At 67.5% G+C, this 56,377-nt stretch carries 55 protein-coding genes (1 of these 55 cut by a window edge); 36 read left to right on the forward strand and 19 right to left on the reverse strand.

Annotation, left to right across the window (positions count from 1 at the left end; all coding sequences use genetic code 11):
- Positions 1–288 precede the first annotated feature (288 nt).
- From AX690_RS06845 to AX690_RS06905, 14 genes are all read left to right on the forward strand, one after another.
- Positions 289–1,692, forward strand: coding sequence for a M28 family peptidase (locus tag AX690_RS06845; RefSeq protein WP_066681123.1), 1,404 nt, complete (start codon positions 289–291; stop codon positions 1,690–1,692).
- A gap of 170 nt (positions 1,693–1,862) precedes the next feature.
- Complete coding sequence (locus AX690_RS06850) at positions 1,863–2,822, forward strand: D-alanine--D-alanine ligase (RefSeq protein ID WP_066686085.1); 960 nt, start codon at positions 1,863–1,865, stop codon at positions 2,820–2,822.
- Complete coding sequence (gene ftsQ / locus AX690_RS06855; protein ID WP_066686084.1) at positions 2,791–3,699, forward strand: cell division protein FtsQ; 909 nt, start codon at positions 2,791–2,793, stop codon at positions 3,697–3,699. The genes AX690_RS06850 and ftsQ overlap by 32 nt, the downstream gene beginning before the upstream one ends.
- Before the next feature lie 30 nt (positions 3,700–3,729).
- A complete protein-coding gene (gene ftsA / locus AX690_RS06860; RefSeq protein WP_013078317.1) occupies positions 3,730–5,055 on the forward strand; it encodes a cell division protein FtsA in 1,326 nt (441 codons plus the stop codon).
- A 273-nt stretch (positions 5,056–5,328) separates the two neighbouring features.
- Positions 5,329–5,394 (forward strand): hypothetical protein, encoded by a 66-nt coding sequence (locus AX690_RS22785; RefSeq protein ID WP_024265820.1) that lies wholly within the window; start codon positions 5,329–5,331, stop codon positions 5,392–5,394.
- Positions 5,395–5,428: 34 nt separating this feature from the next.
- On the forward strand, positions 5,429–6,976 hold the full coding sequence (gene ftsZ / locus AX690_RS06865; protein WP_066686083.1) for a cell division protein FtsZ: 1,548 nt from the start codon (positions 5,429–5,431) through the stop codon (positions 6,974–6,976).
- Positions 6,977–7,146: 170 nt separating this feature from the next.
- Complete coding sequence (gene zigA, locus AX690_RS06870) at positions 7,147–8,370, forward strand: zinc metallochaperone GTPase ZigA (RefSeq protein WP_082769541.1); 1,224 nt, start codon at positions 7,147–7,149, stop codon at positions 8,368–8,370.
- Positions 8,361–8,543: a hypothetical protein gene (locus tag AX690_RS06875; RefSeq protein WP_066686082.1), complete on the forward strand. Its 183-nt coding sequence runs from the start codon at positions 8,361–8,363 to the stop codon at positions 8,541–8,543. Before zigA ends, AX690_RS06875 begins: the two co-directional genes overlap by 10 nt.
- A gap of 79 nt (positions 8,544–8,622) precedes the next feature.
- Entirely contained in the window at positions 8,623–9,093 is a 471-nt protein-coding gene (locus AX690_RS06880; protein WP_066686080.1) for an Lrp/AsnC family transcriptional regulator, read from the forward strand.
- Positions 9,094–9,225: 132 nt separating this feature from the next.
- Positions 9,226–10,347: a histidinol-phosphate transaminase gene (gene hisC, locus AX690_RS06885; RefSeq protein WP_066686078.1), complete on the forward strand. Its 1,122-nt coding sequence runs from the start codon at positions 9,226–9,228 to the stop codon at positions 10,345–10,347.
- 23 nt (positions 10,348–10,370) lie between these two features.
- Positions 10,371–11,444, forward strand: a complete 1,074-nt coding sequence (hppD, locus tag AX690_RS06890) for a 4-hydroxyphenylpyruvate dioxygenase (protein ID WP_066686077.1) — start codon at positions 10,371–10,373, stop codon at positions 11,442–11,444.
- Between the two features lie 70 nt (positions 11,445–11,514).
- Positions 11,515–12,792 (forward strand): homogentisate 1,2-dioxygenase, encoded by a 1,278-nt coding sequence (hmgA, locus tag AX690_RS06895; RefSeq protein ID WP_066686076.1) that lies wholly within the window; start codon positions 11,515–11,517, stop codon positions 12,790–12,792.
- A 22-nt stretch (positions 12,793–12,814) separates the two neighbouring features.
- Complete coding sequence (locus AX690_RS06900; protein ID WP_066686075.1) at positions 12,815–13,822, forward strand: fumarylacetoacetate hydrolase family protein; 1,008 nt, start codon at positions 12,815–12,817, stop codon at positions 13,820–13,822.
- Positions 13,819–14,193 (forward strand): Rieske (2Fe-2S) protein, encoded by a 375-nt coding sequence (locus AX690_RS06905; protein WP_066686074.1) that lies wholly within the window; start codon positions 13,819–13,821, stop codon positions 14,191–14,193. The genes AX690_RS06900 and AX690_RS06905 overlap by 4 nt, the downstream gene beginning before the upstream one ends.
- Before the next feature lie 205 nt (positions 14,194–14,398).
- Here the strand turns inward: AX690_RS06905 and AX690_RS06910 are convergent, their stop codons facing one another.
- From AX690_RS06910 to AX690_RS06920, 3 genes are read right to left on the reverse strand one after another with little or no spacing between them, the layout of a single operon-like run.
- Entirely contained in the window at positions 14,399–14,881 is a 483-nt protein-coding gene (locus AX690_RS06910; protein WP_066686073.1) for a RidA family protein, read from the reverse strand.
- A 23-nt stretch (positions 14,882–14,904) separates the two neighbouring features.
- A complete protein-coding gene (locus AX690_RS06915; protein WP_066686071.1) occupies positions 14,905–15,297 on the reverse strand; it encodes a cytochrome c in 393 nt (130 codons plus the stop codon).
- Between the two features lie 19 nt (positions 15,298–15,316).
- Positions 15,317–16,921 carry a flavin monoamine oxidase family protein gene (locus tag AX690_RS06920; RefSeq protein WP_066686069.1) on the reverse strand — a complete coding sequence of 535 codons (1,605 nt, stop codon included), beginning with the start codon at positions 16,919–16,921 and terminating at the stop codon, positions 15,317–15,319.
- Between the two features lie 265 nt (positions 16,922–17,186).
- On the opposite strand from AX690_RS06920, the gene AX690_RS06925 reads away from it, so the two are divergent.
- On the forward strand, positions 17,187–17,732 hold the full coding sequence (locus tag AX690_RS06925) for a GNAT family N-acetyltransferase (protein WP_066686067.1): 546 nt from the start codon (positions 17,187–17,189) through the stop codon (positions 17,730–17,732).
- A gap of 65 nt (positions 17,733–17,797) precedes the next feature.
- On the opposite strand, the gene AX690_RS06930 is transcribed toward AX690_RS06925, so the two are convergent.
- Both AX690_RS06930 and AX690_RS06935 read right to left on the reverse strand, forming a co-directional pair.
- A complete protein-coding gene (locus tag AX690_RS06930; RefSeq protein ID WP_231732137.1) occupies positions 17,798–20,278 on the reverse strand; it encodes a TonB-dependent siderophore receptor in 2,481 nt (826 codons plus the stop codon).
- Between the two features lie 339 nt (positions 20,279–20,617).
- Complete coding sequence (locus AX690_RS06935) at positions 20,618–20,968, reverse strand: hypothetical protein (protein WP_066686062.1); 351 nt, start codon at positions 20,966–20,968, stop codon at positions 20,618–20,620.
- A 77-nt stretch (positions 20,969–21,045) separates the two neighbouring features.
- Between AX690_RS06935 and AX690_RS06940 the strand changes: the two genes are divergently transcribed.
- The 4 genes from AX690_RS06940 to phaH all read left to right on the forward strand — a co-directional run bounded on the left by AX690_RS06940 (position 21,046) and on the right by phaH (position 25,012).
- On the forward strand, positions 21,046–22,029 hold the full coding sequence (locus tag AX690_RS06940) for a YafY family protein (protein ID WP_066686060.1): 984 nt from the start codon (positions 21,046–21,048) through the stop codon (positions 22,027–22,029).
- Between the two features lie 8 nt (positions 22,030–22,037).
- Positions 22,038–22,874, forward strand: a complete 837-nt coding sequence (rlmJ, locus tag AX690_RS06945) for a 23S rRNA (adenine(2030)-N(6))-methyltransferase RlmJ (protein WP_066730314.1) — start codon at positions 22,038–22,040, stop codon at positions 22,872–22,874.
- 1 nt (position 22,875) lies between these two features.
- On the forward strand, positions 22,876–24,153 hold the full coding sequence (gene chrA, locus AX690_RS06950; RefSeq protein WP_066685723.1) for a chromate efflux transporter: 1,278 nt from the start codon (positions 22,876–22,878) through the stop codon (positions 24,151–24,153).
- Positions 24,154–24,238: 85 nt separating this feature from the next.
- Positions 24,239–25,012 (forward strand): phasin PhaH, encoded by a 774-nt coding sequence (gene phaH / locus AX690_RS06955; RefSeq protein ID WP_066685725.1) that lies wholly within the window; start codon positions 24,239–24,241, stop codon positions 25,010–25,012.
- Here the strand turns inward: phaH and AX690_RS06960 are convergent.
- Positions 25,009–25,539 carry a GNAT family N-acetyltransferase gene (locus AX690_RS06960; protein WP_066685726.1) on the reverse strand — a complete coding sequence of 177 codons (531 nt, stop codon included), beginning with the start codon at positions 25,537–25,539 and terminating at the stop codon, positions 25,009–25,011. The two genes, phaH and AX690_RS06960, sit on opposite strands and share 4 nt — an antisense overlap.
- Positions 25,540–25,606: 67 nt before the next feature.
- Between AX690_RS06960 and AX690_RS06965 the strand changes: the two genes are divergently transcribed.
- On the forward strand, positions 25,607–25,984 hold the full coding sequence (locus tag AX690_RS06965; RefSeq protein WP_066685727.1) for a nuclear transport factor 2 family protein: 378 nt from the start codon (positions 25,607–25,609) through the stop codon (positions 25,982–25,984).
- Between the two features lie 103 nt (positions 25,985–26,087).
- Entirely contained in the window at positions 26,088–27,911 is a 1,824-nt protein-coding gene (locus tag AX690_RS06970; protein ID WP_066685728.1) for a DUF885 family protein, read from the forward strand.
- 45 nt (positions 27,912–27,956) lie between these two features.
- On the opposite strand, the gene AX690_RS06975 is transcribed toward AX690_RS06970, so the two are convergent.
- Positions 27,957–29,564, reverse strand: coding sequence for an EAL domain-containing protein (locus tag AX690_RS06975; RefSeq protein ID WP_082769542.1), 1,608 nt, complete (start codon positions 29,562–29,564; stop codon positions 27,957–27,959).
- 263 nt (positions 29,565–29,827) lie between these two features.
- Here AX690_RS06975 and recA point away from each other — a divergent pair, with 263 nt between their 5' ends.
- Positions 29,828–30,898, forward strand: coding sequence for a recombinase RecA (recA, locus tag AX690_RS06980; RefSeq protein ID WP_066685733.1), 1,071 nt, complete (start codon positions 29,828–29,830; stop codon positions 30,896–30,898).
- Between the two features lie 172 nt (positions 30,899–31,070).
- On the opposite strand, the gene AX690_RS06985 is transcribed toward recA, so the two are convergent.
- Positions 31,071–31,853, reverse strand: coding sequence for a hypothetical protein (locus AX690_RS06985; RefSeq protein ID WP_066685735.1), 783 nt, complete (start codon positions 31,851–31,853; stop codon positions 31,071–31,073).
- A gap of 358 nt (positions 31,854–32,211) precedes the next feature.
- Here AX690_RS06985 and alaS point away from each other — a divergent pair, with 358 nt between their 5' ends.
- Positions 32,212–34,854 carry an alanine--tRNA ligase gene (gene alaS / locus AX690_RS06990; protein WP_066685739.1) on the forward strand — a complete coding sequence of 881 codons (2,643 nt, stop codon included), beginning with the start codon at positions 32,212–32,214 and terminating at the stop codon, positions 34,852–34,854.
- A 70-nt stretch (positions 34,855–34,924) separates the two neighbouring features.
- Here alaS and AX690_RS06995 read toward each other — a convergent pair whose 3' ends face one another.
- Positions 34,925–35,302 (reverse strand): VOC family protein, encoded by a 378-nt coding sequence (locus tag AX690_RS06995; RefSeq protein ID WP_066685741.1) that lies wholly within the window; start codon positions 35,300–35,302, stop codon positions 34,925–34,927.
- A 194-nt stretch (positions 35,303–35,496) separates the two neighbouring features.
- Between AX690_RS06995 and AX690_RS07000 the strand changes: the two genes are divergently transcribed.
- Positions 35,497–37,263, forward strand: a complete 1,767-nt coding sequence (locus tag AX690_RS07000) for a patatin-like phospholipase family protein (RefSeq protein ID WP_066685743.1) — start codon at positions 35,497–35,499, stop codon at positions 37,261–37,263.
- 4 nt (positions 37,264–37,267) lie between these two features.
- Here the strand turns inward: AX690_RS07000 and AX690_RS07005 are convergent, their stop codons facing one another.
- From AX690_RS07005 to AX690_RS07015, 3 genes are all read right to left on the reverse strand, one after another.
- On the reverse strand, positions 37,268–38,209 hold the full coding sequence (locus AX690_RS07005) for an AEC family transporter (protein ID WP_066685747.1): 942 nt from the start codon (positions 38,207–38,209) through the stop codon (positions 37,268–37,270).
- Positions 38,210–38,219: 10 nt separating this feature from the next.
- The gene (locus AX690_RS07010) at positions 38,220–38,786 is read right to left on the reverse strand and encodes a DUF2939 domain-containing protein (RefSeq protein ID WP_066685753.1); all 567 of its coding nucleotides are present in this window, start codon (positions 38,784–38,786) and stop codon (positions 38,220–38,222) included.
- Between the two features lie 114 nt (positions 38,787–38,900).
- Positions 38,901–40,115 carry an NADP-dependent isocitrate dehydrogenase gene (locus AX690_RS07015; protein WP_066685757.1) on the reverse strand — a complete coding sequence of 405 codons (1,215 nt, stop codon included), beginning with the start codon at positions 40,113–40,115 and terminating at the stop codon, positions 38,901–38,903.
- Positions 40,116–40,450: 335 nt separating this feature from the next.
- Here AX690_RS07015 and AX690_RS07020 point away from each other — a divergent pair, with 335 nt between their 5' ends.
- Positions 40,451–42,877 carry an ATP-binding protein gene (locus tag AX690_RS07020; RefSeq protein WP_082769546.1) on the forward strand — a complete coding sequence of 809 codons (2,427 nt, stop codon included), beginning with the start codon at positions 40,451–40,453 and terminating at the stop codon, positions 42,875–42,877.
- Here AX690_RS07020 and AX690_RS07025 read toward each other — a convergent pair.
- Positions 42,874–43,869 (reverse strand): serine hydrolase, encoded by a 996-nt coding sequence (locus AX690_RS07025; protein ID WP_066685763.1) that lies wholly within the window; start codon positions 43,867–43,869, stop codon positions 42,874–42,876. The genes AX690_RS07020 and AX690_RS07025 overlap by 4 nt on opposite strands.
- Positions 43,870–43,946: 77 nt before the next feature.
- Here AX690_RS07025 and AX690_RS07030 point away from each other — a divergent pair, with 77 nt between their 5' ends.
- The 5 genes from AX690_RS07030 to fghA all read left to right on the forward strand — a co-directional run bounded on the left by AX690_RS07030 (position 43,947) and on the right by fghA (position 48,823).
- The gene (locus tag AX690_RS07030) at positions 43,947–44,753 is read left to right on the forward strand and encodes an RNA methyltransferase (protein WP_066685766.1); all 807 of its coding nucleotides are present in this window, start codon (positions 43,947–43,949) and stop codon (positions 44,751–44,753) included.
- Between the two features lie 107 nt (positions 44,754–44,860).
- Positions 44,861–45,277 carry a host attachment protein gene (locus tag AX690_RS07035; RefSeq protein ID WP_066685768.1) on the forward strand — a complete coding sequence of 139 codons (417 nt, stop codon included), beginning with the start codon at positions 44,861–44,863 and terminating at the stop codon, positions 45,275–45,277.
- A 105-nt stretch (positions 45,278–45,382) separates the two neighbouring features.
- The gene (locus AX690_RS07040; protein WP_066685769.1) at positions 45,383–46,678 is read left to right on the forward strand and encodes a DUF1254 domain-containing protein; all 1,296 of its coding nucleotides are present in this window, start codon (positions 45,383–45,385) and stop codon (positions 46,676–46,678) included.
- A 67-nt stretch (positions 46,679–46,745) separates the two neighbouring features.
- Positions 46,746–47,855 carry an S-(hydroxymethyl)glutathione dehydrogenase/class III alcohol dehydrogenase gene (locus tag AX690_RS07045; RefSeq protein ID WP_066685770.1) on the forward strand — a complete coding sequence of 370 codons (1,110 nt, stop codon included), beginning with the start codon at positions 46,746–46,748 and terminating at the stop codon, positions 47,853–47,855.
- Positions 47,856–47,989: 134 nt separating this feature from the next.
- A complete protein-coding gene (gene fghA / locus AX690_RS07050) occupies positions 47,990–48,823 on the forward strand; it encodes an S-formylglutathione hydrolase (RefSeq protein WP_066685771.1) in 834 nt (277 codons plus the stop codon).
- On the opposite strand, the gene AX690_RS07055 is transcribed toward fghA, so the two are convergent.
- Positions 48,820–49,950 (reverse strand): TDT family transporter, encoded by a 1,131-nt coding sequence (locus tag AX690_RS07055; RefSeq protein WP_066685772.1) that lies wholly within the window; start codon positions 49,948–49,950, stop codon positions 48,820–48,822. The two genes, fghA and AX690_RS07055, sit on opposite strands and share 4 nt — an antisense overlap.
- A gap of 41 nt (positions 49,951–49,991) precedes the next feature.
- Positions 49,992–50,909: a LysR family transcriptional regulator gene (locus AX690_RS07060; RefSeq protein ID WP_066685774.1), complete on the reverse strand. Its 918-nt coding sequence runs from the start codon at positions 50,907–50,909 to the stop codon at positions 49,992–49,994.
- A gap of 125 nt (positions 50,910–51,034) precedes the next feature.
- Between AX690_RS07060 and AX690_RS07065 the strand changes: the two genes are divergently transcribed.
- From AX690_RS07065 to AX690_RS07090, 6 genes are all read left to right on the forward strand, one after another.
- A complete protein-coding gene (locus AX690_RS07065) occupies positions 51,035–51,415 on the forward strand; it encodes a hypothetical protein (RefSeq protein WP_066685776.1) in 381 nt (126 codons plus the stop codon).
- A 35-nt stretch (positions 51,416–51,450) separates the two neighbouring features.
- Positions 51,451–51,756 (forward strand): hypothetical protein, encoded by a 306-nt coding sequence (locus AX690_RS07070; protein ID WP_066685778.1) that lies wholly within the window; start codon positions 51,451–51,453, stop codon positions 51,754–51,756.
- Between the two features lie 149 nt (positions 51,757–51,905).
- Complete coding sequence (rpsD, locus tag AX690_RS07075; RefSeq protein WP_066685780.1) at positions 51,906–52,523, forward strand: 30S ribosomal protein S4; 618 nt, start codon at positions 51,906–51,908, stop codon at positions 52,521–52,523.
- Between the two features lie 266 nt (positions 52,524–52,789).
- Positions 52,790–53,095 carry a zf-TFIIB domain-containing protein gene (locus tag AX690_RS07080; RefSeq protein ID WP_066685781.1) on the forward strand — a complete coding sequence of 102 codons (306 nt, stop codon included), beginning with the start codon at positions 52,790–52,792 and terminating at the stop codon, positions 53,093–53,095.
- Positions 53,096–53,106: 11 nt separating this feature from the next.
- Positions 53,107–54,063 (forward strand): zinc metalloprotease HtpX, encoded by a 957-nt coding sequence (gene htpX / locus AX690_RS07085; protein ID WP_066685782.1) that lies wholly within the window; start codon positions 53,107–53,109, stop codon positions 54,061–54,063.
- 89 nt (positions 54,064–54,152) lie between these two features.
- Positions 54,153–54,494 (forward strand): hypothetical protein, encoded by a 342-nt coding sequence (locus tag AX690_RS07090; protein WP_082769543.1) that lies wholly within the window; start codon positions 54,153–54,155, stop codon positions 54,492–54,494.
- On the opposite strand, the gene AX690_RS07095 is transcribed toward AX690_RS07090, so the two are convergent.
- The 4 genes from AX690_RS07095 to AX690_RS07110 form a co-directional block, all read right to left on the reverse strand.
- Positions 54,475–54,897: a thioesterase family protein gene (locus AX690_RS07095; protein WP_066685785.1), complete on the reverse strand. Its 423-nt coding sequence runs from the start codon at positions 54,895–54,897 to the stop codon at positions 54,475–54,477. The two genes, AX690_RS07090 and AX690_RS07095, sit on opposite strands and share 20 nt — an antisense overlap.
- Positions 54,898–54,970: 73 nt before the next feature.
- The gene (gene grxD / locus AX690_RS07100; RefSeq protein WP_066685787.1) at positions 54,971–55,312 is read right to left on the reverse strand and encodes a Grx4 family monothiol glutaredoxin; all 342 of its coding nucleotides are present in this window, start codon (positions 55,310–55,312) and stop codon (positions 54,971–54,973) included.
- A gap of 64 nt (positions 55,313–55,376) precedes the next feature.
- On the reverse strand, positions 55,377–56,189 hold the full coding sequence (locus AX690_RS07105) for a hypothetical protein (protein WP_369798182.1): 813 nt from the start codon (positions 56,187–56,189) through the stop codon (positions 55,377–55,379).
- Between the two features lie 41 nt (positions 56,190–56,230).
- Positions 56,231–56,377, reverse strand: the 3' portion of a protein-coding gene (locus tag AX690_RS07110) for a BolA/IbaG family iron-sulfur metabolism protein (RefSeq protein ID WP_066685791.1). 90 nt of this gene lie beyond the right edge of the window; 147 of the gene's 237 nt are visible here — the last part of the coding sequence; its start codon lies off the right edge, out of view — the gene reads right to left on this strand; it ends in the stop codon at positions 56,231–56,233.

Genomic DNA, 56,377 nt, shown 5'->3' on the forward strand with positions numbered 1-56,377 from the left:
GGCCTCTTTCGGAAGCGGGTTAAAACCCCGCGCGTCGAAGGCTCACCGGATAACGAACCACGCGGAGCGTCTGGCTTCGTCGAAACGGTAATCACTACTCACACTCCGGACGAATGTCCGGGCGCTCCGCATCCCCTTCCATCCCTTCAGCGGCCCGCCGCGTGAAGCGGCGAAGTCGCGCGCCTGCACAGTTCCTGGCCAAGCGAGGCCTTTCACGTCCCTCGCCCCATTGCTGACTCCCCGCGGCGCGAACCGGTGCTATGACTCCCGCGCCATTGGGGAGAGTCTTTGCTCATGTATCGTCGCTTACTGGCCGCCTCGGCCGTTTTCGCCCTCCTGTCGGGCGCCGCCCACGCTCAAGACGTCAAGACCGCCGAAACCCTGCGCGACAAGGCCCTGCTGGACCGCACCGCCTGGGACATCACCGAGGACCTGACCACCACCATCGGCCCGCGCGTCGTGGGCTCGCCGGCCATGGAGCGCGCCAAGGACTGGGCCGTCGCCAAGTTCAAGGCTCTGGGCTTCACCAACATCAAGGTCGAGGAATTCGCCAAGCCGTCCTGGACGCGCGGCGAGGAGAGCGCCCAGCTGGTCGCGCCCTATCCGATGAAGCTGGACATCGTGGGTCTGGGCCGCACCGTGCCGACCCCGCCCGCCGGGATCGAGGCCGAGGTCGCCCTGTTCCGCACCTACGCCGAGATGATCGCCGCCCCCGAGGGCGCGCTGAAGGGCAAGATCGCCGTCATCACCCAGCCGATGGTCCGCGCCCAGGACGGCTCGGGCTATGGCGTGGCGGGGATCTCGCGCCGCGCCGGTCCGGTCGAGGCCGCCAAGCGCGGGGCGGTGGCCCTGCTGATCCGCTCGGTCTCGACCTCTGACTCCACCGTGCCGCACACTGGCATGACCGCCTTTGGCGACCAGGTCGTCACCATTCCGGCCGCCGCCATGGGCGTGCCCGAGGCCGAGCAGCTGGAGCGCCTGGCCAAGAAGGGCCCGCTGCGCATCAAGCTGAAGCTGGCCTCGACCACCGATCCGAACGACGTGGCCTGGAACATCTCGGGCGACATCAAGGGCTCGGAAAAGCCCGACGAGATGATCGTGATCGGCGGCCACCTGGATAGCTGGGACGTCGGCACCGGCGCGCTGGACGACGCCACGGGCATCGGCATCACCACGGCCGCCGCCAAGCTGATCGGCGACCTGCCCAAGCGTCCCAAGCGCACGATCCGCGTCGTGATGTGGGGCTCGGAGGAAAGCGGCGGCTCGTCCGAGGCCTATCTGGCCGCGCACAAGGACGAGGTCTCCAAGTTCGTCCTGGCCGGCGAAAGCGACAGCGGCGCCGATCGCATCTACGCGCTGAACCTGCCGGCCGGCGCTCTCGGCCATCCGCTGGCGACGACCGCCGCCAACGTGCTGGCGCCGCTGAAGATCTATGTGAGCCGTCAGCCCGCCACCCATGGCGGCGCCGATATCGCGGGCCTGGAGCAGGCCGGGGTCCCGTCCTTCGCGCTGGAGCAGGACGCCAGCCGCTACTTCGACTACCACCACACCGCCGACGACACGCTGAACAAGGTCGATCCGCTGCAACTGGCCCAGAACGTCGCCGCCTGGACCAGCCTGATCTACCTGGTCGCCGACAGCGACATCGACTTCCGCGCGCTGAAGGCTGCGGCTCCGGCGGCGTCGCACTAAGCGTCCACAACTTGGCTCTCCCTTCCCCCTTTGATGGGGGAAGGGCAGGGATGGGGGTGTTGGCACGGCCTGTCCGCCTCTCTAGGAAGGGCGGTAAGGCGTCCGACGCGGCGCGATCACCCCCCACCCAACCCTCCCCCATCGAGGGGGAGGGCTTCTTAGAGCGCCCCATGACCGACCAGCCCCTCTCCGGCCGCCACATCGCCGTCCTGCTGGGCGGGCCCTCGTCGGAACGCAAGGTCAGCCTGGTCTCGGGCGCCGCCTGCGCCGACGCGCTGGAACGGCTGGGGGCCAAGGTCACGCGGATCGACGCCGGGCCCGACATCGCCCAGGTGCTGACGGCGGCCAAGCCCGATCTCGTCTTCAACGCCTTGCACGGCGAATGGGGCGAGGACGGCTGCGTCCAGGGCGTGCTCGAGACGCTGAAGCTGCCCTACACCCACTCCGGCGTGCTGGCCTCGGCCCTGGCGATGGACAAGGCCAAGGCCAAGGCCGTGCTGGCGGCGGCCGGCGTGATCGTCCCCGGCGGCGGCCTGTTCAACCGTCATGACGTCGCCCGCGACCACGTCCTTCCACCGCCCTACGTGGTCAAGCCGAACGCCGAGGGCTCCTCGGTCGGCGTCTTCATCGTCAAGGAAGGCGCCAACCGTCCGCCGGAAGAACTCGCTTCGCCAAGCTGGACTTATGGCGAGGAGGTCATGGTCGAGCCCTATGTCCGAGGCCTCGAACTGGCGGTCGCGGTGATGGGTGAGGCGAATGGTCCCAGAGCCCTCGCGGTTACCGATATTCGTGCATCCACAGGTTTTTATGACTACGAGGCCAAGTACTCGGAAGGCGGCTCGATCCACGTCCTGCCGGCCCCAATCCCTGATGGCGTAAGGGATCGCGCCATGCGGATGGCGGAATTGGCGCATACCGCTCTTGGTTGTCGAAGTGTGACTCGGTCCGACCTTCGTTATGACGACATTAACGACATTCTGGTCCTTCTAGAGGTCAATACGCAGCCCGGCATGACTCCGACCTCGCTCGCACCCGAGCAGGCCGCCCACGTCGGGATTCCGTTTGATCAGTTGGTTCTATGGATCGTGGAGGACGCTTATGCCCGCCGTAACGCGGGGGGGACCGCCTAAGCCTAGGCGACCCCGGGCCGAAGCGCCCGCAAGTCCGAGCAAGGGTCGGGGCGCGCCGCGTGGCGCTCAGCCGGCCGCCAAGCTGCACGCCGCCAAGGGCGTGGGCCTCTCGCCCACGGTCGCCCTTAGCGTCGCGGGCGCGGCCTTGGGTCTCGGATTGGTGGTGATGTTGGCCACAGGGCACCGCGCCGAGCGTATCGGCGCGGCGATGGCGCATGGCGTCGACGGCGCGTTCGCTTCCGCCGGGTTCAAGCTGAAGACCGTCCACATCCGTGGGGCGTCTTCGACCGCCCAGGCTGACATCCTGAAGGCCTCGGGCCTTTACCTCGACCAGCCGACGCTGGGCATGGACCTGGCGGGCGTCCGCCAGCGGGTGCAGGGCGTGGGCTGGGTCAAGGACGTCCAGGTGGTGCGGATGCTGCCCGACACCGTGCTGATCTCCGTCCAGGAGCGGCCGGCTTTGGCGGTCTGGCAGAACCAGGGCCGGATGAAGGTGATCGACGCCGAGGGGCGGGTGATCAACGAGGCGGACCCCGCGCGCTTCCCCCAGCTGCCGCTGGTGGTGGGGCAGGGCGCCGACCAGGCCGCGGGCCTGATCCTGCCGGCGGTGGCCTCGCGTCCGCGCCTTCGGGATCGGCTCGAGGCGATGGTGCGGGTGGACGACCGCCGCTGGGATCTTCGGTTGAAGGACGGATCGCTGATCCAGCTTCCGGCCATTGACGAAGAATCCGCGCTGATTCAATTGGATCAGCTCGACCAGCGGCAGAGAATCCTCGACATGGGTTTCGCGCGGATCGATCTGCGCGACCCCGAAATGGTGGCTGTGAGACCTCGTGACGCCGCGCTGCCTGGGCAGCCCGCGGCGAACGGGGCGTAATGTGGTTGATGGGCTGAGGTGACGATAGCGATGTCGCGAATGGAGGACCGGAAACAGGCTCGCGAGGGCCTGAAGGCGACGCTTGTGCGCCAGCCCGCCATCGCGGCCGTCGACCTGGGCGCGTCCAAGGTGACGTGCTTCATCATGAAGCCCGACGGCATCCACCGCGAGCACCGCACCCTGACGACCTCGGGCGTCGGCTATGTCCAGTCGCGCGGCGTGCGCGGCGGCGCGATCGTCAATCTGGACGAGGCCGCCCAGGCGATCGCTCAAGCCGTCGAGCGCGCCGAGACCGTGGCCGGCGTCAACGTCCAGGGCGTCAGCGTCTGCACCGCTGGCGGCCAGCTGGCCAGCCACCGCGTCCACGCCCAGGTCTCGCTGGGCGCCCGCCCGATCTCGGACGGCGACCTGTCGCGCGCCATCGCTTCGGCCCTGGCCCAGGTTCGCATTCCGGGCCGCAAGCCGATCCACCTGCTGCCGATCGCCTGGTCGGTCGACGGCCAGCGCGGCATCCGCGACCCGCGCGCCATGTTCGGACGCTCGCTGGGACTGGAGCTGCTGGTCGTCTCGGTCAACGAGAACATCTTCCACACCCTGGCTCACTGCGTCGAACGCGCTCACCTGTCGTTCGAGGGCATCGTCGCCGCGCCGTTCGCCTCGGCCCTGGCGGCCCTGGAAGAGGACGAGATGGACCTGGGCGCCGTCTGCATCGACATGGGGGGCGGCTCGACCTCGGTGGCGGTGTTCAACAACGGCGCGCTCTGCCACGTCGACAGCTTGGCCGTCGGCGGCGGGCACGTCACGCAGGACATCGCGCGCGGCCTGCAGACCTCAGTGGTCGGCGCCGAGCGCATCAAGACCCTGCACGGCAGCGCCATCGCCTCGGCCAACGAGGATCGCGAGATGATCGAGGCGCCGCCGCGCGGCGACGATCCGGGCGCGGGTCCGGTGATCGCCCCGCGCAGCTTGCTCAAGGGCATCATCCAGCCGCGCGTCGAGGAGACGCTGGAACTGTTGCGCGAACGCCTGAAGGCCTCTGGCGCGCCGGTCGAGCCGGGCGCGGGCATCGTCCTGACCGGCGGCGCCAGCCAGCTGGCCGGGGTGCGCGAAGTGGCCGTGCGCGTGTTCGATCGCCCGGTGCGCCTGGGCCGTCCGCGTCGCGTGCCCCACTTGGCCGACGCCGCCTCCGGCCCGGCCTTCTGCGCCGCCGCCGGCACGCTGCACCGCACGGCCTTTGGTCCGCGCGAAGCCGTCTCGTCGAAGGCCCTGGCCGGCGGCGTCGCCCGCAAGCGTCCCCTGGATCCGAACGCCAGCCCCATTTCGCGCGCCGCCGCCTGGCTGCGCGACAACCTCTAGGTCGAGGCTGCTTCGGCCTTCAAACCTTAAGCGTGATTAACTCTACTGTTTAACTTTAAAGGCCCCTCCGAGCACCTCGGGCGGGCCTTTTTTGCTGCTCAAAGCGTGGCTATTCGCCAGAATAGAGACTCAGCGGCGTTCGGTCGCAGATGTCTGTGGACGCCGTCAGGACCCTTGGTTCGCTTGGGTTTTCTGTTGATAGACCACAATTTATCCCAAGGCCGCGCTCGACCGGACCCCGACTCAGATTATGCAGTTAACTGCCGATTAACGATGGTGGTTGTTCTGTTAACACGATCGTCGAGGCATCCCCGGCGATTGGGTGTCGCCGAGGTCTAATTTGACGATTTCGGCGTAAGGACGCGAGGGTCCCATGGCTATTTCTCTTTCCGCGCCGCGTACGACCGAGCTGAAGCCGCGCATCGTGGTCTTTGGTGTTGGCGGCGCTGGCGGTAACGCCGTGAACAACATGATCGAGGCGGGCCTCGAGGGTGTCGAGTTCGTGGTGGCCAACACCGACGCGCAGCAGCTGCAGTTCGCCAAGACCGATCGGCGGATCCAGCTGGGCGTGCAAGTGACGCAAGGCCTAGGCGCCGGCGCGCACCCGGAAGTGGGCATGAGCGCCGCGGAAGAGTCCTTCCCCGAGATCGGCGAGCACCTCGATGGCGCGCACATGGTGTTCATCACCGCCGGCATGGGCGGCGGCACCGGCACCGGCGCGGCGCCGATCATCGCCAAGTGCGCTCGCGAGCGCGGCATCCTGACCGTCGGCGTCGTGACCAAGCCCTTCCACTTCGAAGGCCGTCACCGCATGCGCCTGGCCGACAGCGGCATCCAGGAGCTGCAGCGCTACGTCGACACCCTCATCGTCATTCCGAACCAGAACCTGTTCCGCGTCGCCAACGAGCGCACGACCTTCGCCGAAGCCTTCGGCATGGCCGACCAGGTGCTGCACTCGGGCGTCCGCTCGATCACCGACCTGATGGTCCTGCCGGGCCTGATCAACCTCGACTTCGCCGACGTCCGCACGGTCATGACCGAGATGGGCAAGGCGATGATGGGCACCGGCGAGGGCGCCGGCGAAGACCGCGCCCTGATGGCCGCCCAGAACGCCATCGCCAACCCGCTGCTGGACGAAGTCTCGCTGAAGGGCGCCAAGGCCGTGCTGGTCAACGTGACCGGCGGCATGGACATGACCCTGCTGGAAGTCGACGAGGCCGCCAACGCGATCTCGGACCAGGTCGATCCGGAAGCCAACATCATCTTCGGCGCGGCCTTCGATCCGTCGCTGGAAGGCGTGATCCGCGTGTCCGTGGTCGCCACCGGCATGGACGGCGCCTCGATCGCCCAGATTGAGCCCAAGCCCGTCACCCGCAACACCACGACCCAGCCGCTGATCGCCGACACGGCCCGCGCCCCGGCGCCGCAGCCGGAACCGGCTCGTCCGACCGCCCGCTATGAAGCCGCGCGTCCGGCGGAACGCCCCTCCACGGCGTTCTCTTCGGCCTTCGCTCCGGCGCCGGAACCTGCGCCGGCTCCCGAGCCCGAGATCGTCATGTCCGCGCCCCAGTCGGAGCCGGAAGCCGAGCTCTACTACGATGAGCCGACCGTCGCCGAGGAACCGCGCGTGGCCCGGCAGGTGAACCGCATCGTCGACCCGCTGGTCGACGAGGTCGCCGAAGAGCCGCTGTTCTCGGACAGCAGCAACTACTACGAAGAGCGTCGTCCGCAGAAGCAAGGCGGTTGGCTTTCGATGTTCGGCGGTGGTCGTCAACGCTACGAGCAGCAGGCCTCGGCCCCGCAGCCGCAGGCTCGCACGACCCAGAGCGTCCGCCCGCAGCTGGCGCCGGTTGAAACGCCGCAGACCGACGACGGCGAGGACCTGGAAATCCCGTCCTTCCTGCGTCGCCTGGCCAACTGAAGAGGCGACCCCAAGCGGGGACCTAGATAATAGCCGAAGCGCCCCGGAGGAGACTCCGGGGCGTTTTGCATTCGAGGCCTTAGTCACCCATAGTGTTATAACATAACATTTCTGTTGAGCTGGATTTGGCGAAGCGCTAGTGGTGTTACATTGTAACGCAAGAGGCGCGCGTGACCGTCCAAGCTCCCAAGCCTTCCGGCCGTATCGATCGCCGTCTGCCCGTGACCGTCCTCTCGGGCTTCCTGGGCGCCGGTAAGACCACGCTTCTGAACCATGTGCTGGCCAACCGCGAGGGCAAGAAGGTCGCGGTCATCGTCAACGACATGAGCGAGGTGAACATCGACGCGGCTCTGGTCGCGGAGGGCGGCGCCAACCTGTCGCGCACGGACGAGACCCTGGTCGAGATGTCGAACGGCTGCATCTGCTGCACCCTACGCGACGACCTGCTCAAGGAGGTGCGCCGCTTGGCGGCCGAGCGCCGTTTCGACTACCTGTTGATCGAGTCCACGGGCGTCTCCGAGCCGATGCCGGTCGCCGCGACTTTCGACTTTCGCGACGAGGCCGACCAGAGCCTGTCGGACGTGGCGCGGCTGGACACCATGGTCACGGTCGTCGACGCCTTCAACTTCCTGCGAGACTATGGCTCGCGCGACAGCCTCGCCGATCGCGGCGAGACGGCGGGGGAGGGCGACGAGCGGACAGTTGTCGACTTGCTGGTCGAGCAGATCGAGTTCGCCGACGTCATCGTGCTGAACAAGGCCGACCTGGTGTCCGCGGAGGACCTGGGCCGCCTCGAGGCGATCATCGCGACCTTCAATCCGCAGGCGCGGATCGTCCGCTCGGAACGCGGCGGCGTCGCCCTGGACGACGTGCTGGACACCGGCCTGTTCGATCCTGTTCGGGCCGAAGGCGCGGCGGGCTGGCAGAAGGCGCTGATGGGCGAGGTGCTGCCCGAGACCGAGGAGTACGGCATCAGCCACTTCGTCTACCGGGCGTCCAAGCCGTTCCATCCGGAGAAGCTGAAAGCCTGGCTCGACAGTGAGTGGCCAGGGGTCATCCGATCCAAGGGCTTCGTTTGGCTGGCCACCCGCTATGATCGCGTCGGCGGCTGGAGCCAGGCCGGCGCGGTCACACAGTTCGGCCCGCATGGCCGCTGGTGGGCCAGCGCGCCTGAAGACTACTGGCCCGAAGATCCGGCCTGGCGCGCGGCGATCCAGAAGGTCTGGAAGCCGATCCACGGCGACCGTCGCCAGGAGATCGTGCTGATCGGCCAGAACATGGACCACGAGGCCCTGACGCGAGGCTTCGACGCCTGCCTGCTATCAGACCTCCAGTTCGGTTTCGGCCCCAAAGCCTGGGCCAAGCTGCCGGACCCGTTTCCGCGATGGAGCTGAACCTGAGCGACGACGCGGCCAACGACGACTTCCAGGAGCCCCCGGCGGCCTGGGTGGCGCAACGGTTTGGCGTCTGCCTGGAAGAGGCGGAGTGGGTGCTGGTGCTCTATCGGTTCCAGGCGCTGTATCCGGACGGGCCGGAGCCGGGGCGGTTCTATTGCGAGGCGCTGTAACGCGCTTATCGTCTCGCCTGGCGGTTGTTTTCGCGCTAGCCAGTCATTTCATGCCAATGACAGGCGAAAAGCGGTCACGATGAAGCTCACCCGCGCCGACCGAAAGATCCTCCAGATCCTGCAGGAGGACGGCAAGATCTCGAACGTCGAGCTGGCCGAACGGGTAGGGCTGTCGCCGAGTCCCTGCCTGCGGCGGGTCAAGCAACTGGAGGCCTCGGGTCTGATCAGCGGCTATGTCGCGCTGCTGGATCGCCGCAAGGCCAAGCTGGACGTGCTGGCCTATGTGGAAGTGCAGGTCGATCGCCATAGCGAGGAAGCCGCCGAGGCCTTCAAGCAGGCGGTGCTGCGCGAGCCCGAGGTGGTCGGCTGCTACGTGATGACGGGGGGCTACGACTACCTGTTGAAGGTCGCGGTGCCGAACCTCGACGCCTATGCCGACTTCACCATGAAGCGCCTCTTGAAGATGCCGGCCGTGAAGGACATCCGCTCGTCGTTCGTGCTCGACACGCTGAAGGATTCCACCGCCCTGCCGCTGGACTATCTGGACTGATCACTTTGATGAAGATCAAGTGCCAAAATTGGCATGATATGACCTAGAGGGCGTTAAACCTGGTCATGATTGCCACGTTCTGACTTCAGTCCCGCGATAAGCTGCCCGCTCTCGTCTTTTTGGAGCGGCCGCATGCTCGTCCTGGATCGCAAGCCCGTCACCACCGCGCCCGCTTCGCCCATGCGGCCGGCTCTCGAGGGCGTCCAGGCCTATAAGTCCGGCATGACCCTGGCCGAGGCCGGCAAGCGCACCGGACGGTCCCAGTTCTCCAAGTTGGCCAGCAACGAGAACCTGCTGGGCGCCAGCCCCAAGGTCGCCGCCGCCGTCGCGGCCGCGATCGCCGAGCCCGAACTCTATCCTGACCCCTATTGCGAGACGCTGCGCGCCGCGATCGGCGGCCGTCTGGGCGTCGATCCTTCGAGGATCATCGTGTCGCCCGGTTCCGAGGCGTTGATCGACTATCTGTTCCGCGCCGTGCTGCACCCGGGCGACGCGCTGCTGATGTCCAGCCCGACCTTTCCAGCCTACGATATCTTCGCCCGCTGCGCCGAGGCCAAGATCGTCGATGTGCCGCGCCTGGCCAACTTCGACCTCGACGTGCCGGCCTTCAAGGCCGCCGCGGCGCAGGGGCCGAAGCTGCTGGTGCTGTGCACGCCCAACAACCCGACCGGCAACGCCCTGACCGCCTCGGACATCGAGGAGATCCTGTCGGTCACGCCGCGTTCGACCCTGGTCTTCGTCGACGAGGCCTATCGCGAGTACCACGAGGCCTTCGACACCTTCGCCCTGCTGGACGCCTGGGGCGGTCCCTGGGTCTCGGCCCGCACCTTCTCCAAGGCCTATGGCCTGGCCGGCCTGCGCGTGGGCTACGGCATCGCCTCGTCGGCCGAGCTGGTCGGCTATCTCGACCGCCTGCGGCCGGCTTTCAACGTCACCGCCGTCAGCCAGGCCGCCGCCCTGGCCGCCTGGAACGATCCCGAGCACCTAGCCCGCACCGTCGCCCTGACCATCGCCGAGCGCGGCCGCATCGAGGCGGCGCTGGACGACCTGGGCGTCGAGCATACCCGCAGCCAGGCCAATTTCGTCTTCCTGCGCGCGCCCGCTGGTCCCGACGCGACCGCCGCGCGTTTGTTGCAGGAGGGGCTGATCATCCGTCCGACGCCGGTCGCCGGCGGCTGGGTCCGGATCACCATCGGCCGGCCGGCCGACAACGACGCCCTGATCGCCGCTCTGCCGGCGGCGCTGGCGAAATAAGAATTCTAGGGAGAGAGCCGCCCATGACCCTCGTCACCGACCAGAACCCCCTGGGCCTCGACGGCTTCGAGTTCGTCGAGTTCACCAGCCCCGATCCGGCCGCCATGAAGGCGCTGATCGAGCAACTGGGCTTCGTCGCCGCCAGCCAGCATCCGACCAAGGCCGCGACCCGCTACAAGCAGGGCCGCATCAACCTGATCGTCAACGAGGAGCCGGCCGGCCAGGTCGCCGACTTCCGCGCCGAGCATGGTCCGTCGGCCAACGGCATGGCCTTCCGGGTCGAGGACGCAGAGCAGGCCTATGCGGACGCGATCAGGCGCGGCGCCAAGCCCGCCGACGCCAGCCATTCCCTGCTGGGCGAGGGCGCCAAGGTGCTGGAAGGCATCGGCGGGTCCTTGCTCTATCTCATCGACCGCTATGGCGACGCCGGCACGATCTATGACAGCTGGGAGCAGGTTCCGGGCGCTGCCCTGGCCGAGGCCAAGAACAATGTCGGGCTCGACCTGCTGGACCACCTGACCCACAACGTCAAGCGCGGCCAGATGCGGACCTGGTCGACCTTCTACAACCAGGTCTTCGGCTTCGAGGAGCAGAAGTACTTCGACATCAAGGGCCAGGCGACCGGCCTGTTCAGCCAGGCGATGATCGCGCCCGACAAGGCCATCCGCATCCCGCTGAACGAAAGCCAGGACGACAAGAGCCAGATCGAGGAGTTCATCCGCCAGTACAATGGCGAGGGCATCCAGCACCTGGCCCTGACCACCGACAATATCTACGACACCGTCGAGAAGCTGCGCGCCCGGGGCGTGAAGCTGCAGGACACGATCGAGACTTATTACGAACTGGTCGACAAGCGCGTGCCCGGCCACGGCGAGGACCTGGAGCGCCTGCGCAAGAACCGCATCCTGATCGACGGCGCCGTCGGCGAGGAGGGGCTGTTGCTGCAGATCTTCACCGAGAACCTGTTTGGCCCGATCTTCTTCGAGATCATCCAGCGCAAGGGCAACGAAGGCTTCGGCAACGGCAACTTCCAGGCCCTGTTCGAAAGCATCGAGCTGGATCAGATCCGCCGCGGGGTGATCACGGTCGAGGCTTGATCCAAGCCTAACCTTGCAGGCCGTCCGGGATGACACTGTAATTGTGCTCAAGAAATTGAGAGGGGCGTCGATGGACCTCCGCTACCAAACCGGCTTTGGCTCCTATTTCGAGACCGAGGCGCATCCCGGCGCCCTGCCGGTGGGGCAGAACTCGCCGCAGAAGGTTCCGTTCGGCCTCTATGCCGAGCAACTGTCGGGCTCGGCCTTCACCGCGCCGCGTCATGAAAACCGGCGTAGCTGGCTGTACCGCCTGCGGCCCAGCGCCGGGCACGGGCCTTACACGCCTTATGCCCAGAACAAGCTAGTCTCGACCTTTGGCGAACCCGTGACCCCCAACCGCCTGCGCTGGAACCCGCTGGAAATCCCGGCCGCGCCGACCGACTTCGTCGACGGCCTTGTCACCCTGGCCGGCAACGCCGACGCCGGGACGCTGTCGGGCATCGGCGTTCACGTCTATCTCGCCAACGCCTCGATGAAGGGGCGGGTGTTCTACGACGCCGACGGTGAGCTCCTGATCGTTCCGCAGCAGGGCGTGCTGACCCTGGTCACCGAGTTTGGCGTGCTGACCGCCGGCCCAGGCCACATCGCCGTCATCCCGCGCGGCGTGCGCTTCCGGGTCGAGGTCGACGGACCCTCGCGCGGCTATGTCTGCGAGAACTACGGCGCGGCCTTTCGCCTGCCGGAGCTCGGGCCCATCGGCGCCAATGGCCTTGCCAATCCGCGCGACTTCGAGGCGCCCGTGGCCGCCTTCGAGGACGTGGATGCGCCGACGGAGGTGATCCAGAAGTTCCAGGGCGCGTTGTGGGCGGCCGCTTGGGATCACAGCCCGCTGGACGTGGTGGCCTGGCACGGCAATCTCGCGCCGTACCGCTATGATCTCTCACGGTTCAACACGATCAACACGGTCAGCTACGACCACCCCGACCCGTCGATCTTCACGGTGCTGACCTCGCCCAGCGACACGCCGGGCGTCGCCAATTGCGACTTCGTGATCTTCCCGCCGCGCTGGATGGTGGCCGAGCACACCTTCCGCCCACCCTGGTTCCACCGCAACGTGATGAGCGAATTCATGGGGCTGGTCCATGGCGCCTATGACGCCAAGGAGGGCGGCTTCGTGCCTGGCGGCGCGTCTTTGCATAACTGCATGAGCGATCACGGCCCCGACGTGGCCAGCCACCGCAAGGCCACCGAGGCCGAGTTGGCGCCGCACAAGGTCGACGGAACCCTGGCCTTCATGTTCGAAAGCCGCTGGGTGATCCGGCCGACCAAGTTCGCGCTGGAGACTTCGGCGCTTCAGGACGACTATGACGCCTGCTGGGCGGGCTTCCCCAAGGCTCGCTTGCCGTAACAACAACAAGAAGGAAGCGCCGATGAAGCTCGCGTCTCTCAAGGGCGGCCGCGACGGCCGGCTGGTGGTGGTGTCCAACGACCTGGCCTGGTTCACCGACGCAGGCACGGTTGCGCCGACCCTGCAGGCCGCTCTGGACAATTGGGACCATTGCGAGCCGCTGCTTCGCGGCCTGGCCGAGAGCCTCGAGCACGGCGCCGTGCCGCGCGAGCGTTTCCACGAGCACGACGCCGCCAGCCCGCTGCCGCGCGCCTATCAGTGGGTGGACGGCTCGGCCTATGTGAACCACGTGCAGCTGGTGCGGAAGGCGCGCGGGGCCGAGATGCCCGAGAGCTTCTGGACCGATCCGCTGATGTACCAGGGCGCGTCCGACGGCTTCCTCAATCCGCGCGATCCGATCCCGCTGGCCGACGCCAGCTGGGGCTGCGATCTGGAGGGGGAGATCGCCGTAATTACCGGCGACGTGTCGCTGGGCGCCAGCCGCGAGGAGGCCCTGTCCGCCATTCGCCTGGTCATGCTCTGCAACGACGTCTCCCTGCGCAACCTGATCCCCGGCGAACTGGCGAAGGGCTTTGGCTTCCTGCAGTCCAAGCCCGCCAGCGCCTTCTCGCCGGTGGCGGTGACCCCTGACGCGCTGGGCGAGGCCTGGAAGGACGGCAAGCTGCATGGCGCGCTGCTGGTCGAGCTGGACGGCAAGGACTTTGGTCGCGCCGACGCCGGCGTCGACATGACTTTCGACTTTGGGACCCTGGTGGCGCACGCCGCCAAGACCCGGCCCCTCTGCGCCGGCACGATCGTCGGCTCGGGCACGGTCAGCAACCGCGACGCCGACGGCGGTCCCGGCAAGCCGGTCAGCGAGGGCGGTCTGGGCTATTCGTGCCTGGCCGAGCTGCGCACCGTCGAGACCATTCTACACGGCGCGCCCAAGACGCCGTTCCTGCTGGGCGGCGACACGATCCGCATCGAGATGAAGGACGCCAAGGGCCATTCGATCTTCGGCGCCATCGAGCAGACGGTCGAGCGGATTTGACGGACGAAAACGCGGCGGCGGGCCGTGTCTGGGCGACGCCGGCCGGGGTCAATCTGGGACCGCTGGACCTGATCAAGGACGGCGGCGCGCGTAACTATGTCCTCCAGATCGGCGACAAGCGCTTTCACGGCTTCGTGGTCCGGAAGGGCGAGGCGGTGTTCGGCTATGTCGATCGCTGCCCGCACGCCGGCCTGCCGCTGGCGCAGCAGCTCGACCACTACCTGACCCCTGACGGCCGCCTGATCGCCTGTTCCTGGCATGGCGCGGTGTTCACGGTGGAGGCGGGCGCCTGCGTCGGCGGACCGTGCGTCGGGGCCAAGCTCGCGCCCTGGCCCGTGGAGACGCGCGAGGGGCGGGTCTTCACCGCCTGACAGGCCAAAAAAGAACGGCCGCCTTCCAGGAGGAGAAGGCGGCCGAGTCATTGGGAGGAAACGCCCCCGAAAGGGCTGAATTCCATATAGACGTTTGAATCGATCCCGACAACGTTGTCAGGGAAATTATTTCGCGTGACGGTGAAATCGTCTGGTCCGCTCTCCCGGCGCGAAGAGGCGTCGCGCCGGGAGAGCGAGAACGGCCTTACTTCTTCTTCGCGGCCTGGACCTCGATCTCGACCAGCATGCCGTCTTGGACCAGCGCGGTGATCTGGCTGGTGATGCGGGCGGGCTTGTTGGGCTGGGTCGCGGTGCCGAAATAGGTCTTGTAGCCCTCCATCATGCCGGCGAAGTCCATCTTGCCGCCCTTGGCGGGGTCGCCGACGAGCAGGACGCGCATCATCACGACGTCGGCCATGGTCGCGCCTTGGCTCTTCAGGGCGGCCTCGATGCGGCCCAGCACGCCCAGGGTCTGGGTCTTGGTGTCGCCGAACTTGGCCACGCCCGTGGCCTTCTCGTCGATGACCGGCGGAGTCATGCCCGAGACGTAGATGGTGTCGTAGCCTGCCGGCACGGTGACGACGCTGGCGATGGCCGCTTTCGGGTCGCCGCCGCGGACGATGTCTTGGGCGTGGGCGGCGCCGGCGAGGGCGCAGAGGCCAGCGGCGAGGGCGATAAGGCGTTTCATGGGTCTCTCCCGTTCAGATGAGGTTAGTGGGCCTGCAGACCGCGGGCGCTGGCTTGGGCCTTGGCGGCCGCGCGGGCGGCGGCGACGTCGGTCGGCTTGATCCCCGACGCCTTGTTGCTCCACGACGAGCGCACATAGGTCAGGATGGACGCCAGATCGGCGTCTGTCAGGTCGTCCTTGAAGGCGGGCATGCCCGCGCGACCATTCAGGACCGTGGTGATCACCACCTTCGGCGGGCCTTGGACCAGGGGCGCTCCGTCCAGCGGCGGAAAGGCGCCCTTGACGCCCTTGCCGGTGGCTTGGTGACAGGCCGAGCAGTTGTCCATGAACAGAGACTTGCCGTCGGCGGACGCGATCGCCGGAGCGGCGAGCCCGCCAGCGAGCGCCAAGGCGGCGAGACGATAGGCGAAGGTCATACGTTTCCCCGGTGCTTTCTTACGCTTGCTGGACGCGGGCGTGGATCTTGGCGATCTGCTGCCAAGCCGACTCGATAGCGCCGGCCTGCCAGCCGCCTAGGTAGCTCAGGTGCTCGCCGGCCAGATAGAGGCGGCCGTCGGGCTCGCAGAGAACTGGATAGGCTTCCTTGCGCCCGGTCTGGCTCCACTCGGCCCAGCCGCCCAGATTGTACTCGGCCAGGTGCCAGCTGAACGAGAAGGCGTTCTCGAAGCTCTCGGCGTATTCGGGGAAGATCTTCTGGCCGGCGGCCACCGCGAAGGCGGCGCGGTCGGCGGGGGTCTTGGCGCTGATCCGGGCCGCCTCGCCGCCGAAGGCGTAGTAGCCCAGCAGCACGCCCTTCTGCCCCTGCCAGCCGTACGAGGGCAGGGTGATCGAGTTGATCCCCGGCAGGTCCGTATAGACGTGACCGCCGTAGATGTGATGCTTCTCTTCCCAGAAGCGGTTCTTCATCTGCAGGCCGATCTTGTTGACCGGAGCGTAGGAGACTCCGGCCATCGCGGCCTTGAACGGCGCCGAGGCGTCGAGGTCGATCTGCTTCAGCACGCTGAGCGGGATGGTGCACAGGCAGTAGTCGGCCGTGACCTCGCCGGCCTTACCGTCCGCGCCCTTGAACGAGACGGTCACGCCGCTGGGCGACTGCTTGATCTTTTCGACAACGGTCGAGTAGCGGATCATCGGCCCGACGTGCTTTTCGAAGCCCTTGGCGATCTGGTCCATGCCGCCGATCGGCTGCAGCATGGTGCGCTGCTGCTCGTAGCCGGTGACCGAGCTCAGGACGCGCCAGGCGTTGCTGTCGAGCACGTCCTTGAAGGCGAACGGCGGCAGCTCCTTGCCAGGCCCCGGGTCGACGCCGGCGCCCGGATGAACCGAGAAGCCGCGGCCTTCGGTGCCCTTGTAGGTCAGGTCCGTCTTGGACAGGCGACCTTCGTTGACCAGGTAGGCGATGAACTTCTCGCGATCGAGGCCCGAGAGCGGGGCGTCGAGTTGGCCCTGGCTGGCGGCCTTGGCCACCACCTCGGCCGTATAGCCGCGGATGTCGGCGGCGATCTCGCCCTTGCGCACCGGCTTGCCGGCCAGCGGGCCCGAGGCCTTCTCGAAATAGACGTAGGACGCGTCGTTGTCGTTGACGAAGCTTTCCAGCGGCACGCCGAATTGCTTGGTGTAGTGCAGGGTCGAGCGGTGGTGGTACGGGATGCGCCACGGACCGTGGTTGATGTAGTGGCCCTCGTCGAACTCGCAGGTCTGGGTGTTGCCGATCAGGTCGGTGTGCTTGAAGCCCTTGCGCGCGGTCTGGCAGCGGCCGCCGGCGAACGATCGGGCCTCCAGCACCTGCACCTGATAGCCGGCCTTGCTGAGCTCGTAGGCGGCGGTCATGCCCGCCAGGCCCGCGCCCAGGATCACGATCTTGGTGTTCTTGGCGCCGCCAGCCAGCGTGGGCGGCAGCTCGGTGGCCGAGGCTTGGCTGAAGCCCAGGGCCTCCATGCCCGACAGCACCAGCGACATGCCGCCGACCGCGGCCAAGCTTTCGAAGAAACGCCGACGCGTGAGAACGCCGCCCGCCGTCACAGAATCCAATCCACTCATCAATCCCCGCCCTTGTCCTTGGCCGAACGGCGATCCAGCGTTCGGCGTCGCGCCGGCCGTACTGACCGGAACGGGGGGTATCTCGAAATCCAGGCCTGCGCGGCGCAATCCGTTTTCAGTCGAGACGTGGACTGACAGGTTGGACGCCTGACCATTGGGCGCCTGGAGCCGGTTTTGAGCGATCGGTGGGCGAGGCGGAAAGATCGTCGCGGACTCGCCGAATCCTTGTTTTTCTCACAACCCCGCGTCGTCCCATGGGAGCGTCATGACCTTTCCAGCCCGAGCTCTCCGCCTGCGCCTCGCCCGGCCCGAAGACATGCCGGTTCTGTCGGCTCTCATGGACCGCGCGATCGGCGAACTGCTGCCGGCCTTCCTTCCGCCCGAAGGCGTCAAGGCGTCCTATGAGGTGATGGGGCTGGACACTCAGCTGGTCGCCGACGGCACCTACTTCGTCGTCGAGGACGGAGACGCGATCGCCGGATGCGGTGGTTGGAGTCGCCGGGCCACCTTGTTCGGCGGCGACCATTCGGCGGGGCGCGATGCGGCCCTGCTGGACCCGGCCAAGGACGCCGCGCGGGTGCGGGCGATGTACACTCACCCCGATCACGCAAGGAAGGGCGTCGGGCGGATGATCCTCGACGCCTGCGAGGACGCGGCGCGGCGCGAAGGCTTCACGCGCGCCGAGATGGCGGCGACCATGGGCGGCGTCCCGCTGTATCGCGCCTGCGGCTATCACGACATCGAGCCGTTCGAGGCTGAGACCTCGTCCGGCTACCGCGTGCCGCTGATCCGGATGGGCAAGGCGCTCTGACCCCCCAAGCAAAAGGGGCGGACCTTTCGATCCGCCCCTTCGCGTTGTGGCGCTGAACCCTCGTCCTAGAACGAGAAGGTCAGGCGACCATAGTAGTAGCCGCCGTTGATGCCGTAGGGCGAGAACGACGGATATTGGGTGACGCAGCCGCCGCCGGAGGCGACGCAGGCGGCCTGATAGGCGGCCGTGAACTTGTCCGGATACTTGTTGAACAGGTTGTTGGCCCCGATCGCGGCGACGACGCCCTTCGGGAACTTGTAGGAGAGCTCGGCGTCGGTGATCGCCGTGGCGCTGGCCACGGTGTTCAGCAGCGGACCGGTGCCCGGATCGGAGAGCGCCTCGGCCTTGCCGTAGAAGGTCTCGGTCACGTTCAGCGACAGCTTGCCGAACGTGTAGAGACCGTTCAGGCCGACCTTGTACTTCGGAGCGGCCTTCTCGAGCAGCGAGGCGGCGTTGCCGGCGAACAGGACCTGGCCGGTCGGGAAGGCGGTGCTGGTGACGCCCAGGGCGGCCGGCGCCGACTTGACCTTGGTGATCTTGGTCTTGTTGACGTTGCCGCTCAGCGTCCAGTCGATCCGGCCGTAGGCGCCCAGGTCGGTGGGGTAGGAGATCACCACGTCGATACCCTGGGTGCGGGTGTCGAGGCCGTTGGAGAAGATATTGATGCCGGTGCTGGTCACGGTGCTGTCCAGCACGTTGCCGTTGGCGGCGATCGCGGCGTTGACGTTCGGGTTGACGATCACGCCGTTGCGCATGCCGTAGACCGAGCTGGAGCCGAAGATCCGGTCCCTGAGCTTGATCTGGTAGGCGTCGATCGTGGCCGTCAGCTTATCGAACGGGTGGGCCACGACGCCGAGGCTGAAGTTCGTCGACTTCTCCGGCTTCAGCTTGTCGATGCCCAGGAGGCGCGCGGCGCTGGAGTTCGGGGCCAACTGCACGAAGGCGCTGGTCGGCGAGACGTTGGTGGCCGAGTAGAAGGATTCCGCCAGGGTCGGGGCGCGGAAGCCGGTCGACACCGTGCCGCGCAGGGCGAACTTCTCATTGAAGTCGTAGCGGCTGGTCAGCTTGGCGACGGTGGTGTCGCCAAAGTCGCTGAACTTCTCGTAGCGGAGCGCGGCGTCGACCTTCCAGGCCTCGACCGGCGTGGCGGCGATGTCGGTATAGACCGCCCAGCTGGTGCGGGCGTGGCCGCCGGCGTCGGTTTTCGAGAAGCCCGGATACGACTGCGAGCCTTCCTTGTAGGTCGAGGCCGCGTCGCCCGCGCCGATCCGGTAGGTGTCGCGGCGTTGTTCGTAGCCGAAGGCGACATCCAGCGGAGCCGAGAGCCCCACGTCGAACCCGCGGCGGACATCCAGGTTGTTCGTCCACTGGGTCGTGCCCCAGCTGCCGGCGTGGAACGAGGTCGGGGTGAAGCCCTTGGTCGTCAGGGTCGAGGTGTCCGCGTAGAGGCTGGCGTTGGCCGAGTCTTCGACGCGGACCTCGATGGCGTCCTTGCCGTAGGTCGACGACAGGTCGACGTCCCAGCCGACGACCTTGCCCGAGAGGCCGAAGGTCAGGGCGTAGTCGTCCTCAATGATGCGCTCGCGGGGGCTGAAGCCCAGCGGGAAGGGCCGGTCGGCGGCGCCTTGCTTGCCCTGGATGCGGTTGTAGCGGCGGTAGTTCTCGTAGGCCGAGGCGTCCTTGTGGCCGTAGGTGCCGAACGAATAGAGCTCGAAGTCGGCGGGCAGTTCCACGCCGGCGTTGAAGGCCACGTTCTGCATCCGATACTCGGCGTCGCCGGAGATCAGGTTCAGGTTGGGATAGCCTGGGATCTTGCTTTCGATCGCGTTGTGGGCGGCCGAATAGCTGGGGCTGGCGGGGTTGAACACCCGCTGGTCGGGCAGGCCGCGGTTCGAGAAGCCGTGGTACTTGGCCTCGACGGTCAGGTTCAGGTAGCTGGTCTCGGTCGGCGCCATGCCGATGTTGACCGATCCGCCGGCCGTCTTGCCGCCGCCGTCGAAGTATTCGCCGCCGGTAGCCGAGATCGAGCCGCCCGAGGCGTTCTTCTTCAGGATGATGTTGACGACGCCGGCGATGGCGTCGGTGCCGTACTGGGCGGCGGCGCCGTCGGTCAGCACTTCGATGCGGCCGATGCCGGCCATCGGGATGAAGCCGAGGTCAGCGGCCGCGGCGCCTTGATAGACGCCCGACAGGACCGCGAGGTTGCCGGTGGTGTGACGGCGCTTGCCGTTGACCAGCACCAGGGCCTGGTTGGGCGAGAGGCCGCGCAGGCGGGCCGAAAGGGTCAGGTTGGCGGTGTCGCCGCCGAAGGCCTGGGCGTTGAACGACGGCACCAGATTGGCGAGGCCGAGGCGCAGGTCCACCTGGCCGGTGCGCTCGAGCGTGCTGGTGTCGACGACCTGGACGGGGGCGGGGCTGTCGATGACGCGCAGGCCTGTCTGACGCGTGCCCGTGACGATGATGGTGTCGACCTCGGTCTGGTCGGGCGGCGTGGCGGCCGCATCGGCGGCGAAAGCGCTGACAGAGTATCCGATAGTAACAGACAAGACGGAAATACCCGCCAACAGTGCGGGTTTAAAACGCCGATTCATAAACTACCCCCTCATTCTGTTTATTAAAGCGATTAGATTCCCCTGTCCGTGACGTTTTTCTCCCTACGATTATATTTTTTGACGCGGGCACTCAAAAACATCGGCAACTAGCCGATCTATTCATTGGGGGTGGAAGTTTCGGCGTTCGGCAATGAGCGCGCGGCCGGAAAGCGCCATAACCGCGCCGACGCCCGATGGGCGCCGTTTTGCGCGGCGGTCGATCTCGGATTTTAGGCAGAACGACGTTTTTATTCGTGGTCGGAAGTCACGCGGAGCGTGTCCGGGCCAATCTGCTCACGCGCAAAGGCGCATCGGTTCGGCCATTTCGTCGGTCTCTTCGGTCTCGAACAGATCGAAGGCTTCCTCCCACGCCGTCAGGCGGGAATCGCGGAGTTCGGCGTCATCCGTGATCCGCACGATCTGGTCCTCGCGGTCATTCCAGACGAGGCCGATATCGGTGACCCGCTCGGCGTCGCGGCCCAGCAGCAGGAAGATGTCGGCCTTGGCGGCGCGCTCGTGGCTGATCCGGCGCAGGGTGCGGCCGCCGCCGAGGTCGCGATGGATGTCGGCATAGTCGAGCACGGCCGAGATCATGGCGGCGTTGACGGGGGCGACGGCCCAGGGGGAACAGGCGAAGCGCGACATCAAGGGCTCCTCTCCAATCTCGACGTCTTGAAGATTGTCCGCGCGCTGCGACAGAAACGGTCGTATAAGCTGGCGCCATGCGACACGAGAAAGCCACCCGCCTTCTGGACCTAGCCCGGATGCTGGCCGGATCCGCCGAGGGCCTCACCCTGGACGAGATGGCCCAGGCCTTGGGCGTCGGCCGTCGCACCGCCGAGCGGATGCGCGACGCGGTCTGGACAGCCTTCCCGCAGATGGAGGCGATCGACGATCCGCCCACCAAGCGGTTTCGCATCCCGTCGGGCCTGGACGGCGTGTTTCAGACCCCCACCGCCGAGGAACTGGCGGCCCTGCGCACGGCGGCCGACAACTACAAGGCGTCCGGCGCGGACGCGCGCGCGGCTTCTCTCTATGCGCTTGAGGCCAAGCTGCTGGCCGCCCTGCGCGGCTCGGCTCGGCGACGCGTCGCGCCCGACGTCGAGGCCCTGGTCCAGGCCGAGACCATCGCCATCCACGCCGGCCCGCGCCCTTTCGAAGACGAGGCCGTGCTGGCCGCGATCCGCGCCGCCATCAAGGGCCTTCAGGCGCTGTCGTTCCGCTATGAAGGCGGCAGCACGCCGGGGCGCACCCGGGAGGTGACGCCGCTGGGCGTCCTGTTCGGCCGCAGCAACTATCTGGTGGCGATGGAGGGCAAGGGCGGCAAGCCGCGCTCGTGGCGCTTGGACCGGATGAGCGACCTTAAGGTGCTCGACAAGCCCGCGTCGCCGCCCGAGGACTTCTCGCTGCAGGCCTTCGCCGACGAGAGCTTCGGCATCTATCACGACGAGATCCAGGACGTGGTCCTTCGGATCAAGCCGGAGGGGGCGGAGGACGCGCTGCGCTGGCGCTTCCACGCGACGCAGCAAGTCAGCCAGGAAGCCGACGGCTCGGTGCGGGTCACCTTTCGCGCCGGGGGCATGCGCGAATTGGCGTGGCACCTCTTCACCTGGGGCGACAAGATCGAAATCGTCGGCCCCAAGGCCCTGAAGGACAAGATGATCGAGGAGCTTCAGGAAGCTGGTCGCGCGCACGGGGCGTGGTAGGGACGGGGATGAACTACCGCCACGCCTTCCACGCCGGCAACTTCGCCGACCTGCACAAGCACACGATCCTGCTGGCCATGCTGTCGGCCTTGCAGGGGCGAAGCGAGGCGCTGGCGGTCATCGACACCCATGCCGGCGCGGGCGCCTATGACCTGGCCGGCGAGATGGCGCGGCGCTCGGGCGAGGCGCAGGCGGGGATCTTCCGATTGAAGGCGGCCAGCGACGCGCCGGCGGTGTTCGGGCCGCTGCTGGCGGCGGTGCTCAAGATCAACAGCGGCCAGGCGGGCGATCTCTATCCGGGCTCGCCGCTGCTGATCGCGCGCGCGCTTCGCAAGGCCGACCGCTATGCGGGCTGCGAACTGCGCCTCGACGACATGACCCTGCTCAGCAAGACGCTGGCGCCCTACGCCAACGCCCAGGCCCTGCAAGCCGACGGCTTCGCCACCGCCGTAGCCCAGGCGGGCCGGGGCGGGCGGGCTTTCGTGGTCATCGATCCGCCGTTCGAGCGGCCGGACGACTACGCCCGCATCGCCGAGACCACGCGCGCGGTGCTCAAGCGCGCGCCCGACGCGGCCTTGGCGATCTGGCTGCCGCTTAAGGACCTCGAGACGTTCGACGCCTTTCTGCGCGCGATGGAAACCGTCATCCCAAAAAGTGTAGGGGGGGACCTGCTAGTCGCCGAACTCCGTCTGAGGCCTCTGATCGATCCCATGAAGATGAACGGCAGCGCGATGGTGATGGTCGGCGCGCCGGCCAGCGTCGAGGCGGCGGCCGTCGAAGCCGGCGACTGGATCGCCGCGCGCCTCGGCGAGGCCGGCGGCCGCTCGCGCGTCTGGCGGATCTGACTTGAAGCCCAAGGCCGCGCCTAGCTTCGCCGAAGCCCTGCCGGTCTGGCTGAAGATTGGCGTGCTGGGCTTTGGCGGCCCCGCCGGCCAGATCGCCCTGCTCCATAAGGAAGTGGTCGAGTCCCGCGACTGGGTCGACGAGGACGAGTTCGCGCGGGCCCTGAGTTTCTGCATGCTCTTGCCCGGACCCGAGGCGCAGCAACTGGCGACCTGGCTGGGCTGGCGTCTGCACGGCATTCGAGGCGGCGTGGCGGCGGGGCTATTGTTCGTCCTGCCGGGCCTGCTGGTGATGCTGGGGCTGTCGGCGCTCTATATCGTCTACGGCCGTTCCGACTGGGCCGCGCCGGTGCTGCTGGGGCTGAAGGCGGCGGTGGTGGCGCTGGTGCTGCAGGCGCTGCTGAAGATCGGCAAGAGGGCGGTGAAGGATCGACTGACCGCCTTCGTCTGCGGCGCGGCCTTCGCGCTGCTGGCCTTCACGGCCGTGCCGTTTCCGCTGGTGGTGCTGGGCGCGGGCGTGCTGGGCTGGCTGGCGGCCAAGGACACCGCCGAGCCCGTCGCCCAATCCGCGACGCCCGCGAAGGGGCGGGGGCTCACGGCGCTGGTCTGCCTTGGCCTGTGGCTGGCGCCGATCGGCTTGGCGTGGCTGCTGGCGCCGGCCTCGACCCTGGCCTGGATGGGCCTGGCTTTCGGCGGCCTGGCCGCGATCAGCTTCGGCGGGGCCTATGCGGCCCTGGCCTATCTGGGACAGGCGGCGTCGGCGTTCGGCTGGCTGACGGCGACCCAGATGCTCGACGGCCTGGGTCTGGCCGAGACCACGCCGGGACCGCTGATCCTGGTCTTCGTCTTCGTCGGCTTCGTCGGCGCCTTCCAGACCGCGCCGCCGGAGTGGGCGTGGGTCCTCGCGGTGCTGGGCGGACTGATGGCGGCCTGGACCACCTTCGCGCCGTCGTTCCTCTGGATCTTCGCGGGCGGGCCGCTGTTCGAGCGCTGGGGCCGTCGCCCGCGTCCCGCGCGCGCCCTGGCGCTGATCTCGGCCGCCGCCGTCGGGGTCATCGGCCAGCTAGCCCTGTGGTTCGCCATTCACCTGCTGTTCCGCTCTGGTCACACGCTGGAGGCGGGGCCCCTGCGGATTCTGCTGCCCGATCTCGCGAGCCTGGACTATGCGGCGCTGGGCCTCGTGGCCCTGGCGCTAGCCTTGGCGAGCCGCGTGCCGATGCTGGTCATGATCGCCGTGCTGGCGGTCGCCGGCGTGCTCCTGAAAGCGGCGGGCCTGAGTTAATATAACATTATTATTTTCGCGCTTGCGAACGGGAATTCCGTGTTATGCTGCGACGCACAAAATCGCGGCAGCCGGGAGCGCCCCCATGGTTTCCTCGTCCTTCTTCCCTGAGTTCCAAGCCGACAAGATCGAGCCCGAACTGGCCCCCCGTCTGGCGGTCGGCGCGGCGTCGCCGTTGTGGCTGATGTTCGGCGGCGCGGCCGCCGCCGGCGCGGCCTATTGGTGGTGGGCCTCGCGCTGGCGCGAGGCGGTTAACCTCGAGGCGGTGCTGGCCTTGGCCCCCGAACCCGTCGCGCCCGCCGTCGAAGCCGAAGCGGTTCTGGCCTCCACCCCCGAGCCGATCGCAGAAGCCATGGCCGAGGCGGTCGAGGCCGTCGAGGTCGTGATGGACGCGGCCGAGGAGGCGGTGGAGACCTTCGCGGAGGCTACGCTGACCGCGGCCGAACCGGCGAACGACGCGGCGCTTGAGGCGGTCGAGGAAGTGGTCGACGTCGTCGAACTTGGGCCTGATCCCGAGGATGATGAAGACGACGAAGAAGAGGACGATGAGGCATACTACGAGGACGCGCTTATGGTCGCGAAGCCGCTGACCGAGGAGGTCCCCGCCGAGCTCGACGCGGTCGCGGAGACGGTGGTCGCCGCCGGCGATGACCTGACGCGTCTGGTAGGCGTCGGGCCGAAGCTGGCCGCCTCGCTGGCCGAGCTGGGCGTCACCACCTTCAGCCAGATCGCCGCCTGGACGCCCGAGGAACTGGCCGATATCGACCTGAAGCTGGGCCTGAAGGGCCGCGCCGAACGCGACGCCTGGATCGCCCAGGCCAAGCGCTTCGCCGCCGGGGTCGAGACGGCGACGGCCTAAACCTTTCCGGACCGCCGTTCCATCACCAGGATCGGCGACCCCTTGTAGGCAGCGTGGGTCTTCACGCGGAAGCCGACCTTGGTCGCAAGCGCGATCGAGGGCGCGTTCGCCACATTGATGATGCAGGGGACCACCGGCGGCGCCAGGGTCTCGTCGATCCAGGCCAGACCCGCCTCCACCGCTTCGGTCCCGAACCCCTGTCCGTGCGACCAGGCCGTCAGCACCCAGCCCATCTCGGGCAGGCCATAGAGGATGGGCTCCAGCTCGCGCCGCAGGTCCGCGAAGCCGACCTCGCCGACATAGCGGCCGGTCGCTGTCTCGCGCACCGCCCAGTAGCCGAAGCCCAGCACCTCCCAGAGTCCGCGGGCGCGCATCAGACGCGTCCAGCTCTCCTCCTCGGTGAACGGGCGGCCGCCGACATGGCGCGTGACCAGCGGATCGGCCCACATGGCGCGGCTGTCCTCGAAATCGTCCAGGGTAGGCGGCGACAGGGTCAGGCGCGGGGTCTTTAGAGTGGGAGCGGGCATCGGCCGGTAGGGTTTGCGGATCGGATGCGCCGCAAGCTACACGGACGAGCCCTCCAGGAAAGAGCCCATGACCTCGCCCGTCGACGCCATCGCCGCCCGCCGCAAGCTGACCAACAAGCTGATCGCCGCCAAGGACGCCGCCCGCCTGAAGCCGTTCTTTGATCCGCGCATCACGGTGATCGCCGGCGACGGTTCGCTGCTGCTGGGCGCCGAGGACGTCCTGGCGGCGTTCGCCGGCCAGTTCGCGGAGAAGGGCTTCGTGGCCTATGTGCGCACGACCGAGGACATCGCCCTGAACGCCGACGGGAGCCGCGCCGCCGAGCGCGGGCGCTGGGTCGGCTCCTGGACGGACGCGCCCGAGCAGTCGGGGACCTATCTGGCGACCTGGAAGAAGGTGACTGGCCAGTGGATGATCGAGAACGAGCTGTTCGTGACGCTGGCGTGACCAACGAGGCTGGACGCCGCCCCATGACTCGGAATTAATTTCGCCGCACGGGGCGGCGGCCTTACGCCTTCGTCCTCCAAATATGTCCTGGGGAGGAAAAGCCTTGCTCAATCGCCGTCAGATGATGTTCGCCTCGGCCGCCGCGGGCTTCGCCGCGACCGGTGGTTTGCCGTCCCTGGCCCTGGCCCGCGAGGGCGAGGTCGCCAAGCTGAACGCCCTGTTCGACGAGGCCATGGCGCTGCAACTGCGCCAGTCGCCAGAAACCGCGACCGGTCTTGGCCTCGACACCGGCGACCTCGCTTGGACCAAGGGCCTGCTGTCCGACCGCTCGTTCGCCGCCATCGAGGCGGGCGCCGCCACCACCAGCAAGCAGCTTGCCGCCCTGCGCGCCATCGACCGCCGCGCCCTCAAGGGCATGGACGCGGTGAACTATGACACCGTCGAGTTCGTGCTGTCCGTCCAGGACGAGGGCAACAGGAAGTTCACCTACGCCGGCGGCGGCTCCGGCGCGCCCTACGTGCTGAGCCAGCTGACGGGCAGCTACCAGTACATGCCCGACTTCCTCGACACCCAGCACAGCATCGAGACCAAGGCCGACGCCGACGCTTATCTGTCGCGGATGGAAGGCTTCGCGCGGCTGATGGACCAGGAGACGGCGATCGCCAAGCGCGACATCGCCGACGGTGTGATCCCGCCGGACTTCATCATCGACAAGGCCCTGATCCAGATGCGGGCCTTCGCGACCACGCCGACCGCCGAGGCGCCGCTGGTCAAGTCGATCGCGCGCCGGACCAAGGACAAGAGCATCGCCGGCGACTGGGCCGGCGAGGCCGCGAAGATCTACGAAAACTCGGTGCTGCCGGCCCTGAAGCGCCAGATCGCGCTGATGGAGAGCATTCGACCCAAGGCCACGCACGACGCGGGCGTGTGGAGGCTGAAGAACGGCGCGGACTACTATGCGCTTTCGCTGAAGAACTACACGACCTCGACCCTGACGCCGGACGAGATCCACCAGCTGGGACTCGACATGGTCAAGTCGATCGAGGCCGAGGCCGACAAGCTGTTCAAGAAGATCGGCATGACCCAAGGCACGGTCGGCGACCGCATGCGCAAACTGGGCGAGGACTTCTATCCGAATACGGATGAGGCCAAGGAGCAGCTGATCAAGGACCTGAACGACAAGGCCAAGTGGATCGAAAAGCAGCTGCCGGCCTATTTCGGCCAGCTGCCCAAGGCGCCGCTGGAGATCCGCCGCGTGCCCAAGGCCATCGAGGCCGGCGCGCCGGGCGGCTACTACAACTCGCCCTCGCTGGATGGGAAGCGCCCGGGGATCTACTGGATCAACCTGCGCGACACCAAGGAGCAGGCCAAGTACACCCTGACCACCCTGACGGTGCACGAGGGCGTCCCCGGTCACCACCTGCAGCTGTCGCTGTCCAACGAAGCCAAGGGGCTGCCGATGATCCGCAAGATCGTCGGCTTCTCGGGCTACGCCGAGGGCTGGGCGCTCTATTCCGAGCAGTTGGCCGTCGAGATGGGCATCTACAAGAACGACCCGCGCGGCCAGATCGGCATGCTGCACGACGCCCTGTTCCGCGCCGTGCGCCTGGTCGTCGACACCGGCATGCACCACAAGAAGTGGAGCCGCGAACAGGCCGTGAAGTACATGGCCGAGACGATGGGCGACGAGGAGAGCGGCTCGATCACCGAGATCGAACGCTACGTCGTGTGGCCGGGCCAGGCCTGCAGCTACATGATCGGCAAGATCGTCTTCCTACGCGCCCGGGCCAAGGCTCAGAAGGCGCTGGGCAAGAAGTTCGACATCCGCGAGTTCCATGACGCGGCTTTGCTGTCTGGCATGACGCCGCTGACCGTGCTGGAGCAGGTTGTCGACAACTACATCGTCGCCAAGGGCGGCAAGGCCTAACGCCGCTTCCGCGCCCCTCCTCCGGTTCGGGGGAGGGGCGATCTCCTATCCCCAGCTTTCGGAAGCGCCGGCGCGCCGCGCCATGGCGCGGACGGGAGCGGTGGTCCTCAGGGCGGGGGAGGGCTTTTCGGCGGCCTTGCCGTAGAGCCACCCCTGGGCGAAATCGACGCCGGCGTTGCGAACGATGTCCTCGACTTCCGGCGTCTCGACCATCTCGGCCACGGTGCGGATCTTCAGGTCTCGGCACATCTTCACCAAGTGACGAACCATGGCGCCGTCGCGGCTGTTGTCCGCTAATTCCCGGACATAGCGCCCGTCGATCTTCACGATATCCAGGTTCAACTGCTGCAGATAGGCGAACGAGGCTGAGCCCGCGCCGAAGTCGTCCAGGCAGACCATCGAGCCCATCGACCGCAGCGCCTGGATATTCTGGTTGGCGTAGGGCAGGTCGTCGATCGCCGACGTCTCGGTGATCTCGAAGATCAGGCGGCCCTTGACCTCGTCGAAGCGGGCCAGCAGGCGGTCGATATGGTCGACAAAGGTCTCGCTGACGATCGTGCGGCCCGAAATGTTCACCGCCAACCTAAGCTTGCCTTCGTAGTCGTTGGCCAGGCGCTTGATCACCTGTTCCACCACCACCTTGTCGAGCTCCTCGATCAGGTCGAACTCCTCGGCCATGCGGATCATGGCGAAGGGGCTGGCGCCGTCCTCGAACCGGACCAGGGCCTCGTGGTGATGCGCCTGGCCCGTGGCCATGGCGACGACCGGTTGAAAAGCCAGGTTGAAACGGCGCTGGGTGATGACCGCGCTGAGGGCGCCGGCCTGGGCCAGGGTGCGCTTCACCGAGCGGTTCATGGCGTCGGTGAGGCTGGCGGGCGGCCCCTCTTTCAGGCCGGCGCGCAGGAAGTCGTCCAGCGCGTAGCGGAGAGCTCGCAAGGCCCGGGACGGCGCCGCGGCGTTCTCCAGCGGCACGACGTGGGCCTTGGCCTCGGTGTTCGCGATCTGGCTCAGGCGCTTGAGCATCGTCTCGGACTGCTCGTCGCGCGATCGCACGAGCGCGAAGCGGTCCTGCGACAGCTGGGTGGCGGCCGAGCCGCCATGCGACTCCGCGCGCACCGCGCCGGCCACGCGCACGTCGAGCTCGGCGGCTTCGCTGGGCGAGAGGCCGTCGCGCATGGCGCCGAGGCCCGCGAATTCGACCATCGCCAACTCCAGCTCCATGCCGGTGGCGCGGGCGGCCTCGAAAAGGCCCTTGGCGATGTCGTCGAAGGTCTCGCGGGGCTGCAACTCGCCGGGTTTCAGCGCCGGCGCGGACGCCTGGGCGACGGTCACGGCGCAGGAGATGCGGCCTTCGTTCTCGGGCAGGGCGCGCAGGATGACGCCGACGTGGCGCGTCTGATCGTCCACGAGGCGCAGGACGATAGGGCCGCGCCGCTGGCCATCGCTCGCGGACGCCAGCACGGCGTCCATCAACGGCCGATCGTCGGGATGGAACAGGCTGCTCCACGTCGCGCCCGTCAAGGCGGCCTCGCTTCGGCCCATGATCCGCTGAGCCGCCCCCAAGGCTAGGCGCACCTGGCCGTCCCGCAGCTCAACCAGGAGGTCGGCGCTGGCGAAGGCGAGGCCCAACAAGCGGCGGGGATCGATCGACAAAGCGGCCTTCTCCAGAACTGAAGGAAAGCTGCCACGAACGAACTTAAGGAGCGGTTGAAAACCCAAGGTTTAGCCGCTCAGCCCACCCCATTTTTTGCCTCCCGGGCCCTCTACGTCAGAAACGGACGTTTCTGCGCACGAGAACATCTTGCGAACTTGGAACAAAGGCGGTACACATTAAGGGTGTTCCACAGGTCGTTGCGACAGGGCGCTGGAAGCGCCGGGCGACCCACCGGAATCATGGGATAGAGGGCGGACCAACAATGACCAGTCAGGCGGCTTTGAAACTCGTGGCCAAGGAAGAAGGCGATAAGCAACGCGCGCTAGAGGCGGCTCTCGCCCAGATCGACCGCGCGTTCGGCAAGGGCTCGGTGATGAAGCTGGGCGAAAAGGGCAAGGTCGAAATGGAGTCGGTCTCGACCGGCTCGCTGGGCCTCGACATCGCGCTCGGCATCGGCGGCCTGCCCAAGGGGCGGATCATCGAAGTCTACGGGCCGGAAAGCTCGGGTAAGACCACCCTGGCGCTGCACGTCGTGGCCGAGGTGCAGAAGGCTGGCGGCACCGCCGCCTTCGTGGACGCCGAGCACGCTTTGGATCCCTCCTACGCGTTCAAGCTGGGCGTCAATCTCGACAACCTGCTGGTCTCCCAGCCCGACAACGGCGAGCAGGCGCTGGAGATCACCGACACCCTGGTTCGCTCGGGCGCTGTGGACATCGTCGTCGTCGACTCGGTGGCGGCCCTGACGCCGAAGGCCGAAATCGAAGGCGAGATGGGCGACAGCCTGCCGGGCTTGCAGGCCCGTCTGATGAGCCAGGCGCTGCGTAAGCTGACCGCCTCGATCAACAAGGCCAACACCATCGTCATCTTCATCAACCAGATCCGTCACAAGATCGGGGTGATGTATGGCAGCCCGGAAACCACCACCGGCGGCAACGCGCTGAAGTTCTACGCCTCGGTGCGTCTCGACATCCGCCGCACCGGCTCGGTGAAGGTCCGCGACGAAATCATCGGCAACAACGTCCGCGTGAAGGTCGTGAAGAACAAGGTGGCTCCGCCGTTCCGCGAGGTCGAGTTCGACATCATGTACGGCGAGGGCATCTCCAAGCTCGGCGAGGTCATCGACCTGGGCGTCAAGGCCGGCATCATCGAGAAGGCCGGCTCCTGGTTCTCGTACGGCAGCCAGCGCATCGGGCAGGGCCGAGACAACGTCCGCGAGTTCCTGAAGAACAATCCGGATATCGCCAACAGCATCGAAGCGGCCGTCCGCAAGTCGTCGCAGAAGATCGAGGAAGAACTTCTGGTCGGCGGCCCGGAGGAGGGCGACGAGGAGTAGTCCTCGCCCTCAAGGGTTTCGCGGCCCTCGCATCAGCCACGGGCGGTCCCCGCCTTCAACACGCCCGCGGCGCCACCGCCGCGACGGCCGCGATCAGGCCGCCTGGACCCCATGCCAGGCGGCCTATTTCTTGCGCCCTTGTTGGGCATCAGGGCCCTCTCAAAGAGAGTGTTCACGACTGATCGAAGCAGGTTGCCCGCGCCTGCGCTATGGTTCCGCCCACATAACAAGGCGGGCCCAGCATCCGGTCGAGCGCGGGACGCAGGATCGTGAGATGGCTTGCGCCAAACACGACGAGAACGTTTTCGCCCTTGGTCAGGTGATCGGCGATCGTCTTCAATAGAAAGGCGTCCCGCGCCCGTCCGACCGTCGCCGCTATCCTGTTGGTGTTGAAGTCGCCATCAACCAACGGCCCAACTTCCTCCAGCCGGAATGTGACGCCAAAGGGCCGGCCGTTCGTCTGTTCGTACCAGCGCGCCCACGCGGCGTAATCTGGAAGCGTGGTTTCCGTCAGGCCTAGTCGGCTCCTATTGCGGACCAGCTCGCCTTCGATCAGGGCCGCGGCTCGGACATCTCCACCATCGACTACACGTTTCTCCCTGATCCACTGAGGGACCGATCGAAGCGTGTAAAATCCCAGCAGATCGACATCCGAGACGCCATCGGCGCGAACGCGATCGCGAATAACCGCGTCGTCTGGCTCGCCGCCCCAGATATGAGCGCCCTGTTGAATGGCGCCGCGCAAAGCAGGAACGCTCTCGCCGCCCATGACAAAACCATCTGTTTCGGTCTGAGACGCAAGCCATTGCAGAGTGCGGGGAGCGTCTGGTCCTCGCGCGTAGGGAAAGCCCTCCGCGATCAGCGTGTCGAAATGCGCGCGGCCGTAGACGTCGATAATCAGCTTGAACGTGGGACTATCCGAACGTGTCGAATGGTTCGCTCCCACGAAAACCAAGCTACGTCCTCGCCAACGATAGATCGCAGCGAACGCCTCTTCCGGTTGCTGGTCGCGCAGGTCACGAGTCCATGGTGCGAGCTGAGCGACGTCTGGATGCGGGCCGCTCGAGCAACCCGCCAAAAACGCCCCGGACAGAGACAAGATCAGTCCCGCTTTCCGCACGTTTTCCCTCGAGACTTGTATGATCTAACCAACGGCGAGCTGACACTTGTCGGTCTCGGCGACATGCGCAACAGGCTCTTTTCCATGCTCCAACGCGCCCCCATCTCCGAGTCGGTTTCCCCTTCGCTAAAAACCGCGCTATGCAGCGCGCGACTCCCGGCCGCTCGCCGGACGCTTATGACTTGAGACGCTCATGCCCAGCTTGAACGAGATCCGCAGCACCTTCCTCGACTACTTCGGCAAGGCCGACCACGCCGTGGTCCCGTCCGCGCCGCTGGTGCCGCAGAACGATCCGACCCTGCTGTTCGTCAACGCCGGCATGGTGCCGTTCAAGAACGTCTTCACGGGCGCGGAGACCCCGGCCCATCCGCGCGCGGCCAGCTCGCAGAAGTGCGTCCGCGCCGGCGGCAAGCACAACGACCTGGACAATGTCGGCTACACCGCCCGCCACCACACCTTCTTCGAGATGCTGGGCAACTTCTCGTTCGGCGACTATTTCAAGGAGCAGGCGATCCACCACGCCTGGACCCTGCTGACCGGCGAGTTCAAGCTGCCCAAGGAAAAGCTGCTGGTCACGGTCTACCACACCGACGACGAGGCGGCGGCCCTGTGGAAGAAGATCGCCGGCCTGTCGGACGACAAGATCATCCGCATCCCGACCAGCGACAACTTCTGGTCCATGGGCGACACTGGCCCCTGCGGCCCGTGCTCGGAAATCTTCTACGACCACGGCCCGTCGATCGCCGGCGGCCCTCCGGGCAGCCCCGATGAAGACGGCGACCGTTTTATCGAGATCTGGAACCTCGTCTTCATGCAGTTCGAGCAGCTGGCCGGCGGCGAGCGCGTCTCGCTTCCCAAGCCCTCGATCGACACCGGCATGGGCCTGGAGCGGGTCGCGGCCGTGCTGCAGGGCGTGCACAACAACTACGACGTCGATCTCTTCAAGGCCCTGATCGCCGCCAGCGTCGAGCTGACCGGCGTCAGGGCCGAGGGCGACCAGGCGCCGTCGCACCGGGTCATCGCCGACCACCTGCGCTCGTCCTCGTTCCTGCTGGCCGACGGCGTGTCGCCCTCGAACGAAGGTCGCGGCTACGTGCTGCGCCGGATCATGCGCCGGGCCATGCGCCACGCCTATCTGCTGGGCGCGCAAGAGCCCTTGATGCACCGCCTGGCCCCGACCCTGGTCGCCGAGATGGGCCAAGCTTATCCGGAGCTGCGCCGGGCCGAGGCCTCGATCGTCGAGACCCTGCGCCAGGAGGAAGAGCGCTTCCGCGTCACCCTGGGCCGCGGCATGGGCCTGCTGGATGAGGCCACCGCCAAGCTGACCGCCGGCGGCGTGCTGGATGGCGAGACCGCCTTCAAGCTCTACGACACCTATGGCTTCCCGCTGGACCTGACCCAGGACGCCGTGCGCGCCAAGGGCCTGACGGTCGACACCGACGGCTTCGACGCGGCGATGCAAAAGCAGCGCGAAATGGCGCGCGCCAACTGGGCCGGGTCCGGCCAGCAGGGCGCCGCCGCCGCTTGGTTCGCCATCAAGGAAAAGAACGGCGCGACGGATTTCGTTGGCTACGAGACCACCGAGACGACCGGCGTCGTCCAGGCGATCGTCGTGGACGGCGCCGAGGTCCAAAGCGCCACGGGCGGCACGACCGTCGAGGTCCTGCTGGACCGCACCAGCTTCTACGCCGAGAGCGGCGGTCAGGCCGGCGATCAGGGCGTGCTCGAGGCCAATGGCCGCGAGAACCAAGTCATCGACACCCAGAAGCAGGCCGGCGACCTGCACGTCCACCGCGTCGAGCTGTCGGGCGAGCTCAAGGTCGGCGACAAGGTCGTGGTTTCGGTCGACGCCGAGCGTCGCCACACCACCCGCTCCAATCACTCGGCCGCACACCTGGTGCACGCCGCCCTGCACCATGTGCTGGGTCCGCACGTCGCCCAGAAGGGCCAGATGGTCGACGGCGAGCGCATGCGCTTCGACTTCAGCCATGGCGGCCCGCTGACGCCCGAGGAGCTCGACAAGATCGAGGCCGAGGTCAATGCGGTCATCCGCCAGAACGTCCCGGCCGAGACCAAGGAAATGGCCCCGCAGGAAGCCATCGAGGCCGGCGCGGTCGCCCTGTTCGGCGAGAAGTACGGCGACAGCGTCCGCGTGCTCACGCTGGGCAAGTCGCTGACCGACGAGGCCAAGGCCTATTCGGTCGAGCTGTGCGGCGGCACCCACGTGGCCCGCACCGGCGACATCGCTCTCTTCAAGATCGTTTCCGAGCAGGGCGTTGCCGCCGGCGTGCGCCGCATCGAGGCCCTGACCGGCGAGGCGGCCCGCCGCTTCCTGCTGGACCAGGCGGGCGTCGCCAAGGCGCTGGCCGACCAGTTCAAGACCCCCGTCGCCGAGGTCGCCTCGCGCGTCGACGCCCTGATCGCCGACCGCAAGCGCTTGGAGAAGGAATTGGCCGAGGCCAAGAAGCAGCTGGCCCTGGGCGGCGGCGGCGCGGCCTCGGGTCCTGAGGACGTCAATGGCGTGGCCCTGATCGCTCGCGTCCTGGACGGCGTCGGCGGCAAGGAGCTGCGCGGCGTGGCCGAGGAGTTCAAGAAGCAGCTGACCTCGGGTGTCGTCGCTTTGGTCGGCACGTCGGACGGCAAGGCCGCCGTCACGGTGGCGGTCACCGCTGACCTGACAGGCAAGTTCAGCGCCGCCGACCTCGCCAAGGCCGCCGTGATCGCCATGGGCGGGCAGGGCGCCGGCGGCAAGGCCGACTTCGCCCAAGGCGGCGCGCCGGATGACAGCAAGGCTCAGGAAGGCCTCGCGGCCGTCAAGGCGGCGCTGGCCGGCTGATCGCCGGGATCGACGAGAAGGCAAAAGGGGGCGCTTCAAAGGCGTCCCCTTTTCTGTATGACGGGCGGATTCAGGCTTTCAGGAACGCGGACAGCTTGTTGCCGTCGGGATCGCGGACATAGGCCAGATAGTAGCCTTCGCCGTAGTTTGGACGAGGACCGGGCGGGCCGGCGCAGGACCCCCCGTGCGTCAGAGCGGCCGCGTGGAAGGCGTCGACCTGGGCTTGGGTGCTGGCGGTGAGGCCAACCATGATCCCGTTACCCGCCCGGGCGGGCAGACCGTTCTCGGGGCTGCAGATCAGGATCGTGGCGTGGTCGGGATCCGGGCCGTAGCCGATCCAATCCTCTTGTCGCCACAGGCGGCTGTGCCCGAGCGCGCCGAGCACCGCATCGTAGAAGGCTTGAGCGCGGTCGCTGTCGCTCGCGCCGATCGTGATGTAGTTGATCATGTGACATCCTCCTGATCGGAGGCTAGGTCGATCCGCTGACCAATCGCGTCAGCAGTCGCCCTTCCCTTGGCGCGTTGGTCGTGACCCGGCAGCATTCCCCGGCGTTAACATCCCCAAGGCGTCTTTCTGAAGAAAACAACCCTTGCGGGATTATCTTCTCCGGCGCCCAATGCTTGGCGGCCGGAGGATGGATCATGACCCAGCAAGTCGACGCGGCGCCGTCCGCGCTGAAGGAGTGCGACCTCGTCATGAAGGGCGGGGTGACGTCGGGAGTCGTTTATCCTTACGCCGTGCTGGCGCTGGCGGAGAGCTATCGCTTCCGGTCCATCGGCGGCGCTTCAGCAGGCGCCATTGCAGCGGCTTTCGCGGCGGCCGCCGAGTTCGCGCGCCAGCGCGGCGACACCGAAGGCTTCGCGCGCTTCAAGAGCCGTTGCGACGAGATCCCCGAGCGTCTCGGCGGCCTGTTTCAGGCCAATGGCGTGTTCAAACCCCTGTTCGCCGCGGCCTTGGCCCTCGTCGGAGACGCCAGGCCGGCCGCAAAGGCGCTGGGGGTGGCGGGGGCGCTTTGGCGACCGCTGGCGCAGGGCGCAGCCGCGGGCGCGCTGCTCTATGCGCTTCTCGCCTTGGTCCCGCTTCTGTCGCAGCCTGGTTGGGCGACGGTGGCTCTCGCCTTGGTCGGTCTGTGCGCCAGCGCCGTCGTCGGCGCCGTCCTCAGCTTGGTCCTATGGCTGGTCCGCCGTGTCGCGCGCGACTTGCCCAAGGCCGACTTTGGCCTGTGCAGCGGCCTCGCCGATCCAGGCCAGACAGCCCCGGTCCTGACGGAATGGCTGCATCAGTCGCTGCAGTTCATCGCCTTCGGTCCCGGCGAGCACCCGCCCTTGACGTTCGGTGACCTGCGCAAGGTCGGCTTGAAGGCGGCGCAGCTCAAGGCTGGCGAGGTGGCGATCGATCTGAAGATGATGACCACCAACCTGTCGATCGGCCGTCCGCACGTGCTGCCGAATTTCGATCTGGACCTATTCTACCAGCCTGACGAATGGAGCCGGCTGTTCCCGGCCGCGATCGTCGAGCAAATGGCTGGCGTCACAATCGGGGCGGAGCCTGGAGGCGGTCGCCGCCGCCTTCCTGGGGCCGACGACCTCCCGGTGCTCGTCGGGGTGCGCATGAGCCTCAGTTTCCCGATCCTGTTCCGCGCCGTGCCCCTGCACATGCTCGACAGGAGCCTGGTGGCCGAGGGCGTCGAGGGCGCGTCGACCTCCTGGCGGCGGCTGCTGTTCTCCGATGGCGGGATCACCTCGAACTTTCCGATCCACTTCTTCGACAGCCTGCTGCCGCTGAGGCCCACCTTCGCGCTCAGCTTGGATAAACGGCCTGCTGACGCCGGAGAGGCGCCGAGGGTGCGGATGCCCGCCAACACCAGCCAAGGCGCGTTCTCGCCGATCAAGGACATCGCCTCGCTCGGCGCCTTCGCCGGCTCCATTCTGGGGGCGGCCAAGGACTGGCAGGACGAGCTGCAGAGCACCATGCCTGGCCAGCGTTCGCGCGTCGTCCGCGTCCAGCTGGACGCCAACGAGGGCGGGCTGAACCTGAACATGCCGATCGAACGTTCGCGGCGATTGATGGGATACGGACGCGAGGCGGGCGAACTGATGAAGTCGTTCGACTTCGATCGGCATCGCTATGCGCGCACCCTTGTGGCCTATCCGGCCCTGGAGCGGCTGATGCGCGAATTCGACGCCGAATGGCGGGTCCTCGGGCCTTGGTTCTCGAGCTACAAGAACAAAGCGGGCGACTACAAGGACGTGAGGGCGCCGGCCCTGGCCAAGATCAGAAGCCGCCTGGACGCCTTAGCGGCCTTCACCGCGACGTTCTCCCCGGGCCTGACGCGATCGACGCGCTTCCCGCGAAAGCCGGGACGCTTGCGGATCCGGCCAATCTTGGACCGGGCGGAGGAGACTTGACCGCTCAGCTGCGCGGGGCGACCAGCAAGGCGGCCAGGGCCAAGGTGATCGCCGAAAGCGCCGTCGTGACGGCCACGGTCCGCGCCGCGCCTCTTGGCCAGACGCCATAGGTTCGGGTCTGTATGAAGACGTTCACCGCGGTCGGCGCGGCGGCCAGAAGCGTCGCTCCAGCTCGAAACGCCTCAGGCGCGGGGGTCAGGCCGACAGCGAGCCAGACCAGCAGCGGAAAGATCGCAAGCTTGGCCAAGGCGCTCGTCAGGATCGGGCGCAAGTCAGGGGTGGGCTCGCCATCGACGTCGTGAAGGCCCAAGGCGGCGCCGAGAGCCACGAGGCCCACGGGACTGCCTGAAAGGGCGGCCATGCCGATCGCGCGATCCAGCGGGGCGGGCAGACCTAGGTCTGACAGAGCCAGCGCCACGCCGAGTACGGCGGCGGCCACGATGGGATTACGGAACGCCTGAGCGATTGACCGCCACACCGACCGTCCCGCCGCCCAACTGAGGAGGCCGACCCCGGCGGCGGACAGGATCACGAAGTCGATCGCGACCACGCCCGCCACGACGCGCGCGGTCTCCGCGCCCATGACGGCGGCGGTGATGGGCAGGGCCAGGAAGGCGCTGTTGCCGACGCCGCTGGCGATCCCCGCGCCGGACTGTTCGGCCTTGGTCCAGCCCAACACTCGGCCCAGGATGACGACCGCGGTCATGACGGCGAGGCCTGCCGTCGCGTAGGCCGCCAGGCCCGCCGTCAGCTCGGGCCCTGGACGGCCCATACGCGATAGCGAGTGGATCAGCAGGGCCGGGAAGCCGATCCAGTAGACATAGCTCGACAGCCCGCGCGCCTGTGCGCCGTCCAGGAGGCGCAGGCGGGTCAGGACCAGTCCGGCTCCGACCAACAGGAAGAACGGCCAGACCCGGGCGAGAACGTCGGCGACGATAGCGATCAAGATCGGAACCTCAGGCCTGTCGCTCGTCGGCCGGCAGGCGGATATGGACCAGCCGCCAGGTGAACAGCGCCCGGCGCTCGAAGGTGAAGACGGTCGCCTTGCCGTGCGCGCCGGGCCGCTTGACCACGATGCGGACGCGGTTCGGGTCCCAATAGGCGATCGTCGGGTGAGGGCCCTTGATGGCCTGCTTGAGCGCGTCGCCGGAGGAAGGCTCGAGCGGCGGGACGCCTGGGGCGTAGCCGCGCGTCAGGGCGTTGAAGCCCGACACCGTCAGATAGCGATCCACCTTGGGCTCGGGCGGCGCGACCGGCTCCACGGCCTTCTTGAAGACCCCCATCGGGTCGCGCCAGATCGAAGGGGCTTCCGGCTTGGCCGCCGGCGCGTCGACGACGAGCTGGGCCGTGAGGCCGCTTCGGACGGCGGGGAAGTCGACCAGCTCGCTGATCGCCTGCACATCCTCGTATTGCGCGGCCGCCTTCAGCGCCCGGAATGCGAACCAGGGCGCGGAGACGAACGCGGCGGCGAACATGAAGATCGCCAGCACGATCAGATCCCAGATCCGCTTCTGCAGGGTCATGAGGCCTCCGGAAGGTCACGAGCGCTTAGACCAGCCTTCGCCGCTGGCCGTCCACAACGAAAAACGCCCCCGAGGAGCTCGGGGGCGCTCTTGTCTTATCGTTTGTCTAAGGCCTTACGCGGCCATGGCCTTCTTCAGGTTCTCGTCGATCTTGTCGAGGAAGCCTTCGGTGGTCAGCCAGCCTTGCTTGTCACCGACCAGCAGGGCCAGGTCCTTGGTCATGTAGCCGCTCTCGACGGTCTCGATGCAGACGCGCTCGAGCGTGGCGGCGAAGTCGGCCAGGGCCTTGTTATCGTCCAGCTTGGCGCGGTGGGCCAGGCCACGCGTCCAGGCGAAGATCGAGGCGATCGAGTTGGTCGAGGTGCTTTCGCCCTTCTGATGCTGGCGGTAGTGACGGGTGACGGTGCCGTGGGCGGCCTCGGCTTCCACCGTCTTGCCGTCCGGCGTCATCAGCACCGAGGTCATCAGGCCCAGCGAGCCGAAGCCCTGGGCGACGATGTCCGACTGCACGTCGCCGTCGTAGTTCTTACAGGCCCAGACATAGCCGCCCGACCACTTCAGCGCCGAGGCGACCATGTCGTCGATCAGGCGGTGCTCGTAGTGGATGCCCAGGGCCTTGAACTGCTCGGCGTAGTGCGCGTCGTAGACTTCCTGGAAGATGTCCTTGAAGCGACCGTCATAGGCTTTCAGGATCGTGTTCTTGGTCGACAGGTAGACCGGATACTTGCGGTTCAGGCCGTACGCGAACGAGGCGTGAGCGAACTCGCGGATCGACTCGTCGAGATTGTACATCGCCATGGCGACGCCCGAGCCGGGGGCCTTGTACACTTCGTGCTCGATGGTCTGGCCGTCCTCGCCGACGAACTTGATCGTCAGCGTGCCCTTGCCGGGGAACAGGAAGTCGGTGGCGCGGTATTGGTCGCCGAACGCGTGACGGCCGACGATGATCGGCTGGGTCCAGCCCGGCACCAGGCGCGGCACGTTCTGGCAGATGATCGGTTCGCGGAAGATCACGCCGCCCAGGATGTTGCGGATCGTGCCATTCGGCGACTTCCACATCTTCTTGAGATTGAATTCCTTCACGCGGGCTTCGTCCGGCGTGATGGTGGCGCACTTGACGGCGACGCCATGCTTCTTGGTGGCGTTGGCCGCGTCGATCGTCACCTGGTCGTCGGTGGCGTCGCGATTTTCAACCGAAAGGTCGTAGTAATCCAGTTCCAGGTCCAGGTACGGGAAGATCAGCTTATCCTTGATGAGCTTCCAGATGATCCGGGTCATTTCGTCCCCGTCCATGTCGACGACGGGGTTGGCGACTTTGATCTTGGCCATAGCGGGGCAGTTCCTCTGGCGGTGGCGCGCCCGGAGCGGCCTGGCGCACAGGGCCAGGACGCGGCGCGGACCGGGTGGCTATAGACTGTTGCGTGGCGAGGGAAAAGCGGATCGGTTTAAGAGCAGGCTCAAGTTCGATCCTGGAGTTCGTTGTTTTGGAGTTTCCGTCGGCGGGGGCGCGGGACGGAAATCGAGTGCGAGAGCGTTTTAGGGCGAGCGGTTAAAATTCCATAGTGAAGCCGGTCCGCAGAAGCGACCGGCGCGGGGGCGCGGTGAACGGCAATCCAGCCACGAATGCTCAGGTCACGCGGCCCCTGGCGCGTCGTCTGCTGACCATGGTCGCCATGCTGTCGATCGCGGTGACGGGAGTCGCGACCGCAGCAGCCTTCTTCTTTGTGCGCGAAAGCGCCGCCGACACCCAGACCCGCCATCTGGCCGCCTATGTCGGCGAACGGGTCAAGACCGAGGATCGGCTGTTCTCCGACCTGGTGAAGGTTCACGACGCCGCGGCTAAGGCGCTGACGCGCCGCCTGGAGAAAGACGACCCTGCGCAAGACCTGGCCAGGTTCAACGCGCTGTTCCCTGACCATGGCGACGGCACCCGACGCTCGGCGCCCGGCCTGTTCGACGGGGCGCGGATCGGCGAGCGGTACATCTATGGCATAGGGGCGTACCTGCCCAACGCCGCCGCCCTGACGGCGGCCGATAAGGCGCTGTTCGTCTCCGCCCTCGACGTGGTGGCCGCGACGGGGGAGGCGCAGCTGCGCCACTACGACAACTTCTACTTCTTCACGCCGGACTCGCGTCTTGTGATGTTCGGGCCGCATCGGGCCGACAAGCTGCGGTTCTACCGGCGGGACGCGCCGCCGGACCTCAGCGTCGCCGGCGAGGAAATGACCCTCCTGACCCTGCCGGAGAACAATCCCGAACGGACGATGAAGTGCACCAAGCTGCGGCGGCTGATCTCCGACCCGACGGGGCGCCGGCTGACGGTCGCCTGCCTGACGCCCTTCTATCTGAAAAACCGGTTCGTCGGCGCCTTCGGGGCGAGCATCTCGCTGGACTCATACCTGCTGCGGGCGGTCGGCGACGCTCTGCCGGGCGGTCGCAACATGATCGTCGCCGATAATGGCCAGCTGATCACCGCCCAGGAGCTTTCCCGCAAGGGCGCGGTCGACGCGTTCTCCCTGCGCCGCTTCGAGGCGGACAGCGATCTCAAGCGCCTGGTCCAGACGATCCGGGCGCAGAACCGCAATGTGGGCGCGGTGCTGTCGCCGCGAGGCGACCGGCTGGTGGCTTATGGCCGCATGGTCGAGCCAGGCTGGTGGTTCCTGATGACCTTCCCGTCGGGGGATCTCGTCTGGTCGTCGCTGAAGACCGCCTCCTGGGTGCTGTTGTTCGGCTTCCTGGGCGTGCTGGCGCAGATCCTGCTGCTTTATCGCCTGACCGACCAGATGGTGGTCGCGCCGTTGCATGACCTAGCCAAGGCCCAGCGGCTGGGCGAGCCGGAGGCGGCTGCGCCGATCGAGGCGCGCGAGGACGAGATCGGCGCTCTGGCCCGCTCGCTGCGCGGGCAGCGGGAGCGCAACGAGGAGCTTCTGAGGTCGCTCGAGGAGCGGGTCGCCGAGCGCACGGCCGAGCTGGAGCGCGCCAACCAGGCCAAGTCGGTCTTCCTGGCCAATATGAGCCATGAGCTGCGCACGCCGCTGAACGGCGTCATCGCCATCGGCGACCGCCTGGCCGAGGAGCAGGATTCAAGCGTTCGCCGGGAGTTGGCGGCGCTGGTCTCGTCTTCCGGGCGGTTGCTGGAGCAGGTGCTCAGCGACATCCTGGATGTCTCGAAGATCGAGGCCGGCGAGTTCCAGCTGACGCCCGAGCCGTTCGACCTGACGCGCCTGGTCCGGGGCATGGCCGAGCTGCACGCCGCCGCCGCCCAGGCCAAGGCCCTGACCTTCCGTTGGTCCGTCGCGCCCGACACGGCCGGAACCTACGAGGGCGATGCGGGGCGCATCAGCCAGATCCTCTCGAACCTGCTGGCCAACGCCGTCAAATTCACCGACGCGGGCGAGGTGGCGCTGGACGTCGATCAAGTGGAGGGCGGCGTGCGTTTCGTTGTCCGAGACACCGGTGTCGGCTTCGACGCGGCGGTGCGCGCGCGTCTGTTCAAGCGCTTCGTCCAGGCCGACCAGTCGATCACCCGCCAGTACGGCGGCACGGGCCTTGGCCTGTCGATCTGCGCCGCTCTGACCGAGAAGATGGGCGGACGGATCAGCGCCGACGGCGAGCCGGGGGCGGGGGCGCGCTTCGAGGTCGTCCTGCCGCTGACGCGCTGCGAGGCGCTTCCGACGGAGACCGAGGAGGAGGCCGGCGAAACGGTCTCGCTGGAAGGGCTGCGCGTGTTGGTCGCGGAGGACCACCCGACCAATCGCAAGGTCGTCGAGATCGTGCTGCAGCCCTTCGGCGTAGACCTGACCCTGGTCTCCGACGGCGAGGCGGCGCTCGCCGCGCTGGACGAGAAGGCGTTCGACGCGGTGCTGATGGACATGCAGATGCCGGTGATGGACGGCCTGTCGGCCACCCGCGCCATCCGCGCCCGCGAAGCCGCCGTCGGCGCGCGGCCGATGCTGGTCATCATGCTGACCGCCAACGCCATGGAGGAGCATATCGCCGCCGCCCAGGCCGCCGGCGCCGACCTGCATCTGGCCAAGCCCCTCCATCCGGTGCAGCTGGTCGAGGCGCTGGCGCTCGCGCGGAGAGGCTAGAAGGACTTCAGCACTGTCCGGCCCGCCTCGGCGACGAGCGCCTCGCGCGTCGCGGCGTCAGCGGTCGAGCCGGACAGGAAGACCGCGAGCGCGACGCGGCGGCCATCCTTCAGCTCGATCAGGGCGACGGCGTGGCTCTCCGGCGTAAGGCCAAGATCCCGCCGCGCCGAGCCGGCGGCCTGCCAGATCTTGGCGTCTTTCGGCAGGGCGGCGGCCAGGTAGCCGGGATCATTTCCCAGCAGCGGGCGGGGATCGGCGCTCGCGAAGACCTCGCGTGTGTTGAACGCTTCCAGCAGGCGAACCATGCCGACCGGCGTCGTCGTATCGCGCGGATCGGCGACGCGTCGGCGGGCGGCCGCGACGCGCGCTTCGGCCGGAACGCTCGCCAGCGCCTGGCGCCAGGCCGCCCGCCCCCTCCAATCGGCGCGGAACGAGGCCAGTCCAACGGCCTGAGTCTCGGCTTGCCGGCGATAGAGATCGACCGAAATCCCGCCCAGCTGCTTGACGCCCAGCCAGCCGTTCACCGCCCCGGGGCCGCCAATCCGCTTCGCCAGCAGGTCCAGCGCGGTGTTGTCGCCAGCGCGGGCCAAGGCTTCCAGTTCCGTCACGGCATAGGCCGCGCGGCCGGGCCAAGCGTCGGCGATCGCGCTCGGCGGCGGCGACAGGTCGACGTCGCGCACCTGGATCGTTTCGTTCGGGTCCAGGCGGCCGGCTTCGCGCTCGGCCATCACGGCGGCCAGGATCGGAACGCGCGCCGCCGCGCCCAGCGCGAAAGCTTGATCGCCGTTGAAGGCCCAGATCTGGCGCGTGCCCAGATCCTCCGCGGCCACGCCGAGAAGGGCGGGCGCGGCCCGCGCCGCGACAGGCTCCATGGCCTTCTGAAGGCCCTTTGGATCCATGGCCGGCTTTTCCTGGCCCAGCATCGGTTTCTCGCGACAGGCGGCGACGATGGGCAGGGCGGCGAGGGCGGTCAGGAAGGCGCGGCGCGACATCCGCGCTAAACGCGGCCGTGGCGGTTCGGCTGCAAGACCCCTTGCATCCGGCGCGCGGTCGGCGGCAAAGGGTGCGGATGACCGACGAAAATCCGTCCGCCGCGGCGCGCCCCGCGCCGCCCTGCGTGATCCTCAACGAACCCCAGCTGGCCGAGAACATTGGCTCGGTCGCGCGGGTCATGGCCAATTTCGGCCTTTACGACCTGCGCTTGGTGCGGCCGCGCGACGGATGGCCGCAGGAGCGCGCCTGGGCCAGCGCCTCCGGCGCCAGCTGGCCGCTGGACGACGCCAAGGTGTTCGACACGCTGGAGGCGGCGATCGCCGACCTGAAGCTGGTCTACGCCACCACGGCCCGCCCGCGCGAGACGCGCCTTCCGGTCTATACGCCGCGCGAAAGCGCCGCTCATCTGGCCGAGGAAGTCGCCCATGGCCGCCAGGTCGGCCTGCTGTTCGGCGGCGAGCGCGCCGGGCTGGAGACCCACGACATCGCCCTTTGCCAGGCCATCGTCTCGATCCCGATCGACGAGCGTTTCCGGTCGCTGAACCTGGCCCAGGCCGTGTCGATCAACGCCTATGAATGGAAGATGACCCAGGACGACCGGCCCTGGAAGAAGTTCGAGCTGAACGTCGAGGAGCCCGCCGACCAGGCCGCCATGCTGGGCCTCTATGAGCATCTCGAGGACGAGCTGGAGAAGGCCGGCTTCTACCATCCGCCGGAGAAGAAGCCGTCGATGGTCCGCAACCTGCGCGTCCCTCTGGCCCGCGCCCGCCTGACCGACCAGGAGGTCCGCACCTTCCGGGGCGTGATCACGGCGCTCAGCAAGGGACGGGGCCGCGTGTTGGCGAAACTGGCGGAGAAGGCGGCCAAGAAGCCGGCTCCTTAGCGAGTGCGCCCTTAAGGACAGGATGGGGCGGCGGATTTGACCTGGATCATCCGCCGCCGGATCGACGAGGCGCAAGTTGGCGTCACTGGTTAGCTAGGAGCCTGTTCATGAACCCAGACGCCATCACCCTCGTTGTCGTGGCCGACGGTCGTCGCGCCCGCCTTCTGGAACAGCCGCGTATCGACGGTCCGCTGCATGACCGCCCCGAATGGCTGGCCGATGTGAAGGAGCATCACGACCACGCCGCCCCCAGCCACATCACCCACTCGGGCGATGCTCGGGACCGCGCCGAAAAGGCGTTCCTGACCGATCTGGCCAAGCGGCTGGAAGGCCTCTCCGCCAAGCACCACTTCGATCAGATCATCCTGGTCGCGCCGCCGCGCGCGCTGGGCCATCTGCGCGAGGCGCTGTCGCCAAGCCTGGCCAAGAAGGTCGTTGGTTCGGATCCGCACGAGCGGGTCGACGCCACCATCATCACGCTGGAAGCCGCGGTGCACGCCGCGCGCTACGCCAACGCCGCCTGATACGCGCCCGGCGGCTCCCCGGGAGCGGTAGACGGGAGGCGAGCGGCCTTGCGCCGCTCGCCTTTCCCGCGTTCACTCTCCCGAACAAGTGTTTGGAGGGGCGCCATGAACCGTCGGAAGCTGTTGGCCATGGCCGGCGCGCTGAGTTTAGCGCCGGGCGTTCAAGCCCGCGCCGCCGCACCGGACGCGATAGGGACGGACGCGACGGCGGCGCGCGACGCCTATCTCTACGCCCTGCCGCTGATCGAGATGGCGACCACGCGCGCGCGGTTGCTCAAGACGCCCGGCGCGGCGATCAACAAGTTGGACCACACACGCACCCTGGCGGACCATACGTCGCGTCGCGTGACGACGCCCAACAACGACACCCTCTATTCCTACGCCTTCCTGGACCTGACGAAGGGCCCGGCGACCCTGACCATCCCGCCCATGGGCCAGCGCTACTACTCGGCCGCGGTGATGGACATGTTCACCAACAACAACGTGGTGCTGGGGACGCGCACGATCGGCGGGGAGGGCGGAACCTTCACCCTGGTTGGACCGGGGCAGGCTTCGACGGGGCCCAATCCCGTCCGGATCGCCACGCCGCACGCCTGGCTGCTGCTGCGCGTGGTCACGGATGGCGGCGAGGACCTGGCCGCCGCGCACAAGGCGCAGGATGGCTTCCTGCTGAAGGGGCCGTCGACCGCGCCCGCGCCTAACTACGCCACGCGCGACGCCGCGCCTGACGCCTATTTCGCGGCCGCCCGCGCCTTGTTGGGCAGCGATCCCGCCCCACCGACCGATCTCCGCATCCTGCGCCGCACCGCCGCCTTCCTCGGCGCGGGATCCTTCGACGCCGCCACGGCCGCAGAGGGCGTCGATGAGGCCAAGCTGATCACGATGTTCGCCAAGGAGCGGCAGACCTTCACCGCCGGCTGGGCCTATCCGCGCCCCAACCTGGGCGACTACGGCCAGGACTATCTCTATCGCGCCATCGTCGCCCTGCAGGGCCTGGGCGCGCTGCCGGTGGCCGAGGCGATGTACATGAAGGCGGCCGGAGACGACGGCGCGGGTCTGTTCACGGGCGATGGCCTGTATCGTCTGAGCCTGCCGGCGCATCTGCCCCTGGACGGCTTCTGGTCGCTGTCGATGTACGAGGCCACGGCCGACGGCCAGTTCTTCTTCGCCGGCAATCCGCTGAACCGTTACACGATCGGCGACCGTACGGCTGGCCTGAAGCGCAATGCGGATGGCGGCCTGGACATCTGGATCGGCCGAACCGACCCTGGCGGCGAGCGCTCGGCCAACTGGCTGCCCGCGCCGAAAACCGGGCCGTTCGCCATGTACCTTCGCGTCTATCTGCCTCGCGCCGAGCTGCTGGACGGCCGCTATCGCCTGCCGCCCGTCGTGAAGGCCTGATCGGGGCTCGACCCGGACGGCCCGCGGCGGCAAAGTCGCGCCGACTCGTTCCTGAGGAGATCCATTGATGAAGACCCGCGCCGCCGTCGCCTTCGAAGCCAAGAAGCCGCTGGAGATCGTCGAGGTCGATCTCGAAGGGCCCAAGGCCGGCGAGGTGATGATCGAGATCAAGGCGACGGGCGTCTGCCACACCGACGCCTATACGCTGGACGGCTTTGACAGCGAGGGCATCTTCCCCTCGATCCTGGGCCACGAGGGCGCGGGCGTGGTGGTCGAGGTCGGCGCGGGCGTGACCAGCGTGGCCGTCGGCGACCACGTGATCCCGCTCTACACGCCCGAGTGCCGCCAGTGCAAAAGCTGCCTGTCGGGCAAGACCAACCTGTGCACGGCGATCCGCGCGACCCAAGGCAAGGGCCTGATGCCCGACGGCACCAGCCGCTTCTCGTACAAGGGCCAGCCGATCTACCACTACATGGGCTGCTCGACCTTCTCGAACTACACGGTCCTGCCCGAGATCGCCGTGGCCAAGATCCGCCGCGACGCGCCGTTCAAGACCGCTTGCTACTGCGGCTGCGGCGTGACGACCGGCGTCGGCGCGGTGACCAACACCGCCAAGGTCGAGCCGGGCGCCAACTGCATCGTCTTCGGCCTGGGCGGCATCGGCCTGAACGTCATCCAGGGGCTGAAGCTGGTCGGCGCCAACATGATCGTCGGCGTCGATCTCAATCCGGCGCGTGAGGAATGGGGCCGCAAGTTCGGCATGACCCACTTCGTCAACCCGAACGACGTGCAAGGCGATCTCGTCGCGCACCTAGTCGCCCTGACGGACGGCGGCGCGGACTACACCTTCGACGCCACCGGCAACACCGGCGTCATGCGCACGGCGCTGGAAGCCTGTCACCGCGGCTGGGGCGAGAGCATCATCATCGGCGTGGCCGAGGCGGGCAAGGAAATCTCCACCCGCCCGTTCCAGCTGGTCACCGGCCGCGTCTGGCGCGGCACGGCCTTCGGCGGCGCGCGGGGCCGCACCGACACGCCCAAGATCGTCGACTGGTACATGGACGGGAAGATCCAGATCGACCCGATGATCACCCACGTTCTGCCGCTGGAAGAGATCAACAAGGCGTTTGATCTCATGCACGCTGGCGAGAGCATCCGGACCGTGGTGACGTTCTAGACCCTCAGTTCCTTTCCCCCTTGCGGGGAAAGGTGGCCGCGAAGCGGTCGGATTGGGGGTGTCGGCTCGGCGATGGCGGCGCTGACACCCCCACCCCAGCCCCTCCCCGCAAGGGGGAGGGGAGGAGATTGGTGATGACCGTAGAAGTCTTGAGCACCCACCGCGTGCACGGCGGAACCCTCCGCTACTGCAAGCATGACAGCACCAGCACCGGCACGCCGATGAAGTTCACGGTGTGGACGCCGGATGGGCAGGGGCCGTTTCCCTATCTCGTCTGGCTGTCGGGGCTGACCTGCACCGAGGACAATTTCACGGTGAAGTCGGGCGTCTACGAACACGCCGCGAAACACGGGATCGCGATCGTCGCTCCCGACACCTCGCCGCGCGGGGAAGGCGTGGCCGATGACCCGGCCTATGACCTGGGGCAGGGCGCGGGCTTCTATGTCGACGCCACCCAGGCCCCGTGGGCGCCGCACTTCATGATGCATTCCTACGTCACCGGCGACCTCTTGGCGGCGGTCGAGGGCGCGTTCCCGCTGAATGGCGCGCGCAAGGGGATCTTCGGCCACTCGATGGGCGGCCACGGCGCCCTGACCATCGCGCTGAAGCATCCCGAGCTCTTCAAGTCGGTCAGCGCTTTCGCGCCGATCGTCTCGCCGCTGAACTGTCCGTGGGGCGACAAGGCGCTGACGGCCTATCTTGGTCCCGACCGCGCCGCCTGGCGTCCCCACGACGCCTGCGCCCTGATCGAAGACGGGAGGGGCTCTGAGTTCGACGAGATCCTGATCGACCAGGGCCTGGCCGATAATTTCCTGGAAAACCAGCTGAAGCCCGAGCTGCTCGAAGCCGCCGCCGCCAAGACTGGCCGCAAGGTCACGGTTCGTCGCCAGGAAGGTTACGACCACAGCTACTTTTTCATCACGACGTTCATCGGAGACCACTTGGCCTTTCATGCCGCTCGGCTCTAGGCGCGAGTGACGGCGACGGCCCTGTCCGCGGTCAGACAGGGCGCGTGGAATAGGGAGCCGCTCCAGGCGCCGCGGATCGTGCGTATGGCGACAATGGTCCAGACGACGGCCAGCATCGCGATCAGGGACTGACCCGCCGCCGTCAGGGCGGGGATGGGCAAGAGGCGGGCCAGCTTCAGCGTGGCCAGGGTAAAGACGCCCAACGGGAAGGTGTAGCCCCACCAACCCAGATTGAAGGGCAGGCCGACGCGCAGCTGGCGGACCGTGATCAACGCCGCCATCATCAGCCACCACAGGCCGTAACCCCACAGCAGAAGCCCGGCCAGCAGGCTGGCGCCGCGGAAGACGTCGGCATAGGCGGCAAGGCCACTCTGGCCCAGAACCGCCGGCGCGGCCTCGCCCAGGACCAGCAGGGCCAGGGCGCCGGTGCCGATCGGGCCAAGCGCCAGCCAGCTGGTCGCGGCCATGCCGGCTTCCGGCAGCTTGTGCAGCGCCATCCGCAGCACCAGCACGGTCAGGATGCTGAGCGCCAAAGGAACTGAGAGAGCCCAGAGAACATAGCTGGTGATCAGCACGTCCAGCCTGACGGCCGGATCGACGAGGTGCGGGATCAGCAGGCCGCCGCTGGCCGCGGCCACCTCGGACGGCACGATCGGCAGAAGCCAGACGGCCGTCATGCGCTCGATGCCGTGATCCTGACGCGTGAACATCAACAATGGAATGGCCAGGCCGCAGCCGATCGCCAGCAGGACGTCGATACGCCAGAGGGCCTCGGCGATCGCGATGGCGGGCGGGCCCACCAGGTCCGGACCGAAGATCAGGAAGCCGTTGACGATCGTCGCCAGCCCCATCGGGGCGCAGCCGAAGAACATCGACATCACCGGGTGTTCGAAGATCCTCCGGGCCTCGCGCGGGAACAGCGCCCAGCGCGCGGCGTAGAGACCACTGAACACGCAGAACAGCAGAATGTTGACCAGCCAGAGCGCCTGGCCGAGCGGACGCAGCGGCGTCTGGGCCAGGGCCAGGGCCAGGACCCCGGTGCCCATGGTGACCGCGAACCAGTTCGGCGTGAACTGGCGCACGATATCCTGTCGAAGGCTCAAGCGGAGCGGACGCAATGTGGTCATGGAACGATCCTTTCGAGCGTTCCATGCGCCGCAGAAATCGTTCAGTCTAACGTGTTATTTTTGTCATTCCGTTCGATGCAATCGAACGTTTTCAGCGTGGCGATGAACGCTTCGCCCGCCTTGCCGCGCCATCGGTCCCTATGGCGCACCAGCCAATAGGCGCGGGGCGGCAGGTCGAAGGGAACCTCGACGAGCGTTCCGGTCGAGAGGCTGGCCGCCACGACGCTGCGGGACAAGACGCCGGCGCCCATGCCGGACTCGATGGCGCCGCGCACGGATTCGTTATCGGGCAGGGTTATGGCGACGGGGGCCGCGGCCGGATCGACGCCGGTCCGCGCCAGGAGCAGGTCGAAGGCGGCGCGGGTCCCCGAGCCGGGTTCGCGCAGCACCCATTCGGTCTCCGCGAGATCGGCGGCGCGAGGGGCTGACGTCGCCCAAGGGTGCTCTGGCGAGACGAGGATCACTGGCTGATCCTGATCGACGACGCTCACCTCCAACGCGGGGTTGTCGACCGCTCCCTCGACGAAGCCGAGCTCCGCCAGGCCCTCGGCGACGGCCTCGGCGACCTGGCGGGTGTTGCCGATGGTGACGTCCAGAACGATGCCGGGCCAGGCGCGCCGGAAAGCGGCCAAGCGCGCTGGGAGCCAATAGCTGGCGATCGTCTGGCTGGCCTGGATCGCCAGTCGCCCGCGGGAGAGGTCGCCCAGGTTCGTGAGCGCGGCTTCGGCGGCCTCCGCCCGCGCCAGCACCGCCTTAGCCTCGGACAGGAAGGCCTGGCCGGCGGGGTTCAGAACGATGGCGCGTCCGACCCGGTCGAACAGCGAGACGCCGTGCCGGTTCTCCAGCGCCGCCACCGCGCTCGACACCGCCGATTGGGTGAGGTTCAGCTCGCGCGCCGCCTGGGTGACATGCTGCCGCTCGGCCACGGCGACGAAGATGCGAAGCTGCTCGAGGGTCATGACGCAGGTTTAGGCCGGGCGGCTTTTCGGGTCCACGCCGCGCGGCTCGTGACTCTTTCGTAATTCATCCTGGGTTCAGGCGGTGAAAGGCCTTCTCACGGTCAAGCTGACTGGAGGGGAAATCCATGAAACTCGCACCGCTCGCCGCCGTGATCGCCCTGGGCCTGAGCACCTCGGCGTGTGTCATTATCGATGCTGACGAGGGCCACCACGACGTCACGGTGACCCGGGGCGTTTCGGACGGTCTCGAGCCGCTGCAGGCGGTTCGGGTGGAGCGCGACGACCTCGTTATCCGCGTTTCGTCCAACGGCTGCACGCGGTCCGACGACTTCTCGGTCGAGAGCCAGCGTCGTGACGGCCTGACCGCCTTTACCTTCACCCGCAAACGCCCGGACATGTGCCGGGCCCTGATCGCCGACGGCGTCGAGCTGCGCTATCCGCTGGAGACGTTCGGCGTGGAGCGGGGCGGCCGCATCCGGGTGCGCAATCCGCTTGTTCGACCTTGAGTTGACGAGCTCGGGCCATGGTCTAGGCTGGAGCCATGGTCCAAGAGCGCCTCGACCGCCGCGATGATGTCGTCAACCCGCTGACGCCATGGCGCTCGGCGGGGCTGATTTTCCTGGCCGGTTGGGCGGTGGTGCTCGCGGACGCCTTGGGCCTGCCGTTCCCGGTCCGATTTCACCGGCAGGCGGTGTTCGAGCCGGCGATGCTGCTACTCCCCTTCATCGTTTTGGCCGGCTATCTGACGTTCTGGATAATTTGGCGTCGGGGCGAAAGTCGGCGCAAGCGGAGATCACGAGCCTTACGTGAGCGGTTGCAAGGCGCCGCGCCGCCGCCGGAACATTGACTCCCCGCCCGCCTTCGATCATAAACCGCGCCTTCACGCTGCCGGCTCGCCGCGCGGCGCGATGACCTTATGACGGATTGACCCGAAGCCGCCGTTGCAATCGCACCTCTCTCGAGGGGAGCCGGCCCGGATCGTTAGAAAGAACGACTATGTCGAAGCGCCATAGCGCCAAGTACAAAATCGACCGCCGCATGGGTGAAAACCTGTGGGGCCGTCCGAAGTCCCCGGTCAACCAACGCTCGTACGGTCCCGGCCAACATGGCCAGCGCCGCAAGAGCAAGGTTTCGGACTTCGGTCTGCAGCTGCGCGCCAAGCAAAAGCTGAAGGGTTACTACGGTAACCTGACCGAAAAGCAGTTCGCCCGCACCTACGAGGAAGCCGCCCGTCGCAAGGGCAATACCTCGGAGAACCTGATCGGCCTGCTGGAATCGCGCCTGGACGCCATCGTCTACCGCGCCAAGTTCGTGCCGACCCCGTTCGCGGCTCGCCAGTTCGTCAACCACGGCCACGTCCTGGTCAACGGCAAGCGCGTCAACATCCCGTCGTACCGCTGCAAGGCCGGCGACGTGATCACCGTCCGTGAAAAGTCGCGCAACATGGCCCTGGTGCTGGAGTCGCTGGCCTCGAACGAACGTGACTTCTGCGAGTACGTCTCGGTCGAAGCCAAGTCGATGACCGCCACCTTCGTCCGCGCTCCGGAACTGTCGGAAGTTCCGTATCCGGTGAAGATGGAACCGAACCTCGTCGTCGAATTCTACGCCTCGTAAGCGTCGGATCCGAAACGATACGGAAAAGGCCCCGGAGCGATCCGGGGCCTTTTTTGTTTCCAGCCCCTTGCAGCCGATCTCAAGGCTGCCTAGCTCTAGGACAGCGGGACCGGGCCCCTCTGGCGAGTGATGCAAGCGCTCGTGATGTCGGACCGCATCGGGTGTTCTCGATGTCTTGGGTCCGGCCGCCTATGCCCCCCTCCCCAAAAGGCGCCGTTCGAGGCCGGGAACACCCGATCCATACCTTTTTGGACCGGAGGTTCCGTATGCCGCTTCTGATGTGCCCCAATTGCGACGCCTCGATGCAGAGCGTCCAACGCGCTGGCGTGGAGTTCGACATGTGCGCGCGCTGCCGGGGCGTGTGGCTGGATCGCGGCGAGCTGGAGAAGCTGATGGCGCTAGAGCGCGAGGAGACGCAGGCGGTCTATGGCCAGCCGCGCCCCTACAGCCGACCCGACCATCACCACGATCACAGGCCGTCCAGCTACCGCCGCGACGAGGACGACCACCGCGGCGGGGCCTACGGCTATAAGAAGAAAAAGCGCTTCGACCTGTTCGACATCTTCGACTGACAGCCAGACCGATGAACCACCTCAAGACCTATATTCTGCTCGCGGGCCTGACGGCCCTGTTCGCCGGCGCCGGCTACCTGATCGGCGGCCCGACCGGCATGGCGATCGCCCTGGCCCTGGCCGTGGCGATGAACGCCTTCTCGTACTGGAACGCCGACAAGATCGTGCTGCGCACCTATGGCGCGGTCGAGGTCGACGACAGCCATCCCGAGCCGCTGATCCGCAACTACGCCGCCGACGTAGCCGAGATGGCCGCCAAGGCCGGTCTGCCGCGCCCGCGCATCACGATCATCGACAGCGTCCAGCCGAACGCCTTCGCGACCGGCCGCGACCCGGCCCATGCGGCCGTCGCCGCCACCACGGGCCTGCTGTCGCTGCTGACCCGCGATGAGATCCGGGGCGTGATGGCCCACGAGCTGGCTCACGTGAAGAACCGCGACACCCTGACCATGACCGTGACCGCGACGATCGCCGGCGCGATCTCGGCCCTGGCCAACTTCGCCTTCTTCTTCGGCGGTTCGCGCGACGAGGAAGGCAACGGGGGCGGTATCGGCGGGATGATCGGCGCGATCGCCATCGCCATCCTGGCGCCGATCGCCGCCATGCTGGTGCAGATGGCGATCAGCCGCTCGCGCGAATACGAGGCCGACCGCATTGGCGCCCAGATCGCCGGCGACCCGGATTCCCTGGCCCGCGCGCTGGAGAAGATCGAAGCCTATGCGCGCGGCGGCTACGAGAACGTCCAGGCCGAGCGCAATCCGGCCACGGCCCACATGTTCATCATCAACCCGCTGGCCGGGAAGGGCGCGGACAACCTGTTCTCGACCCACCCGGCGACCCACAACCGCGTCGAGGCGCTGATGAAGCTGGGCGTCTCGCGTCAGGCCCGCCGCCCGGTCGCGGCCATGGCGGCCGCCGCGCCGTCGGTCCCGCGCAGCCCCGGTCGCGAGCCCGGTCCCTGGGGGTAGTCAGCCCGTTCGCCCTGGGGGATGCTCCGAGTCATCAGGATTGACGGTGTGTGGAGCGGATGGCGAGCATAGGCTCACGCAGGAGTTTCTTGCTCGCGAGCGCTTGCTTTGTGCTGGCCGGCTGCGCAACGACGCCTCGCCTGGTCGCGGGCGAGACCTGGCCTGAGCTTGAGCCGCTGCTGGCGGTCGCCCTGGGCCGACATGAGGTGATGATCCGGATCGAGAGCCGGGGCTGCGCCGACCGCGCCAACATGGTGTTCCGGGTGGACCGCAAGGACGGCCGGGCGGTGGTCGCCTTCGCCCGTCGACGGCTGGAGACCTGCAAGGGCCCCACGAGCTGGGCGGACATGACCTTCAGCTATGGGGAGCTGGGCCTGAAGCGCGGCGAGCGGATCGTGATCGCGAACCCGGTCATCGGCCCTTCGGCGTGAACCGCTCGACCATCCAGGGCAACACCCGCGCGGGACGCTTGGCGGCGATGTCGATCAGCACCCAGTCCGTGCGGCTCTGGGCGCACATCTCGCCGTCGGGGCCGTCGATGCGGACATAGCGCTCGAAGCGCGGCCCCTTGAGCTCGCCGACCCAAGTGTAGCCGACGGCGGTCTCGCCCAGGAGAAGCTCGCGGCGGTAGTCGATCTCGTGGCGGCGCGCGACCCAGCTCCAGGGCGCGCGCTGCTCTTCGCTGGCCCAGGCCTCCCAGTGGGCGATGGCCAGGTCCTGGGCCCAGGAGAGATAGACCACGTTGTTGACGTGGCCATTGGCGTCGATGTCCGACGCCTGGGGCTGGAAGGTCAGGGAGAAAGCGTCCGTGGGCGGGACGAACAGGCGGCTCACGCGCGTCGCCGCGCGTTGTTTTTAGAGGGTGAGCCCCCCAAGCGGCGAACCGCTATGCACTTCGCCTGAGGGCTCACGCGGCCAGGACGCCCTGTTCGCTCAGGAAGGTCTTCAGTTCGCCCGACTGGAACATCTCGCGGACGATGTCGCTGCCGCCGACGAACTCGCCCTTCACGTAGAGCTGCGGGATGGTCGGCCAGTCGGTGAAGGTCTTGATGCCCTGGCGCAGCTCATCGTCCTGCAGGACGTCGACGCCCGCGAACTCGACGCCCAGATGGTCGAGGATCTGAACGACGACCGACGAGAAGCCGCAGCGCGGCTGATCGGGCACGCCCTTCATGAACACCACGACCGGGTTCTCGGCCACGGTCTTGGCGATGAAGTCGATGGCGGGGGAGGCGGCAGCGTCGGTCATGGAGAAGGATCCTTGGCGAAGGCTCTCAGCTAGGCGCCCGTGCGGGTGGGGTCAAGTGCGACGATCAAGCCCGACTGGCGGCCTTCTCGCGTTCCTGCGCCGAGAACCGGGCCAGCTCGATCTGGGCGCGGAGGCTGTCGGGCAGGTCGCGATCGACGACGGCGGCCAGGCGCGGGAGGTCGGCGGGAGCGTCGACCGAAACGCAGACCGAGGTTACCGCTGGCTCCGTCAGGGCGTAGGCCAGGCAAATAGCCTCGGCGCTCCAGTCCGGAGTCCCGTGCAGGAAGTCGTAGCCCCCGATGCCGGCCAGGGGATCGGTGCGGCGCCGCCAGAGCGAGGGCCGGGGCAAGGTCTGGCCGGCGTCGCGCAGTGTCTGCGGCCAGAAGTCTTCGCCAAAGACGGCCAGGCCTCGCCGTTCGGCCTCGCGCAGGCGCTGACGGTCGGCCAGGCCCGAGGCCAGGTTGAAGGGCGAGGCGATGGCGATCAGCAGGTCGTTGTCGAGCAAGGCTGGATGGATATCGCCCCGCGTCGCGACGCCAAGGCCCGGCTTGCCGCTCATTCCGCGCAGATCGCCTTCGAGGGGCGCGGGCAGGGTGGAGCCTTGCGGATCGTTGATCAGGACGAGGTCCGCGCGGGCCAGGCCCAGCGCTTCGAAGGACGACGCCAAGTCCCTCTGGTGTTCGCCGCGCATGCGCAAGGTGATGAACAGGCGCTCGCGCTCGACCGAGGCGAAGGCCTCCCTAGCGCTTTGACGCAGGGCGTCAGAGGCGCCGTCCACTTGGAAGCTGTTGATGCCTTGCTCCAGCGCCTTCAGCACCAGCGCCCGAGCATCCCGCGCAGTGTCGCCCAGGCGCAGGGTCAGCGCCGAGATCGCCACGCCTGATTTGTCCAAGGGACGATAGCGCACGCGGAAGCGACCTAGTCGGCGGGGGCGGCGGTTTCGAGCGCCAGGGCGTGCAAGGTTCCGCCTAGCACGTCGGCCAGCGCCTTGTTGACCAGCTGATGCTGGCGCACCCGCGGCAGGCCTTTGAACGCCGGCGAGACGATCCGCGCCTTCCAATGGTC

The organism is Caulobacter sp. CCH9-E1 (assembly GCF_001556515.1).
Lineage (GTDB): Bacteria > Pseudomonadota > Alphaproteobacteria > Caulobacterales > Caulobacteraceae > Caulobacter.

Coding starts and splice junctions, on each gene's coding strand:
- ftsA (WP_013078317.1), top strand. CDS start 3,730: ATGTCGCGAATGGAGGACCGGAAACAGGCTCGCGAGGGCCTGAAGGCG.
- AX690_RS07035 (WP_066685768.1), top strand. CDS start 44,861: ATGAACCCAGACGCCATCACCCTCGTTGTCGTGGCCGACGGTCGTCGC.
- AX690_RS07055 (WP_066685772.1), bottom strand. CDS start 49,950: ATGACCACATTGCGTCCGCTCCGCTTGAGCCTTCGACAGGATATCGTG.
- AX690_RS07015 (WP_066685757.1), bottom strand. CDS start 40,115: ATGGCCAAGATCAAAGTCGCCAACCCCGTCGTCGACATGGACGGGGAC.
- ftsQ (WP_066686084.1), top strand. CDS start 2,791: ATGCCCGCCGTAACGCGGGGGGGACCGCCTAAGCCTAGGCGACCCCGG.
- AX690_RS06960 (WP_066685726.1), bottom strand. CDS start 25,539: ATGCCCGCTCCCACTCTAAAGACCCCGCGCCTGACCCTGTCGCCGCCT.
- AX690_RS07065 (WP_066685776.1), top strand. CDS start 51,035: ATGAAACTCGCACCGCTCGCCGCCGTGATCGCCCTGGGCCTGAGCACC.
- AX690_RS07060 (WP_066685774.1), bottom strand. CDS start 50,909: ATGACCCTCGAGCAGCTTCGCATCTTCGTCGCCGTGGCCGAGCGGCAG.
- alaS (WP_066685739.1), top strand. CDS start 32,212: ATGCCCAGCTTGAACGAGATCCGCAGCACCTTCCTCGACTACTTCGGC.
- AX690_RS06925 (WP_066686067.1), top strand. CDS start 17,187: ATGACCTTTCCAGCCCGAGCTCTCCGCCTGCGCCTCGCCCGGCCCGAA.
- AX690_RS06995 (WP_066685741.1), bottom strand. CDS start 35,302: ATGATCAACTACATCACGATCGGCGCGAGCGACAGCGACCGCGCTCAA.
- AX690_RS06935 (WP_066686062.1), bottom strand. CDS start 20,968: ATGTCGCGCTTCGCCTGTTCCCCCTGGGCCGTCGCCCCCGTCAACGCC.
- AX690_RS07070 (WP_066685778.1), top strand. CDS start 51,451: ATGGTCCAAGAGCGCCTCGACCGCCGCGATGATGTCGTCAACCCGCTG.
- recA (WP_066685733.1), top strand. CDS start 29,828: ATGACCAGTCAGGCGGCTTTGAAACTCGTGGCCAAGGAAGAAGGCGAT.
- grxD (WP_066685787.1), bottom strand. CDS start 55,312: ATGACCGACGCTGCCGCCTCCCCCGCCATCGACTTCATCGCCAAGACC.
- AX690_RS06940 (WP_066686060.1), top strand. CDS start 21,046: ATGCGACACGAGAAAGCCACCCGCCTTCTGGACCTAGCCCGGATGCTG.
- fghA (WP_066685771.1), top strand. CDS start 47,990: ATGACCGTAGAAGTCTTGAGCACCCACCGCGTGCACGGCGGAACCCTC.
- AX690_RS07080 (WP_066685781.1), top strand. CDS start 52,790: ATGCCGCTTCTGATGTGCCCCAATTGCGACGCCTCGATGCAGAGCGTC.
- AX690_RS07020 (WP_082769546.1), top strand. CDS start 40,451: ATGGTCGCCATGCTGTCGATCGCGGTGACGGGAGTCGCGACCGCAGCA.
- AX690_RS06850 (WP_066686085.1), top strand. CDS start 1,863: ATGACCGACCAGCCCCTCTCCGGCCGCCACATCGCCGTCCTGCTGGGC.
- phaH (WP_066685725.1), top strand. CDS start 24,239: ATGGTTTCCTCGTCCTTCTTCCCTGAGTTCCAAGCCGACAAGATCGAG.
- AX690_RS06875 (WP_066686082.1), top strand. CDS start 8,361: ATGGAGCTGAACCTGAGCGACGACGCGGCCAACGACGACTTCCAGGAG.
- rlmJ (WP_066730314.1), top strand. CDS start 22,038: ATGAACTACCGCCACGCCTTCCACGCCGGCAACTTCGCCGACCTGCAC.
- AX690_RS07010 (WP_066685753.1), bottom strand. CDS start 38,786: ATGACCCTGCAGAAGCGGATCTGGGATCTGATCGTGCTGGCGATCTTC.
- AX690_RS07025 (WP_066685763.1), bottom strand. CDS start 43,869: ATGTCGCGCCGCGCCTTCCTGACCGCCCTCGCCGCCCTGCCCATCGTC.
- AX690_RS06900 (WP_066686075.1), top strand. CDS start 12,815: ATGAAGCTCGCGTCTCTCAAGGGCGGCCGCGACGGCCGGCTGGTGGTG.
- hmgA (WP_066686076.1), top strand. CDS start 11,515: ATGGACCTCCGCTACCAAACCGGCTTTGGCTCCTATTTCGAGACCGAG.
- AX690_RS07000 (WP_066685743.1), top strand. CDS start 35,497: ATGACCCAGCAAGTCGACGCGGCGCCGTCCGCGCTGAAGGAGTGCGAC.
- AX690_RS06920 (WP_066686069.1), bottom strand. CDS start 16,921: ATGAGTGGATTGGATTCTGTGACGGCGGGCGGCGTTCTCACGCGTCGG.
- ftsZ (WP_066686083.1), top strand. CDS start 5,429: ATGGCTATTTCTCTTTCCGCGCCGCGTACGACCGAGCTGAAGCCGCGC.
- htpX (WP_066685782.1), top strand. CDS start 53,107: ATGAACCACCTCAAGACCTATATTCTGCTCGCGGGCCTGACGGCCCTG.
- hisC (WP_066686078.1), top strand. CDS start 9,226: ATGCTCGTCCTGGATCGCAAGCCCGTCACCACCGCGCCCGCTTCGCCC.
- rpsD (WP_066685780.1), top strand. CDS start 51,906: ATGTCGAAGCGCCATAGCGCCAAGTACAAAATCGACCGCCGCATGGGT.
- AX690_RS07045 (WP_066685770.1), top strand. CDS start 46,746: ATGAAGACCCGCGCCGCCGTCGCCTTCGAAGCCAAGAAGCCGCTGGAG.
- AX690_RS06915 (WP_066686071.1), bottom strand. CDS start 15,297: ATGACCTTCGCCTATCGTCTCGCCGCCTTGGCGCTCGCTGGCGGGCTC.
- AX690_RS06965 (WP_066685727.1), top strand. CDS start 25,607: ATGACCTCGCCCGTCGACGCCATCGCCGCCCGCCGCAAGCTGACCAAC.
- AX690_RS07030 (WP_066685766.1), top strand. CDS start 43,947: ATGACCGACGAAAATCCGTCCGCCGCGGCGCGCCCCGCGCCGCCCTGC.
- AX690_RS06910 (WP_066686073.1), bottom strand. CDS start 14,881: ATGAAACGCCTTATCGCCCTCGCCGCTGGCCTCTGCGCCCTCGCCGGC.
- hppD (WP_066686077.1), top strand. CDS start 10,371: ATGACCCTCGTCACCGACCAGAACCCCCTGGGCCTCGACGGCTTCGAG.
- AX690_RS06880 (WP_066686080.1), top strand. CDS start 8,623: ATGAAGCTCACCCGCGCCGACCGAAAGATCCTCCAGATCCTGCAGGAG.
- AX690_RS07040 (WP_066685769.1), top strand. CDS start 45,383: ATGAACCGTCGGAAGCTGTTGGCCATGGCCGGCGCGCTGAGTTTAGCG.